At 40.5% G+C, this 57671-nt stretch carries 54 protein-coding genes and 1 other RNA gene (2 of these 55 running past the window's edge); 14 read left to right on the top strand and 41 right to left on the bottom strand.

What is annotated here, in order from left to right; genetic code table 11:
- Positions 1–304, top strand: the 3' portion of a protein-coding gene (locus EFB00_RS10055; RefSeq protein ID WP_122646678.1) for a ribonuclease G. Its footprint begins 44 nt before the window's first position; the window shows 304 of its 348 coding nt (coding positions 45–348); its start codon lies off the left edge, out of view; the stop codon is at positions 302–304.
- Between the two features lie 112 nt (positions 305–416).
- On the opposite strand, the gene EFB00_RS10050 is transcribed toward EFB00_RS10055, so the two are convergent.
- Complete coding sequence (locus EFB00_RS10050; protein WP_122646677.1) at positions 417–1763, bottom strand: glucose-6-phosphate isomerase; 1347 nt, start codon at positions 1761–1763, stop codon at positions 417–419.
- 103 nt (positions 1764–1866) lie between these two features.
- Positions 1867–3216 (bottom strand): NADP-specific glutamate dehydrogenase, encoded by a 1350-nt coding sequence (gdhA, locus tag EFB00_RS10045; protein ID WP_122646676.1) that lies wholly within the window; start codon positions 3214–3216, stop codon positions 1867–1869.
- A gap of 149 nt (positions 3217–3365) precedes the next feature.
- On the opposite strand from gdhA, the gene EFB00_RS10040 reads away from it, so the two are divergent.
- The gene (locus EFB00_RS10040) at positions 3366–4631 is read left to right on the top strand and encodes a BaiN/RdsA family NAD(P)/FAD-dependent oxidoreductase (protein ID WP_122646675.1); all 1266 of its coding nucleotides are present in this window, start codon (positions 3366–3368) and stop codon (positions 4629–4631) included.
- Between the two features lie 66 nt (positions 4632–4697).
- On the opposite strand, the gene ybaK is transcribed toward EFB00_RS10040, so the two are convergent.
- From ybaK to EFB00_RS10025, 3 genes are read right to left on the bottom strand one after another with little or no spacing between them, the layout of a single operon-like run.
- Positions 4698–5195 (bottom strand): Cys-tRNA(Pro) deacylase, encoded by a 498-nt coding sequence (ybaK, locus tag EFB00_RS10035; RefSeq protein WP_122647085.1) that lies wholly within the window; start codon positions 5193–5195, stop codon positions 4698–4700.
- Positions 5188–5964: a type I 3-dehydroquinate dehydratase gene (gene aroD / locus EFB00_RS10030; protein ID WP_122646674.1), complete on the bottom strand. Its 777-nt coding sequence runs from the start codon at positions 5962–5964 to the stop codon at positions 5188–5190. Before aroD ends, ybaK begins: the two co-directional genes overlap by 8 nt.
- Positions 5965–5985: 21 nt before the next feature.
- Complete coding sequence (locus tag EFB00_RS10025) at positions 5986–7164, bottom strand: class I SAM-dependent rRNA methyltransferase (RefSeq protein ID WP_122646673.1); 1179 nt, start codon at positions 7162–7164, stop codon at positions 5986–5988.
- 282 nt (positions 7165–7446) lie between these two features.
- Between EFB00_RS10025 and EFB00_RS10020 the strand changes: the two genes are divergently transcribed.
- The 3 genes from EFB00_RS10020 (at position 7447) to EFB00_RS10010 (ending at position 10863) form a co-directional block, all read left to right on the top strand.
- On the top strand, positions 7447–9555 hold the full coding sequence (locus EFB00_RS10020) for an LTA synthase family protein (RefSeq protein ID WP_122646672.1): 2109 nt from the start codon (positions 7447–7449) through the stop codon (positions 9553–9555).
- 125 nt (positions 9556–9680) lie between these two features.
- Positions 9681–10427, top strand: coding sequence for a hypothetical protein (locus EFB00_RS10015; protein WP_122646671.1), 747 nt, complete (start codon positions 9681–9683; stop codon positions 10425–10427).
- Entirely contained in the window at positions 10405–10863 is a 459-nt protein-coding gene (locus tag EFB00_RS10010; protein WP_122646670.1) for a hypothetical protein, read from the top strand. Before EFB00_RS10015 ends, EFB00_RS10010 begins: the two co-directional genes overlap by 23 nt.
- A 51-nt stretch (positions 10864–10914) precedes the next feature.
- On the opposite strand, the gene EFB00_RS10005 is transcribed toward EFB00_RS10010, so the two are convergent.
- From EFB00_RS10005 to EFB00_RS09995, 3 genes are read right to left on the bottom strand one after another with little or no spacing between them, the layout of a single operon-like run.
- A complete protein-coding gene (locus EFB00_RS10005; RefSeq protein ID WP_122646669.1) occupies positions 10915–12375 on the bottom strand; it encodes a sensor histidine kinase in 1461 nt (486 codons plus the stop codon).
- Positions 12375–13091 carry a response regulator transcription factor gene (locus EFB00_RS10000; RefSeq protein WP_122646668.1) on the bottom strand — a complete coding sequence of 239 codons (717 nt, stop codon included), beginning with the start codon at positions 13089–13091 and terminating at the stop codon, positions 12375–12377. The genes EFB00_RS10005 and EFB00_RS10000 overlap by 1 nt, the downstream gene beginning before the upstream one ends.
- Positions 13072–13422, bottom strand: a complete 351-nt coding sequence (locus tag EFB00_RS09995) for an SdpI family protein (RefSeq protein ID WP_122646667.1) — start codon at positions 13420–13422, stop codon at positions 13072–13074. The genes EFB00_RS10000 and EFB00_RS09995 overlap by 20 nt, the downstream gene beginning before the upstream one ends.
- Positions 13423–13551: 129 nt before the next feature.
- Between EFB00_RS09995 and EFB00_RS09990 the strand changes: the two genes are divergently transcribed.
- The 4 genes from EFB00_RS09990 to EFB00_RS09975 all read left to right on the top strand — a co-directional run bounded on the left by EFB00_RS09990 (position 13552) and on the right by EFB00_RS09975 (position 16885).
- Positions 13552–14322: a Cof-type HAD-IIB family hydrolase gene (locus EFB00_RS09990; RefSeq protein WP_122646666.1), complete on the top strand. Its 771-nt coding sequence runs from the start codon at positions 13552–13554 to the stop codon at positions 14320–14322.
- Positions 14323–14390: 68 nt separating this feature from the next.
- Positions 14391–14755, top strand: a transfer-messenger RNA (tmRNA) gene (ssrA, locus tag EFB00_RS09985).
- 220 nt (positions 14756–14975) lie between these two features.
- Entirely contained in the window at positions 14976–15281 is a 306-nt protein-coding gene (locus EFB00_RS09980) for a hypothetical protein (protein ID WP_122646665.1), read from the top strand.
- A gap of 155 nt (positions 15282–15436) precedes the next feature.
- A complete protein-coding gene (locus EFB00_RS09975; RefSeq protein WP_122646664.1) occupies positions 15437–16885 on the top strand; it encodes a global transcriptional activator MafR in 1449 nt (482 codons plus the stop codon).
- Between the two features lie 9 nt (positions 16886–16894).
- On the opposite strand, the gene EFB00_RS09970 is transcribed toward EFB00_RS09975, so the two are convergent.
- From EFB00_RS09970 to EFB00_RS09940, 7 genes are all read right to left on the bottom strand, one after another.
- Positions 16895–19447, bottom strand: coding sequence for an HAD-IC family P-type ATPase (locus EFB00_RS09970; RefSeq protein WP_122646663.1), 2553 nt, complete (start codon positions 19445–19447; stop codon positions 16895–16897).
- Between the two features lie 265 nt (positions 19448–19712).
- Positions 19713–21410 (bottom strand): DUF4091 domain-containing protein, encoded by a 1698-nt coding sequence (locus EFB00_RS09965; RefSeq protein ID WP_122646662.1) that lies wholly within the window; start codon positions 21408–21410, stop codon positions 19713–19715.
- A gap of 2 nt (positions 21411–21412) precedes the next feature.
- Positions 21413–22378 (bottom strand): alpha/beta hydrolase, encoded by a 966-nt coding sequence (locus tag EFB00_RS09960; RefSeq protein ID WP_122646661.1) that lies wholly within the window; start codon positions 22376–22378, stop codon positions 21413–21415.
- Between the two features lie 11 nt (positions 22379–22389).
- Complete coding sequence (locus EFB00_RS09955; RefSeq protein ID WP_206423477.1) at positions 22390–23748, bottom strand: glycoside hydrolase family 1 protein; 1359 nt, start codon at positions 23746–23748, stop codon at positions 22390–22392.
- Complete coding sequence (locus EFB00_RS09950) at positions 23748–24638, bottom strand: ROK family protein (protein WP_122646659.1); 891 nt, start codon at positions 24636–24638, stop codon at positions 23748–23750. Before EFB00_RS09950 ends, EFB00_RS09955 begins: the two co-directional genes overlap by 1 nt.
- A gap of 11 nt (positions 24639–24649) precedes the next feature.
- Positions 24650–25996, bottom strand: coding sequence for a PTS sugar transporter subunit IIC (locus EFB00_RS09945; RefSeq protein ID WP_122646658.1), 1347 nt, complete (start codon positions 25994–25996; stop codon positions 24650–24652).
- Between the two features lie 21 nt (positions 25997–26017).
- Positions 26018–28216, bottom strand: a complete 2199-nt coding sequence (locus EFB00_RS09940) for a glycoside hydrolase family 3 N-terminal domain-containing protein (protein WP_122646657.1) — start codon at positions 28214–28216, stop codon at positions 26018–26020.
- Positions 28217–28390: 174 nt separating this feature from the next.
- Between EFB00_RS09940 and EFB00_RS09935 the strand changes: the two genes are divergently transcribed.
- On the top strand, positions 28391–29563 hold the full coding sequence (locus EFB00_RS09935) for an AraC family transcriptional regulator (protein WP_241153427.1): 1173 nt from the start codon (positions 28391–28393) through the stop codon (positions 29561–29563).
- 155 nt (positions 29564–29718) lie between these two features.
- Here the strand turns inward: EFB00_RS09935 and EFB00_RS09930 are convergent, their stop codons facing one another.
- The gene (locus tag EFB00_RS09930; RefSeq protein WP_122646656.1) at positions 29719–30750 is read right to left on the bottom strand and encodes a Gfo/Idh/MocA family oxidoreductase; all 1032 of its coding nucleotides are present in this window, start codon (positions 30748–30750) and stop codon (positions 29719–29721) included.
- Positions 30751–30946: 196 nt separating this feature from the next.
- On the opposite strand from EFB00_RS09930, the gene EFB00_RS09925 reads away from it, so the two are divergent.
- Positions 30947–31822: a MurR/RpiR family transcriptional regulator gene (locus tag EFB00_RS09925; protein WP_122646655.1), complete on the top strand. Its 876-nt coding sequence runs from the start codon at positions 30947–30949 to the stop codon at positions 31820–31822.
- Between the two features lie 132 nt (positions 31823–31954).
- Here the strand turns inward: EFB00_RS09925 and EFB00_RS09920 are convergent, their stop codons facing one another.
- Genes EFB00_RS09920 through EFB00_RS09910 form a run of 3 tightly spaced genes read right to left on the bottom strand, consistent with a single transcriptional unit; the run spans position 31955 to position 34394 of the window.
- Entirely contained in the window at positions 31955–32602 is a 648-nt protein-coding gene (locus tag EFB00_RS09920) for a TetR family transcriptional regulator (protein ID WP_122646654.1), read from the bottom strand.
- Between the two features lie 16 nt (positions 32603–32618).
- Complete coding sequence (locus EFB00_RS09915) at positions 32619–33314, bottom strand: ABC transporter ATP-binding protein (RefSeq protein WP_122646653.1); 696 nt, start codon at positions 33312–33314, stop codon at positions 32619–32621.
- Between the two features lie 6 nt (positions 33315–33320).
- Positions 33321–34394: an ABC transporter permease gene (locus EFB00_RS09910; RefSeq protein WP_122646652.1), complete on the bottom strand. Its 1074-nt coding sequence runs from the start codon at positions 34392–34394 to the stop codon at positions 33321–33323.
- 227 nt (positions 34395–34621) lie between these two features.
- On the opposite strand from EFB00_RS09910, the gene EFB00_RS09905 reads away from it, so the two are divergent.
- Together EFB00_RS09905 and EFB00_RS09900 are read left to right on the top strand one after the other, a co-directional pair.
- Complete coding sequence (locus EFB00_RS09905; RefSeq protein ID WP_122646651.1) at positions 34622–34963, top strand: MazG nucleotide pyrophosphohydrolase domain-containing protein; 342 nt, start codon at positions 34622–34624, stop codon at positions 34961–34963.
- Positions 34964–35200: 237 nt separating this feature from the next.
- On the top strand, positions 35201–35419 hold the full coding sequence (locus EFB00_RS09900; RefSeq protein WP_122646650.1) for a DUF378 domain-containing protein: 219 nt from the start codon (positions 35201–35203) through the stop codon (positions 35417–35419).
- Between the two features lie 274 nt (positions 35420–35693).
- Here EFB00_RS09900 and EFB00_RS09895 read toward each other — a convergent pair whose 3' ends face one another.
- The 21 genes from EFB00_RS09895 to EFB00_RS09795 all read right to left on the bottom strand — a co-directional run bounded on the left by EFB00_RS09895 (position 35694) and on the right by EFB00_RS09795 (position 56224).
- The gene (locus EFB00_RS09895; protein ID WP_122646649.1) at positions 35694–35921 is read right to left on the bottom strand and encodes an Hcp family type VI secretion system effector; all 228 of its coding nucleotides are present in this window, start codon (positions 35919–35921) and stop codon (positions 35694–35696) included.
- Positions 35922–36283: 362 nt separating this feature from the next.
- Positions 36284–36751 (bottom strand): GAF domain-containing protein, encoded by a 468-nt coding sequence (locus tag EFB00_RS09890; RefSeq protein WP_122646648.1) that lies wholly within the window; start codon positions 36749–36751, stop codon positions 36284–36286.
- Between the two features lie 127 nt (positions 36752–36878).
- Positions 36879–37619 carry an alpha/beta fold hydrolase gene (locus tag EFB00_RS09885; RefSeq protein WP_122646647.1) on the bottom strand — a complete coding sequence of 247 codons (741 nt, stop codon included), beginning with the start codon at positions 37617–37619 and terminating at the stop codon, positions 36879–36881.
- Between the two features lie 317 nt (positions 37620–37936).
- Positions 37937–39115 (bottom strand): site-specific integrase, encoded by a 1179-nt coding sequence (locus tag EFB00_RS09880; protein WP_122646646.1) that lies wholly within the window; start codon positions 39113–39115, stop codon positions 37937–37939.
- A gap of 103 nt (positions 39116–39218) precedes the next feature.
- On the bottom strand, positions 39219–39533 hold the full coding sequence (locus EFB00_RS09875; protein ID WP_122646645.1) for a helix-turn-helix domain-containing protein: 315 nt from the start codon (positions 39531–39533) through the stop codon (positions 39219–39221).
- The gene (locus EFB00_RS09870; protein WP_122646644.1) at positions 39517–39714 is read right to left on the bottom strand and encodes a hypothetical protein; all 198 of its coding nucleotides are present in this window, start codon (positions 39712–39714) and stop codon (positions 39517–39519) included. Before EFB00_RS09870 ends, EFB00_RS09875 begins: the two co-directional genes overlap by 17 nt.
- Positions 39715–39974: 260 nt before the next feature.
- Entirely contained in the window at positions 39975–40217 is a 243-nt protein-coding gene (locus EFB00_RS09865; RefSeq protein ID WP_002335627.1) for a helix-turn-helix domain-containing protein, read from the bottom strand.
- Positions 40204–40632 (bottom strand): RNA polymerase sigma factor, encoded by a 429-nt coding sequence (locus tag EFB00_RS09860; RefSeq protein ID WP_122646643.1) that lies wholly within the window; start codon positions 40630–40632, stop codon positions 40204–40206. The genes EFB00_RS09865 and EFB00_RS09860 overlap by 14 nt, the downstream gene beginning before the upstream one ends.
- A 210-nt stretch (positions 40633–40842) precedes the next feature.
- The gene (locus EFB00_RS09855; RefSeq protein WP_122646642.1) at positions 40843–41421 is read right to left on the bottom strand and encodes a hypothetical protein; all 579 of its coding nucleotides are present in this window, start codon (positions 41419–41421) and stop codon (positions 40843–40845) included.
- A gap of 14 nt (positions 41422–41435) precedes the next feature.
- A complete protein-coding gene (locus tag EFB00_RS09850; protein WP_122646641.1) occupies positions 41436–42161 on the bottom strand; it encodes a hypothetical protein in 726 nt (241 codons plus the stop codon).
- 59 nt (positions 42162–42220) lie between these two features.
- A complete protein-coding gene (gene istB, locus EFB00_RS09845) occupies positions 42221–42961 on the bottom strand; it encodes an IS21-like element helper ATPase IstB (RefSeq protein ID WP_122646640.1) in 741 nt (246 codons plus the stop codon).
- On the bottom strand, positions 42951–44189 hold the full coding sequence (gene istA / locus EFB00_RS09840) for an IS21 family transposase (protein WP_122646639.1): 1239 nt from the start codon (positions 44187–44189) through the stop codon (positions 42951–42953). Before istA ends, istB begins: the two co-directional genes overlap by 11 nt.
- 478 nt (positions 44190–44667) lie before the next feature.
- The gene (locus tag EFB00_RS09835; protein ID WP_096742315.1) at positions 44668–46206 is read right to left on the bottom strand and encodes a glycoside hydrolase family 43 protein; all 1539 of its coding nucleotides are present in this window, start codon (positions 46204–46206) and stop codon (positions 44668–44670) included.
- A gap of 17 nt (positions 46207–46223) precedes the next feature.
- Positions 46224–47123 carry an alpha/beta hydrolase gene (locus EFB00_RS09830; RefSeq protein ID WP_122646638.1) on the bottom strand — a complete coding sequence of 300 codons (900 nt, stop codon included), beginning with the start codon at positions 47121–47123 and terminating at the stop codon, positions 46224–46226.
- 21 nt (positions 47124–47144) lie between these two features.
- On the bottom strand, positions 47145–48038 hold the full coding sequence (locus EFB00_RS09825; RefSeq protein ID WP_164709459.1) for a GDSL-type esterase/lipase family protein: 894 nt from the start codon (positions 48036–48038) through the stop codon (positions 47145–47147).
- A 364-nt stretch (positions 48039–48402) separates the two neighbouring features.
- Positions 48403–49503 (bottom strand): family 8 glycosyl hydrolase, encoded by a 1101-nt coding sequence (locus tag EFB00_RS09820; RefSeq protein ID WP_010747593.1) that lies wholly within the window; start codon positions 49501–49503, stop codon positions 48403–48405.
- A 12-nt stretch (positions 49504–49515) separates the two neighbouring features.
- Complete coding sequence (locus EFB00_RS09815) at positions 49516–51642, bottom strand: glycoside hydrolase family 3 C-terminal domain-containing protein (protein WP_122646636.1); 2127 nt, start codon at positions 51640–51642, stop codon at positions 49516–49518.
- A gap of 267 nt (positions 51643–51909) precedes the next feature.
- Positions 51910–52518, bottom strand: coding sequence for a DUF624 domain-containing protein (locus EFB00_RS09810; RefSeq protein ID WP_122646635.1), 609 nt, complete (start codon positions 52516–52518; stop codon positions 51910–51912).
- Positions 52519–52556: 38 nt separating this feature from the next.
- Positions 52557–53453: a carbohydrate ABC transporter permease gene (locus tag EFB00_RS09805; RefSeq protein ID WP_010747590.1), complete on the bottom strand. Its 897-nt coding sequence runs from the start codon at positions 53451–53453 to the stop codon at positions 52557–52559.
- A gap of 18 nt (positions 53454–53471) precedes the next feature.
- Complete coding sequence (locus EFB00_RS09800) at positions 53472–54437, bottom strand: ABC transporter permease (protein WP_241153426.1); 966 nt, start codon at positions 54435–54437, stop codon at positions 53472–53474.
- An 89-nt stretch (positions 54438–54526) separates the two neighbouring features.
- Entirely contained in the window at positions 54527–56224 is a 1698-nt protein-coding gene (locus tag EFB00_RS09795) for a type 2 periplasmic-binding domain-containing protein (RefSeq protein WP_122646634.1), read from the bottom strand.
- A gap of 219 nt (positions 56225–56443) precedes the next feature.
- Between EFB00_RS09795 and EFB00_RS09790 the strand changes: the two genes are divergently transcribed.
- On the top strand, positions 56444–57274 hold the full coding sequence (locus EFB00_RS09790) for a helix-turn-helix domain-containing protein (protein WP_164709458.1): 831 nt from the start codon (positions 56444–56446) through the stop codon (positions 57272–57274).
- Between the two features lie 65 nt (positions 57275–57339).
- On the opposite strand, the gene EFB00_RS09785 is transcribed toward EFB00_RS09790, so the two are convergent.
- A protein-coding gene (locus tag EFB00_RS09785; protein WP_122646632.1) for a Gfo/Idh/MocA family protein crosses the window boundary here: on the bottom strand, positions 57340–57671 show its 3' end. Its footprint extends 685 nt past the window's final position; 332 of the gene's 1017 nt are visible here — the last part of the coding sequence; the start codon falls outside the window, past its right edge; the stop codon is at positions 57340–57342.

The raw sequence follows: 57671 nt of genomic DNA, 5'->3' as shown, positions 1-57671 counted from the left end.
CTGGGACGCGTTTATGTTCAATATCACTTGGGGTTTTGGAAACAAGACCTATTTGCCCTTATTGTGTTTGATCCCCTTGTTCAATCTTGTTTGGGTCTTCGTGTGCGGCTTCAAGGGAAATGAATGGGCGTGGAAAAAAGGCGACTATCAAGATGTAGATACCTTTCTTGCCGTTCAAAAGACTTGGGATCGCGCTGGTTTGATCGGATTTATTATCGGTATAGCGGTTCTGATCCTCTATATTTTCGTATTAATAGCTATTTTCAGAAATATCACCAGTGAATTAGGACCATTATATTTTTAATTACAAAAAGACGACCTGAATCAGGTCGTCTTTTTGTCTATTTAGGCTCATGTAGTGCCACCAATTAAGCAGGTTTGGTACCACAAGAATTTTTGATCTTAGAAATGTTGAATTATAGACGTTCGTTCAATTCTTTCGCAAGATCTTCAAAGCCTGGTTTGCCTAGAAGTGCGAACATGTTTTTCTTGTAAGCTTCTACACCAGGTTGGTCAAATGGATTTACGCCATTCAAGTAACCTGAGATACCTACTGCGATTTCAAAGAAGTATACCAAATGTCCTAATGTGTAAGCATCCATTGTTGGGATTTTTACTAATAGGTTTGGTACGTTTCCGTCGGTATGAGCTAATAATGTTCCTTCGAAAGCTTTTGTATTGACGAAATCAATATCTTTGCCTTCCAAGTAGCCTAAACCGTCCAGATCTTCATCTTGAACTGGGATCGCAACTGCTTTACGAGCGTTTTCGACTTTCACAACTGTTTCAAAGACATTGCGGGAACCGTCTTGGATAGTTTGTCCGACAGAGTGCAAGTCAGTTGAGAAGTTCGCGCTTGAAGGATAGATTCCTTTTTGGTCTTTTCCTTCTGATTCGCCGTATAATTGTTTCCACCATTCAGAGAAGTATTGCATTCCTGGTTCATAGTTGACTAAGATTTCGATAGCTTTGCCTTTACGGTGCAAAATGTTGCGCAAAGCAGCGTATTGGTATGCTTCATTTTCTTTCAAATCAGGATTTGAATAAGCTTCACGGGCATCAGCAGCACCTTGCATCAATGCGTCGATATCCGCGCCGCTGACAGCGATTGGTAATAAACCAACTGGTGTCAATACAGTGAAACGTCCGCCAACATCATCAGGAATCACGAATGTTTCCCAGCCTTCAGCGTCAGCTTCGACTTTTACGGCACCTTTTTCTTTATCTGTTGTTGCGTAGATCCGTTTGTTTGCTTCTTCTTTTCCGTATTTCTTGATCAATAATTCTTTGAAGACACGGAATGCGATCGCTGGTTCAGTAGTTGTACCAGATTTAGAGATCACGTTGACTGAGAAGTCACGGTCACCGATCACTTCGATCAGATCAGCTAAATAAGTAGAAGAGATTGAGTTTCCGGCAAAGAACACTTGAGGTGCTTTGCGTTGGCCTTTATCCAACAAGTTGAAGAATGTGTGATTCAAAAATTCGATAGCTGCGCGGGCACCTAGGTAAGAACCGCCGATCCCGATAACAACTAATACTTCTGAATCTGATTGGATTTTTTCAGCCGCTTTTTTAATGCGGGCAAATTCTTCTTTGTCATAGTCTTTTGGCAGGTCGATCCATCCAGTAAAGTCATTTCCTGGGCCTGTTCCTTCCCGCAATGCTTTGTCTGCTGCAGTCACTTGTGTTTGCATGTAGTCCAATTCATGATCGCGAACAAATGGTGCTACTTTAGAGTAGTCAAATTTGATATGTGACATCTATATTGTCCTCCTTGAAAAGTTTTTCAATACATTACTCTACTACTTTACGTTTTTTATGAAAATTTTTCAAGTAAAGTCGTGCAAATTCACACGTTTTTCATTAGACCAATCCTTGAGCCAACATCGCTTTCGCAACTTTTTCAAAGCCGGCAATATTCGCACCTAAAACGAAGTTGTTTTCTTCTCCGTATTCTTTGGCTGTATCTCGGCAAGCTTCGTAAATATTTTTCATGATGTCGTCTAATTTTTGATCGACTTCTTCGCTTTCCCATTGCAGGCGTTGAGAATTTTGGCTCATTTCCAAAGCAGAAACAGTAACACCGCCAGCATTTGCGGCTTTCCCTGGACAGTATAGGACGCCATTTTCAATGAAATATTCTGCAGCTTCTAATGTGCTTGGCATATTTGCGCCTTCTGAAACGACCTTGACACCATTTTTCACTAACAATTTCGCTTGTTCCAGATCGATCTCATTTTGAGTCGCACATGGGAATGCCAAATCAGCTGATGTGTCGAAATCCCAGACAGATTGTCCTGCAAAATATTGTGCAGATTCTTTTTGTTCTGCGTAAGCAGTCAAGCGTTGGCGTTTCACTTCTTTGATTTCTTTTAATAAGGAAACATCGATGCCTGTTTCATCATAAATAAAACCGTTGGAATCAGAAACAGTTACTACGTTAGCGCCTAATTCTTGCAATTTTTCTACTGCATAGATAGCTACATTTCCGCTTCCGGAGACGATTACTTTCTTTCCATTGAAATCATCTTTCAGATCGTTCAGCAAATGTTTAACGAAATAAACAGCACCGTAACCGGTAGCTTCTGTACGAACTTTGCTTCCCCAGAATCCTAATGGTTTTCCGGTTAGAACTCCTGCATCATATTGTTTCAAACGTTTGTATGTGCCGTATAGATAACCGATTTCGCGACCGCCGACACCGATATCTCCGGCTGGCACATCAAGATCTGGACCGATGTGACGAGCTAATTCTGTCATGAAACTTTGGCAAAAACGCATAATCTCGCTATCTGATTTTCCTTTTGGATCAAAGTCGCTGCCGCCTTTACCGCCGCCGATCGGCAGACCAGTCAAACTGTTTTTGAAAATTTGTTCAAACGCCAAGAATTTCAAAATACTCAAGTTTACACTTGGATGGAACCGTAAGCCGCCTTTGTAAGGTCCTAACGCGGAATTGAATTGGATCCGATAGCCGCGATTGACTTGCCAGTTTCCTTTGTCATCTTGCCAAGGAACACGGAATTGGATCAAACGTTCAGGTTCTGAAACAAGAGCCAAAAGATTCGCTTCTTCAAATTCTGGGTGCTTTTCTAAAAACGGCACCATCGTTGGTAAAAATTCATCGATTGCTTGTAAAAATTCTTTTTGATTAGGATCTTTTTCGTGTAGTTGTTCTTGAATTTTTTTTACATAACTTTTTGCATCAGACATTGTATCATCCTCCTTGATTATTACCCATTGTACCAAAAAATTTTCTAACTTCTACTTATTAAGTTAAAATTTTCTGAATTTTTTTTCAAATCTATGAAACTCTTTCAAGCACTGCCCATACATGATACACTTTTCAAGAGGTGAGCATGATGAAAAAAAACTTCGACGTGATCGTCGTTGGTGCCGGTCCCAGCGGTATGATGGCGGCGATTGCCGCAGCCGAAGCTGGTGCCGAGATATTATTGATCGAAAAAAATAAAAAATTAGGACGCAAGCTTTTGTTGACTGGTGGCGGTCGTTGCAATGTCACAAATAATCGTGATGTGGATGATCTGATCTCCCATATCCCGGGCAATGGAAAATTTTTATACAGTACCTTTTCTCAATGGAACAATCTGGATATCATGGAGTTTTTTGAAAGCAACGGTGTCCACTTAAAAGAAGAAGACCACGGACGGATGTTTCCTGTGACGGATAAATCAAAAACGATCGTTGACGCGTTGGCAAATAAACTTCAAGAGTTGAATGTGACCCTGCTCACGAATACGGTGGTAAAAAAACTGCTCCATGATGAGGAATCAATCACTGGTGTGCGGACAGAGATAGAAGACTTTCAGAGTCATTGTGTCGTGTTGACTACCGGCGGACGAACATACCCTTCCACAGGGGCGACAGGCGATGGGTATCGTTTAGTGAAAAGAGTCGGACATACCATCACACCGCTTTTTGCGACTGAATCCCCGCTTGTTTCTGAAGATTCTTTTATTAAAGAAAAAACATTGCAAGGGATCTCTTTACAAGATGTCGAGCTGTCGATCGTAGATGAAAAGAACAAGGCCGTCGTTTCCCATACGATGGATCTGCTGTTTACTCACTTTGGTCTTTCAGGACCTGCGGCATTGCGCTGTTCTTATTTTGTTAATCGTTTGTTGGAAAAACAAGAAACCGTCACTGCGGTGTTGGATTGTTTTCCTGACAAGACCCTACCTCAATTGGTAGCGGAGATGCAGGATCAAACGGCAGGTTCCAAGAAAAATCTGAAGAACGCTTTGCAATCTTTTTTACCGGATCGTCTTTTGCAATTTTATCTGGAACAAGCGGAGTTGGAACAAATAGTTGCTGAAAAAGCGACAGATGAACAGCTGGAACGTTTGGCAAAACTTTTCAAGCACTTTCCTATTACCATCACGAAAACTTTTCCTTTAGAGAAATCGTTTGTTACCGGCGGTGGGATCCAGTTGACGGAAGTCTCTCCTAAAACGATGGAAAGCAAAATAATCAATGGACTGTTTTTTGGCGGCGAATTGCTGGATATCAACGGTTATACCGGCGGCTTCAATATTACAGCCGGCTTTTGTACAGGACATGTCGCTGGGACCCATGCGGCAGAAGTCGCTTCTTATTTTCATTACTGATAAAAAAGATCTGAACGCTGGACCCCTCCGCACATGTTGCGAAGGAGATCCGTTGTTCAGATCTTTTTATTTCGATAATTGTTCAGTGATGTCGGCAAATTTTCCTCTGATTAGTTCTGCCATAGCATCTGCTGCAAGTTCCAGCTGCAACCCTCTCTGTCCTGCTGAAACAATGATAGTTGGGAAACTTTGCGCGGATTCATGAATATAGGTAGGAAATAATTTTTTCATCCCAATCGGTGAACAGCCGCCGCGAATATAACCGGTAGTGGTTTCCAACTCTTTTAGCGGCAACATCTCAACTTTTTTATTCCCGCTGATTTTTGCTAATTTTTTCAGATCCAGCGATTGATTGCCAGGGATCACCGCTACGATCACACCGGTTTTGTTTCCCACTGCCACCAATGTTTTAAAGACTTGGTTCTCATCTTCTCCCAGTTGTTGGGCAACTGTTTGTGCACCTAGATGATCTTCAGACCACTCATAAGTATACTCATTATAAGGGATCCGTTTTTGTTCGACTAAACGGATCGCATTGGTTTTCGGTAGTTTTTTCTTAGCCAATTGTTTCACTTCCACTTTTTTCGATATTCAGCCATTTTAAGATCTCCGCTAATTGTTCCACCGGTAATTGTCCCGGTGCAGATCCTTTGTCTAACGCGCCAAAGGTCAAAACTGATTTGATCAGACTGCCGCTGACTCGGGTGATTTTTCCCAGCTCTCCCATCGAGATCAATGCCAGCGGTAACGTATCAAATGCTTGAACTCTTACGGATAAACCCATCAGCCGCAATACATCTTGAATCGTTTGCGGCATCACAGCGATTTTACCGATGTCTGCGCCAAATTGTGCCATCATGCGAATCTTCATGACTAACGCGCCATCTGAAGGTGTCTTGTCAAAATCGTGGCTGCTCATGATAACTGCGAGGTTTTGATCTTTGATCTGCTGAACAAAGTGTCTTCCTAAAAACTCCGCTCGAGCAAGCTCGATGTCGATCAGATCTGCCTGACCGCTGGCTGCGGCAGTTTCATAGAGTGTTTGGTACTTCTTTAAAGAAAACTCACGATCGCCGCCTTCTTCTTTCGAACGAAACGTAAAAAGCAGCAATTTCTCCTTCAATACACTGCGCAGTTTGGCAAGTACATCAAGAACTGCCTCCGTGTCTTCAACGTCTTGGAACAAATCCACCCGCCATTCTACGATCTCAGCGACTGATTGTTCCGCCTGTTCTGCTTGTAAGAGCAGCGCTTCTTCTGTTGCTTCTGTCAGCGGTACACAGATTTTTGGACGTTCTTCGTCAAAAACCACATTTTTAATCGTTAAATCCATCATTGCTCCCCCAGTCACTGCCTATTTCTTTATCTTATAAAAGAATACTTTCAAATAATTTCCTTCCGGGAATCCTTTGTTCACCGCAAAATCAGCAGGCAAACGATAACTGTCGATCAGTTGATAACCCGCGGCTTTTTCATTTAATACCTTTTCGATCATTTGCTTGAATTTTTTAGCAGACAGATTGGCCGCATTCGTGGAAGCGATCAAGATACCGTCATCTTCTAAGATCGTCAAGCTGTCTTCAACTAGTTCCCCGTAATTTTTTGAAACGTTGAAGACTTTCTTTTTATTGCGGGCAAAACTCGGCGGATCTAAAACGATCAGATCAAAAGTCAATTCTTTTTTGCGGGCGTATTTGAAATAGCTGAACACATCCATCACATGGATCGCTTGTGTCGCCGGATCGATGCCGTTTGCTGCAAATTGTTCTTGGGTTTTCGCAAGACTGCGTTTCGCCAAGTCCACACTGGTAGTATGGATCGCGCCCCCCAAGGCTGCCGCTACAGAAAACGCGCCGGTATAACTGAACATGTTCAATACTTTTTTCCCAGTCGCTAGACCATCCACTAGTTTTCCTCGCACTTCTTTTTGATCCAAAAAGATCCCTGTCATCAGTCCTTCGTCAAGATAGGTTGCATAGCGAACAAAATTTTCTTGGATCATCAACGGTTCCGGTGCTTTTTCGCCAGTGACAAAGCGGCTTTCCGGTAATTCGGGATCATCGAAGCGGATTTTCTCATAGATTCCTTTGATTTCAGGGAAAACACGTGAAAATGCCGCGATCAGCTGTTCTTGTTTTCGGTAAAGAGTCTGATTGTACCAAGAAAACACCGCATAAGCATCGTAGCGATCGATCGTGATCCCGCCTAAGCCGTCACCTTCGCCATTAAAAAGCCGATAAGCTGTCGTACCTTCTTCATGCTCAAAAAAAGAGCGCTTGTCTTTCGCATCTTGAAAAAGCTGAACAAAAAAATCACTATCGATGGGACGATCTTCCCAACGAACGATCCAGCCGATACCTTTGTTTTGTTTGCCTAAATATCCCTTTGCTAAAAAGGTACCTTGGGGATCGACAAAATCTACCCATTGATCGTAGGAATCAGAATATTTTTCTTGAAGCAGGTCTTCTTGTTGAACGAGAGGATATCCTCCGCGTATTTTTTTCTTGGCTTGATCTGTTACTTTTATTTTCATCGAGTCATCTTCTCCTGCTTTGTCTTATCAAGGCTAAGTATAGCAAAAATCCGATTGTTTGTCTTTGACTGGTTGAGAGTAAAAAACGTACATAGCTGCTTAATTTATGTTTTTTCAGCTCCTCAATGAAAGTAAAGAATTATTTAATTAATGGGCTTCTTAGCTTTTTCAATTGACACTCTTTTGTTGTATTATGTAAAATGTAAAAGAAATGTAATAGTAGAAAAATTGAAAATGACTTACATCTATACTAGTTATTTTCAGAAAAGGAAGGAAAATCCATTGAAAAAGATTAAAACACCCGAATTCTTAAATTCGAGATTGGGCTTCTTTTCATTATTAGCCGTTTTACTTTGGCTAAAAAATATCTTCGCATACATGATAGACTTTAATTTAGGGATCGAGAGCCCTATCCAGTACTTTATCTTGTTTATCAATCCAATTGCGACAACCATCTTCTTACTATCGATCGCACTATACGTGAGACGTACGAAGGCATCCTACATCACGATGATGATCATCTACTTTTTGATGACCTTACTGTTGTTCTCAAACGTGGTTTATTATCGAGAATTTACAGACTTTATCACCATCAATACGATGCTGGGCGCAGGAAAAGTAGCATCCGGTCTTGGAGAAAGCGCATTGCGTTTGTTCCGTCCCTATGACTTTTTGTACTTCGTTGATTTTATCGTTCTGATCGGTTTGTTAGGTTTTAAGAAAATAAAAATGGAACAACGACCAGTCCGCGCACGCATGGCTTTTGCGATCTCTACGCTAGCTGTCATGATCTTCTCAGGAAATCTGTTTCTTGCGGAAGCTGATCGTCCAGAATTATTGACACGGACTTTCTCCCGCGACTATTTAGTAAAATATCTAGGGATCAACGCGTTTACCGTTTATGACGGTGTACAGACTTACGAAGCTTCTCAAGTCCGAGCCCAAGCAAGTCCTAACGATATGAAAAATGTAGAAAACTACGTCAAAGAACACTACGCGGAACCAAACAGCAATTACTTTGGCATCGCTAAAGGCAAGAATGTTATCTATATCCATTTAGAAAGTACTCAACAATTTTTGATCGATTACAAATTAAAAGATGAAAATGGCGTGGAACATGAAGTAATGCCTTTCATCAACAGTATTTACCATAGCAAGAGCACATTCAGCTTTGACAACTTTTTCCACCAAGTAAAAGCTGGTAAGACCAGTGATGCGGAAACGTTGTTGGAAAACTCACTCTTCGGATTGAACCAAGGTGCTCTGTTTACTCAACTAGGCGGTAAAAATACTTTTGAAGCAGCTCCTGCGATCCTTGATCAAAAAGCCGGTTATACAAGTGCTGTCTTCCATGGAAATGCCGGCAACTTCTGGAACCGTAATGAAACGTACAAACGATTAGGTTATCAAAACTTTTTCGATGCAAGCTACTATGACGTCAACGCTGACAACTCTTTCCAATATGGCTTGCATGATAAACCGTTCTTCCAACAATCTGTTCAATACTTGGAACGTTTGCAACAACCGTTTTATACTAAATTCATCGCCGTTTCTAACCACTATCCTTATTCGAAGTTCACAAACGACGAAGCTGGGTTCCCAATGGCGAATACTTCCGATGAAACCATCAATGGTTACTTCGCAACTGCTAACTATTTGGATCGCGCTGTCGAAGAATTTTTCAATTACTTGAAAGCAAGCGGTCTTTATGAAAACTCTGTGATCGTGCTTTACGGCGACCACTATGGTGTTTCTAACTCTCGCAACAGAAACTTAGCAGAGTTAGTTGGAAAAACCAAAGACACTTGGACAGATTACGACAATGCCCAAATGCAACGTGTCCCTTACATGATCCATATCCCTGGCCAAGAAAACGGCGGTATCAATCATACCTACGGCGGTCAAGTGGACGCATTACCAACATTGCTTCACTTGCTGGGTGTCGATACGAAAAATTATATCCAGTTGGGACAAGATATGTTCTCTAAACAACATCAACAACTGGTCGCTTTCCGAGACGGTGATTTCGTGACTCCGCAATATACATTCTACAACAGTACATTATATGATAATGCGACTGGCGAGCCTGTCACAGAACCATCTGAAGCATTGAAAAAACAAGTCGATAAATGGAAAGATGAAGTTGCGCAACAATTAGGAACATCTGATCAAATCAATAACGGCGATTTGCTGCGATTCTATTCAAACAGCGGGTTACAGCCGGTAGATCCTAGCGACTATGATTATAAGGATTCGCTAAGTCGATTGACTGAGATCGAAAAATCTCTAGGCGACAAATCCACAAGTGCTTATTCACTGAATGGCAACAAATCAACTGTCGATATGTATAAGACACATTCCTATCAAGAATACGAAAAAAAAGGTGAATAAATTTCTCCTTAACTTTAAGACCGAGATCATTCAATTGATCTCGGTCTTTCTTTTTTTCTGACAAACTTATTCATATTTTTTTCAAAGTCTTCTTCTATACTTAACTTAAAATCGAGGTGAGTAGAATGAACGCGTTGAGATTCGCTTTTGCCAGTTTGCGGTACCATAAACAAACTATCAGACCCTATTGGTTGGTATCACTTGTCTTTTCCTTAGTGATCAGCTTTTTATGGTGTCTGAAACATTCATTTGCTCTCTTTTATCAGCAGGTCATTCAATTATTTTCATCAGAACAAAGTAATGGTCAGACCAGTTTGTTTTCAAATGAACTGCAAGCCTACATAAATAAAGTCGATTGCTTTTATCTTGTACTGATCATGATCGCTAGCGGATTACTGTTGCTCTTCACAGCTTTTTTTCTTTGGCATTTTCTAAAGAAAAGACAAGACTTTCTGATTTTCAGAAATTCGGGGATCACGAAACAATGGTTTCTGCAAATCTGGTTGGAATTTTTATTACCGGCTTTGCTGCTGCTGGCTTTTACTATTTTGCTTTTCTTGATACTACAGCCTTTTCTTCAAACCGTTATCCTTTCGATCCATCAAAAAGTCATCAGCTTTTTTGGGATGGACCATCTGCAACTTGCGGTAAATACAGCTGACCGCTCTAGATGGCTGATCAAACTGCCGGCAAACGGTGCGGCGTTATTCAACTCCATCCAACTGCCAACAAGAAGCTGGTCTTTGATTTTGATCCAAGGAGCCTTTCTTTCATTTTTGAATCTTCTAGTTATCAATAGTTTGTTACTGCCGTTGTTCAGTCTTTACTTTTATAAAAGGAGGAAAAATAATGATCGACACTCATTTGAATAAATCCCGCGAATGTTCACTGTTGTTTATCCCAGCTATTATGAAGACTCGTGCGGACGCTAAAATGGAGCTGATCTCCACTCAATGGCAAGCGATCCCTTATCTTTCTCCTAAAGAAAATCTTTTCTTAGGTGTACAGAAAAAGCATTTTGATCCAGCATACCTTGACTCGTTATATCAACAATTTGATGTAAAAACAGCCTTCATGAAAAAAAACGAAGAGCTTACTCCCTTTGAAACAGTCAAGCTGCAGTTTCTCCATGAACTGCTTCTGCACAAAAAGAAGATCGCTTTTGATGATGTGTGCGCCTCTTTTTCCGTTACTGAGACGCAAGCATTCTTAGCTCTTTGCAAACAGATCACACAACAAGAACAACTAAGTATTTCTATATATACCAGTGATCCAGCACTTACTAAATTAGATGGAAAAGCAATCTAAAAAATCGATGCCTGCAGCTGTTTTGATAAATAGTCGCCAGGCATCGATTTTTTATTTTTGTTCATTTGTTGATTCATCAGTGATCTCTACATCAGGAAACGCGATGCTGAAAGTTGTTCCTTTCCCCAGCTCACTTTTTACATCGATCTTTCCTTTATGAAGACGGACCAGTTGTTGAACGATAGGCAATCCTAGTCCAGATTCACCGAATTTTTTATTTTTACGGGAAGGATCGACTTTATAATAGCGATCCCAGATATTCTTCAATTGTTCTTCCGTCATACCGATCCCGGTATCACTGATCTCAATGATGGTCTCAAGATACCCTTTGCGTATGTTCACATGGATCTCGCCATCTTCCGTGAACTGGATCGCGTTTTGAATGATGTTGACCATGATTTGAACAAACCGATCATAATCCGCATAAACAAACACCGGCTCTTTTGTATCCAAGAACAAGCGGTCATGGGCTGCTTCTGCTTTGCTTTGCAATTGGGTCAGTAATGTCTGCAGTGTCTCGGTTGCATCAAATTTTTTCACAATAATAGAGATTTGATTGGTACGGATTTTTTCGTAATCCAAATTTTCATTGATCAAACGGATCAAACGCTCTGTTTCATTTTTCATCAATCGAACAGCATTTTCCTTCTGGTTCTCAGGAATCGCGTGATATTGTAAACCTTCCAAAAGTCCATTGATAGTAGTCAAAGGCGTTCTCATCTCATGAGAAGCATCCGCCATAAATTGCTTGCGCCGCTCTTCTTGACGTTGGATCTCTTCATTCGATTCCTTCAACGAAACAGTCATTTTATTGAAGTCATCTGCCAATTCATCAAATTCATCTTTGTTATGGACAGGCAGTTGAATATCGAAATTCCCATTTGCGACTTCCTTCGTTGCCTTTTTCATACGGTTGATCCGCCGTACTTGGAAACTGGCGTAGAAGTAACTGATAATCAAAGCAAAGATACTGGAAATGATAAATCCTTTGAATAGATTTACTGTCATAGATTGAACGCTATCTTGAATGTTTTTGGCTGGCTGCGTGACCACCAGCGCCCCGTAGAACTGATTTCCCAGATTAAAAGGTACCATCGCATACGATGTCGCTTCATTTTCACCAAACACATTGGTAGGCGATGTTACTTGCTGACGTTCGCCGTTTTTTAGTGCCTGCCACTGGTCCGCTGAAATCGTAAAATTCAATCCTGCTTTTGTCGTCTGCGGGTACAATACCTGCTCTTGTCGATTGATAAAGACAAAATTGACTTCTTGCTGATTCAAGATCTGCTCAGTGGCCATCAACGAACGCTGGATTTTTTCCGTAGCATCCGTGAATTCATTAAAGATCTGTGTCGTCTTTTCAACAGATTCCGCATAGCCGAACAACTGCTTATAGTTGTTTTCTTCGATCGTTTGTTTTGTCATTTGGGTAAATGAGATCCCCACGGTCAGCAAAATCACCGCGATCACTGCCCAAAAAGCCATTAACTGTTGGTAAAGGTATCGCATTAAGCAACACCTGAATCATCAAATTTATACCCTACGCCCCACACGGTTTGAATGACTTGCGGACCGACTTTCTCAATTTTCTGACGCAGTTTTTTGATGTGAGCATCGACTGTCCGTTCATCGCCGAAATATTGATAATCCCACACTAATTCCAATAGTTGTTCTCTTGAAAATACTTGGCGGGGTTTTTTCGCCAATGTGTACAATAGATCGAATTCTTTCGGGGTCAATCCCTCAATGGTTTTCCCGTCCAAATAAGCTTCTCGTGTCTTAGTGTTCATTTTGAAGTGGTCTGTTTGGATATCGAAGGTATTTTCATCACTGTCAGAGACGACCGTTTTTTCTGCTAATTCGCTGCGGCGATGCAGTGCCTTCATACGCGCGATCAATGTCAGCGGACTAAACGGCTTCGTGACATAGTCATCTGCTCCCATTTCTAAACCGATCACTTGATCGCTTTCAGAATCACGAGCCGTCAACATAATGATCGGCACCGTATCAGAAACCTTGCGGATCTCCCGAGCAACAGCCATTCCATCCATTCCCGGCAGGTTCAAATCAAGCGTGATCATATCCCAAGAATTAGGATCGCTCAAAAACGCGTCCAATCCTTCTTTACCGTCATATTTGAAGGTAGCGTCCCAACCTTCATTCAAGAAAAACATCTGCATCATTTCAGACACAGACTCATTATCTTCAATCATCAAGATATTCATTTTCTTCACCTCTGTTTTTTCTATCAAAAGCCTTTAATCTTTCTTCTATCAACCCGAACGATACAACGATCGGAAATGGGATCAGTATCATTTCAATAATGAAAAAGTTCGTGTTGCCGGTCAGTTTCAATACTAAGCCGATCACAGCCATCAATAAACCAAAAAGCAAAAAATACATTCCGCTGATTCGTTGCGCATAACGCCAATTTAATTCGTTCATTTTTGACAAATAAGAACGATAGCCATAGACTAAATTATCATATTTTGCTGGAAAAATACTAAAAAGCAGACCGATCAGCGTAAAGCCGATGCCAATAACTAAAAAGATCATATCGACACTCCTTTTCTTTTTCTAGTATACTCGAAAAAAGCTGTCGTGCCCATCAACTTCACGTTTTCTTTAAAATACTTCCTTGTTTTTTCAATATTTGTTATGATAAAAAAAACGAGGAGGATCACTATGAATTATCGTGCATTGACATTTTTTGATCTAGACGGCACCTTATTAGATGCTAAATCACAAGTAACACCTGAAGTCGCTGAAGCGATGCGGCAATTGAAAAACAACGGTGTCTTGCCGATCATCGCAACAGGACGTACAGAAACCGAAATAAAACATATCATGGAAGCCGCAAATATCGAATCGAACATCGTAATGAACGGGTCATTTATTCGTGTAAACGGCGAACCGATCCATTCCGAACTATTCACAACAGAAACCTGCCGTGCAGTATACGAAGCTGTCTTGGAAAAAGGGGATCAACTTTCCTACTATAATGAAAGCAATATCTGGTGTACCGGCTACAATGATGAGCTGATCAACGCCTATAATTTTATCCACAGCACGATCCCGCCAATCGAACCCCTAGCATTTGAAAATAATTCCATAAATATGCTGCTGGTCTTAGGCAAAAATAATGACGGGTATTATGAAGAACGATTTCCTGACTTGAATTTTTATCGCAACACCCCTTACTCCATAGATACAGTCAAAAAGACGGTTTCTAAAGGGAATGCAGTAAAAATCTTAAAAGAAAAAATGGGCTTGCCTGATATCCCGACATACGGCTTCGGCGACGGACCAAACGATCTGGCGTTATTAGAAGCTTGTGACATCAAAATCGCGATGGAAAATGGTGTGCCTGCTTTAAAAGAGATCGCTGATTTTGTTACCAAGAAAAATACCGATGGCGGCATCGTCCATGCCTTGCAGCATTTTGACTTGTTATAAGCAAAACTTGCCGCTTTAAAAAATGTCCAAATTATGTTATACTCTTTTCTGTAAGACTCCCTAATTAGGGGGCTGTTACGGATTCGACAGGCATAGTTCGAGCCTGAATTGCGCTTCGTAGGTTACGGCTACGTTAAAACGTTACAGTTAAATATAACTGCTAAAAACGAAAACTCTTACGCTTTAGCTGCCTAAAAACAGTTAGCGTAGATCCTCCCGGCATCGCCCATGTGCTCGGGTCAGGGTCCTATTCTAAGTGGGATACGCTAAAACTTTCCGTCTGTAAGTTTTAGAAGAGATCATCAGACTAGCAATGTAAATCGCCTGTCGTTCGGCAGTTTACAAAGCGAAACTTCAATAGAACCGACTATGAGCGTAGATTTTTAGGTAGCGATGTGTTTGGACGCGGGTTCGACTCCCGCCAGCTCCATAGAATGTAAACTTGCCAACCGTTGATAAATCAATGGGTTGGCAAGTTTTTTATTATATCATTTTTCAATATATCAGTTTAGCTGTCTCTGAAGGATAGACTCAATGATATTACGCTATGAAACGATCAAAAGCGATAAATGACTGTTTTATGTAAGAAAATGAAAAATCAATTTTTGTATTAAAAAACTTCTTTTCAAGTAAAAAACGAGAGGAACTATCAGATGAAAATAATCACGGTATGCGGCAGTTTGAAGTTTACAGAAGAAATAATGCAGATTACCGAAAAAATGACATTGCAAGGAAATTGTATGTTAGGCATTACTTATCCAACAAAATCTGATCTTCATGCTTATTCAGAAGCGGAAAAGGATATGCTTGGTAAGATGCATAAAGAAAAAATCAAAATTTCTGATGCTATTTTGGTAGTAAATGTTGGAAATTATATTGGAACTACCACTGAAAGTGAGATTGCTTATGCAAAAGCATTAAGCAAAGAAATCATATATTACACAGACATAGTAGAATAACTATTATTAGATAAGTACGTATTCTAAAAATAGACACTTTTGTTCTGCTCCATAGAACTATCTCAGTACTTCGTAATTCTTTAATTCAATACTCCACCTTCCCCTTGACCCTCCCTCTTTTTCTTCGTATGCTTAATTGGAAGGAGGGTTTCTGTATGTACTCGATGCTGAAAAAAATCATTACTGAAAAAGACATCCATCGTCAGATTTTGCTTTTGGAACAGCTTCTCAATCACTCACAACTAACCGCTAAAGAGCTGGCAAAAAATATCGGCACCACAGAACGCACCGTTTTTTCCGATCTGCAGCTGATTCGGGGTTATCTGCCGGAGTATTGGACTTTAGATTCTGATAAAAACGGTATCCGTTTAAATTTACAGGAAAATTCATTGACGAATGATATTTGGAAATCCTTCTTGCCTCATTCTGCCAGTTTGCAGTTGGTCAAAAAATTATTTTTTGCCAAGGAGATAAATGTGCCGCGTTTTCTTGAAGAAACGGGTATCTCTTATGAAACTCTCAAACGTCACCGAACAAAAATCAATCGTCAGTTGCAGCCTTTTCATATCAAGATCCGCTTGACTACTACACAAGCTTCACTTGTTGGCGCTGAGAGTGCTATTCGGATCTTCTTTCATCGGCTATTACTGCCTTTCACTCATAACAATTATTTTTTTGAGGATTACTCGATACACGAGGAACACTATTTATACTTTTTGACCAAAAAAATCACCACAGACTTATCAGTGGATACGGAACAGATTTTTGGGATCTGCTGGTTTTTTATCAACACCATTCGGATCAAAGCCGGCTGTTCTATCGATGATTTCAATTTTGACGCAGAGGATCCGCTTTTTTCTCTCTATGCCCCGCTTTTGCAGGAACTATATGAAAAAGAAGGCGTATATCTGAAAGATAAAGAGATCTTTTTTGCTTTTTTCTGCTTTTTAGAAAGCTGGAACTACAATCATCCTCTCGGAAAAAAAGTCAGCACTGTACTGAATGAAGACTATCCGCTGCTGCAAGAAAAAGCACAACAAACTGTGGAAGACATCGCCAAAGAAATGGGATTGCAACTATTGTTACAGACAAATCTCGCGACGAATCTTCTGCTGTTGTTGCTGAAATACGCAGAGTCTCCTGCATTGTCGAAACAGTTTCAACTGGAATACCAAGAACTACTGCTGAAAAAAAATGAAGAATACACTATTTTAACTGAAAAAGGCAGAGAACTTTTTTCAAGTCTGCCGCAATTTTCCACAGTTGGTGATATGGATTATTTTGTCAATCTATTTTCCTTATTGAGTCAACAGGCGATTTTTACGATTCGTCCTTATAAGAAAACCGTCTTTTTTATTTTTCAAAGTGAACCTGCTTGGAAAACATTTCTGCAGCAGGAATTAGCGGACCTTCTAGGGAAACGGATCAAGCTCATTCCTCTTGAGGTTTCTCAACTGCAATCAGAAACGCTTCAAGCTGGTGATTTGATCATTTCTAATATTCCTTTGAATTCGCCGCCGCTTCCAGTAGCGTATATTTCCAGCATCCCTACAAAAAATGAACTCGATCAATTGACCGAGTTCACTTCTCATTCTTATCTATAAGCAAAACGGTTAGTCATTTTGGTAATGGCTGACCTTTTTTTCTTTACGTTGGAAAATTTCTTTGCTGATCTTCTTTTCGATTTCAACTACCAAAAACAATAGCAAAGCATTTCCTAATGTTAATATTTGTTGCTCCAGAGTAAGTGCTGTTGTTCTAATCAGCTGTTGTCCTACTGGCAAGTAGATCGCCCCCATCTGCAAGACGAAAAGGATGCCTAGTGAAAGGAACAAGAATTTGTTTTCAAAGAAGCGTCGATTGATGGCCCGATCGAACATCTCGCGGCAGTTGATCATGTAGACTGCTTGCCCTAAAACGATCCCCTGTAAAAGGATCGTCTGTTGAAGAGCGGCACCTTCAAACTGCATCGACAAGAAGTATGACGGGATCATGATCAACAAGGAAACGTACACGATCCTAAAGAAACTGTAACCTGATAAGATCCCCATTTTCGTGTCTCTTGGTGGACGCTTCATGGTATCACGGCTTGCTTTTTCAAATCCTAACGCATAAGACAACGTGATGGTAGTCACCATGTTGACCCACAAAATCTGGATCGGTGTCAATGGCAACGGACGATTGACCAGCAATGCTAAGATCACGATCAACCCCTGCGCCAATGCGGTAGGTAAAAAGAAGTTGATGGTTTTTTGCAGATTATCAAAGATCCTGCGTCCTTCTTTCACGGCTTTGACGATCGTGTAAAAATTATCGTCCGCTAACACCATATCCGCGGCTTGTTTGCTGACTTCGCTGCCTTTGATCCCCATCGCGATGCCGATATCCGCCTGTTTCAAGGCTGGCGCATCATTCACGCCGTCACCGGTCATTCCCACGATTTCTTCTTTTTTCTGCAATGCGGTAACGATTCTTAGTTTATGATCCGGTGTCGTTCGAGCAAAGACATCCACTTGCCCGACTGCCTCAGCCAATGCGTCGTCAGACATCTCATCGATATCGGTACCTTCTAATATTTTTGATGTGTGTTTCAAACCGATCTGTTCACTGATCGCTTTGGCGGTCACTTTATGATCACCGGTGATCATCTTCACGGAGATCCCTGCTTGCTGAGCCTGTTCAACGGCGCGAATGGCACTTTCTTTCGGCGGATCGATGATACCTGCCAGACCAGCAAATGTCAGTCCTTCCAATGACCCATGTGTCAATTCCGTTGCGGAGACTTTTTTATAGCCGAATCCCAGCATACGTTGGCCTTTACTTGCTAAATCTAATCCGTACTTTTCCCATTTTTTCTTTTCTTCATTTGTTACGTTGGATTTTTTCAATAAAACTTCAGGTGCACCTTTGATGAAGATCACTTGATTTTCGCCATCTGGGTGCATTGTCGCCATATATTTATAGCTGGAATTGAAAGGAATTTTTGCTAATACTGGTTTTAATTGCTGTTCTTCTTCTGCGATATACTTCAACAGTGCAAGTTCTGTGGGATTGCCGTGGATCTCTTCGATCTTTTGATCATCGCTTGTCTTTAACTCCTGACAATTATTCATGATCTCTTTTACTATCGCCGGTTCTTCTGAAATGACTTCCTGTACAGTCATTTCATTTTTTGTAAGAGTCCCGGTTTTATCAGAACAGATCACCGTCATGGAGCCTAATGTTTCAACTGCTGGCATGCCCTTGATGATCGCGTTCTCGTCAGCCATTTCCTTTACACCCATTGAAAGAATCATCGTCAAGACTGCCGGCAAGCCTTCCGGGATCATGGAAACGATCAATGCGATACTGGCAGAAAGCAACAGATTCCAATCCATTCCATATCTGAAACTTGTGAAAAATAATAGGAAAACGATCAGTGCCAGAATCCCTCGAAGAATCTGCTTGTTCAATTGATGCATTTTTTTAACCAGCGGAGTAGTTTGTCCTTGGATCGACTGCAAGGCATGATTGATTTTTCCGATTTCTGTGGCATCTCCTGTTTCGACAACTATCCCGCGAGCCGTACCTGTTTGGACAAGGGTTCCTGAAAACGCCATGTTCAACTGATCTCCAGCCAATGCTTCTTGCGCGATCACATCCGCTGTCTTTTCTACCGCTTCGGATTCACCGGTCAAGATCGATTCTTCGATGGTCAAATCATAAACTTCGATCAATCGCAAATCCGCTGGAATCACATCCCCGGCTTTCAAAATCACGATATCTCCTTGAACGAGTTCTTCGGAAGCTAATTTGATTATCTGTCCTTCATTTAAAACCGTTGCTTCTTGACCCATCATCTGCTTCAAACCATCCAATGATTCTTCTGCCTTCCGCTCTTGCCAATATCCGACAAAACCGTTGATGATCACTACTAAGAAAATGATCCCACCTTCCGCTATTTCCCCGGTCGCAAATTTCAAGACAGAAGCCAAGATCAGCACGATCATCAGTAGATCCGTAAAGTGCTTGGCGATCTTACGCCATAGTTTAACCTGCTCTTTTTCCTCCATTTTGTTTGGTCCATTCTCTTTTAAACGGGTTTGACGTTCTTCTTGTGTCAAACCTGTCATTTGTGAACCAGTTCTATTTAAAACATCTTCGATCGATTGTTTATACCATTTCATAGTCATTCCCCCATATCATTCTTTCGTTACTTTAAGTATACGGAGAAATAACGATTTCTAAGGTCGATAATTGCATAGAAGACTGAAATTATTGTGTGTTGAGAGGTATAAACTAGCCATATGACCTTTAACATATGAAATAGCTGACTATATGTATCTGCTGAACTGCTGTAAAAAAGCCGTTGATCTTCTCTGGTCACTTGTCAAAATGTATGTACACATTTTTGACAGGTTCACCAGTAAAGATCAACGACAAACTATTCTCTCAATGGATCAATCCAATAAGTTGTTCTCTAAGCTGCTGATAATCTTCTTCCGTTTGCAGAAAATAGTCAGGATTTGCTTGGTGACTGTCGATCATCCAATCCTTCGTATCTGGATTTCCTAAAAATTCCGCAAGTACAGCTTTTGTTTTTTCTTCATTTTCCAAACTTGCTTTGTGTAATAGCCAAAAATCTTCGATCCCTCTCAAAAGCTGTTTATAGCGCAGTGACAAGAGGATGTGTCCTGAATAAGACGGATAAACTAAGCAAAGATCTCCGATCGGCAAAGCCGCGACATTGTAGCGAACATCCTGCCGAATATTTTCCGGCCAACAATTAAATGCCCAGCGCAATAATCCATTGGTTCCAAAATGATATGCCAAGATCCCCTGCACCCGTGATTCCAAAAGCGGGCTGTGTAAAAAGGTATTTGGTTTTGTTGGATAATTGCAAATGTAATATTGTGTTTTACCAGGATGTGTCTGGTTCAGCTTTTCTATATTATTGCATGTACAAAAATAAGAAGTGACCGGGTAGTCGATTTCCGGTAGAAGTTGTTGCAAAACAGGCTCCTTATCAAAAGCCACCTTCACTTTGATGGTTGGTTCCACTTCTTTTAAGATTTTCAAAGCTTGTTTGAATTGTTCGACTTCATGGATCTTGGGTTCATCAGAAAGAATGTAGACCTGTTCCCAGATTCCTAATTCTTTAAAATGCTGAAAGACAATAGCAAGGTAATCTTTCAGTTCTTTTTTGTCTGTGATGAAGTTATAAACACCTTCTGTCTCGTCATAATAACGAATCACTAATTTTTCAGGATGTTCCAATTCTTTGACTTGCGGGAAAAAGGGCGGTTGCCACACACCCAATAAACCAAAGACATCGATCTCTTGATGAATGCCCGCTGACTTCATGATTGCCAAATAACGGTCCAAATAGCGAAAATCACAGGTGAGTGTCCCGGCACTTTTTTTTACTTGGATCATAGAATACTCGTACAGATTAGCCGGATAGTCTTTTACGATATAATTGAACCAACCCTTCCAAGGGATTTCTCCTGCAATCACGGTCACCGCTTTTTGTCCCAGTGCTGCAAGTTTCTCTGCCATTTCGGCGATCAAGTCAAAATGTCTGTCACTCCACATTGGCACATGATAAGTACGAGCCAGATTGGACGGCTGTTGCCAGATATCTAAATGAAACTCTTTCGTGATCTCATTTGCAAAAGTAAAATCCTTCACCTCAAAAAGAATGTCTTTTGAGCAGATCAGCTGTTCCTTTTGATTTATAAATGATCGAAAAATATTGATTTTCACAGGATAACTGTCGGAAGCAACAGTCTGGCTGATAGGAATATTTACATATACTGGGGCAAAACGATCGCCAGTATAGGTCTTTGCCTTTTCTTCCAACAATTTATCTCCGTACCCGATGTCTTGACCTCCTAGGTAATAATCAATAAATTGTGCTTCCACCGGCAGTTTGCTTTCAATAGCAATACGATACATAGGTATTTCGATCGCGTCAGGAATGGAGAAAGCATCATCTAAACTATAATGATTTTTCTTGCCGTCATGAAGCAGCAGCTGAAAAGCGCCCCAACTATTTTTGTAAAAAGCAAAAGTGGAAACCTCATTTGGTTCGGCTTGGAACATTTTCGTAGAGGGACGATAGCTTTCAGGTACAACATATACCTTCATAGTCATTCTCCTTTCGGTTTGATAAACCTTGTAGTCAATTTTGTAATGATCTCCGGAGTTAGTCGTTCTGGTGCCAATCCGGCAAGCTGCTGCAGATTAAAATTCTTGATGATCTTATAAAAGCCGGCTTCTTGCCAATCAGGGAAAATCGAAAATAAAACAGCTTTATTCTCCTCTTCCTGAATCAATACTTTGATCGGCCAAGTGCTCAAGTCTTCTCCCAAAATCATCGGCTCTTTTTCCTGCCAATTGAGCTCCATCCATTCGACAACTTCTTTCAACCAATTACCAAACCGCGGATCCACTATTTCACTGCTATTTCCAAAATATTTCGTAGCTAAAGAAAGCCCATGACGTCCTTTTTGGAAAATATGAGTTTCAAACGGGACTTCATTTTCTTCCAATGCGCGTAGATACAGCAACGAATTTTCAATAGGAACAACATTGTCTTCAAACGTTGAGAATAAAAACGTCGGCGGCGTATCTTTGGTGACACAGCTTTCTAAAGAGGGGGCTTTGATCTGCATGACTTTGCTGAAAGAAGCAAGAATCGCAGGATAACCAAGAATACAAAGACTGGGTTTGATCTTGCCTAAGTTGGAGAGGGCTGCCGCTAAATGTCCTCCGGCTGAAAAACCGATAACTGCGATCTTGTCTTTGTCGATCAGCCATTCATTTTGGTGCTGATGTATTTCAAAAAGGGCGCGATCAGCATCTGCCAGTGATTTTTCAAAACTGCGATTTTCGCCTACATGATAGCGGAGAACGCCGGCTTGATAGCCCTGTGCCAAGAAATTCAAAGCGATCGGTTCAGCTTCTCGTTCGCTGCAAAAAGAATAGCCGCCGCCAGGAATCACTAAAACAAACGGGCGGGAAGACACGCGGGAATATTCCGGTGACGCTTCATGCAGATAAACAGTCAATCCTGCATTTTCTTCCTTATCAAATATCAAAGAGTGCGTGATCATTTGTCTTTCTCCTACTCTAAACCATTTTGTTGAATAACCTTTTGATACCAATAGAAACTATCTTTTTTGTAACGTTTTAAATCTAAAAGATCTTCTTCGTTGCGGTTGACATAAATGAAGCCGTAGCGTTTTGTGATCCCTTCATGTGTACTGATCAAATCGATCGCACTCCACGGACAGTAGCCTAAAACTTCCACACCATCTTCGATCGCTAAAGCCATCTGTTCAATGTGCTGTTTCAAATAATCGATCCGATATTCATCATGTATTTTACCGTCCTCTAGATTATCTTTCCCGCCGATCCCATTTTCCGTGATCAAAACCGGCAAGCGATATCGGGAATAAATCTCGTTTAATGTAAAGCGGAAGCCTTCTGGATCGATCGGCCAGCCGAATTCGGTCATGGGCAGATGTTTGTTTTCCACGACTTGGAAGAATCCTGGAATGCCGAAGCCGGATTGTTGATCGATCTTGACTTCTTTTTCATAGTAATTAGAAACAGTCATCGTGTTGTAATAATTGAATGCGATATAATCACAGGTTCCTGAGGATAAAATGTCTTGATCTTCATCAGTGATCTCTGGTACTGCACCGATTTTTTCTAATAAATGCCATGCATTGTGGTTGTATTTGCCATAGACAGCTGCATCGAGGAACAGCCAATTACGCAGAGCACTCATATAAAGGGCCGCCATCTGATCTTCTGGTTTGTCACTAGCTGGATAGACGCTGGCGATATTCGGCGCCGGACCGATCTTTCCAGGATAATTGCCTTCATGGTAACGTTTCGTGACCAATGCTTGTGCGACCAACATGTGGTGATTTTCTTGGAATTTTTCTTTCATACTTTTTTGACTCGTTCCAATAACTGAACCGGCCAGTGCCATCACATTTTGTTCATTGATGGTCTGCCATAACGGAACATCTTGACCAAAATGATCGAAAAGCACTTGGCAATAATCAGCAAATGCTTGGATCGTTTCCCGATTTTCCCAGCCGCCTTTTTCAGCGATAGATACCGGCAGATCAAAATGAAATACGGTAACTATCGGTTGGATCTCATTTTCTAACAGCAATGCGATCAATTTCTGATAAAAGGCGATCCCTTCCGGATTCACTTGTCCATTTGGCACCACGCGGCTCCATGAGATCGAAAAACGGTAAGCCTTCATCCCTAATTCCTTGAACAATTTTACATCTTCTTCATAGCGGTGGTAATGATCAACGGCATCTTTGAAATCAGTCGTTCCTTCAGGTATCTCTTTTACATCTTGTACGGAAGGTTCTTTCCCGTCAGCGTTCCAACCGCCCTCTACCTGATAGGCACTCGTTGATGCGCCCCATAAAAAATCTTTTGGAAATTTACTCATCAAAAAAACTCCTTTGCTGCACCGATCAAATTCGCGTCGGCTTGAAAAGCCGCCAGATCGATTTCCATCGGCTGGATTGTCTGCGCAATGATCGGTGCTGTTTCAATTATTTTTTTATAACCTGTACGGATCATCTCCAACAGCAGCGGCTGTTGACTGATGCCGCCGCCGATCACGATTTTTTCCGTATCTAAAAGACATTGGATATCAAAACACAATACTGCTGCTTCATAACAATATTGTTGGAAAATCTGATACGCTGGATGATCCTTGTCAACTTTTTGTAATGCTTGGAAAACCAGCCGGCCATTATCCTCAACTTCTAAAATATCCGCCATTTTCTTGATAAAGCCAACAGAAGATAAACCGATTCCTACAAAAGAGTCTTTGTCTTGCAACACGCGGTCTCGGATCATAAAGCTGACCTCACCGGATTGATAACGACTTCCTTTAAAAAGCTGTCCATTGATACAAAGACCTACACCAACACCGGTTCCTAAAATCACGGCGGCTCCGTTTGTGATTCCTTTCAAATGACCGTAAGTCAACTCACCGATCGTTGCCGCTTTGGCATCATTTTCTACTATGACTTCTAAAGACTTTTCTAAACCAAGACCAGCTACAAATGACGGCAGGTTTACTTCATTCAAGTAAGGTACTGCTCCGCCATAGAAAACAGTACCTGATTCATTGACTGAACCAGGTACTGAAAAAGCAACATGTTGAAATGCTTCCTTCTTTTCGTAGGAAACCAGCGTGTCTTTTAGCCAGTCGGAAAAATCTTCAAGGGTCTTAGGAGTTGAGAATACCGCTTTTTCAGAAACGATCGCATTTGAAACAAATCCTGTTTTTACTTTCGTCCCGCCAATATCGATTCCTAAAACGTTCATGACAGTTCTCCTTATGCTTGGATCTCAGCTTGGACAACTTGGCTGTCTGTCGCTTGTTTTTTTGCTTTTTCTGCTTCAAGCTCTAATTCGTATTCTTTTTTATCAGCGATTTTAATGAAAGGATACCACATAACGATACCGATCAACATTGAGATCACCATAATGATCGTATAGTTCAGACCGCCGGAAAACGGCATCTTCACAAATGTCGGTGTCGTCCATGGCAACAGACTCATCGTTGGATTGAGGTGCACCGGTAAAATCGTTGTTGTAAGCCCCCAAGTAACAAAACCAGCAATCAATTGTGTAAATACTTGCGGGATAAAGAAAATCGGATTCAAGATGATCGGCATACCAAACATGATCGGTTCGGTAATATTAAAGATCGATGGAATAAATGATAGTTTTCCTAGTTGTTTCATTTTCGCTGATTTGCTGCGAATCATAAAGAAGGTAACAAATCCCATGAAACCAGAGGCATACATCCCCATATAGATAACAGAAGGAACTAGATATGGTAATGCTTGTCCTTGTTGGAACGCTGCGATATTAGAAACTACCATCGTCATACTGATCGCTCCTAAAGGTCCTTGCAAAACAGCGTTATGGATTCCGAAGAACCAAAGAACCGCCAACAATTCCATAATAATAATGATAGATAATGGACTAGCGACCAATGAATTTAACGGCGCATTGATGACATCGATAAAGAATTGGAACACTGAACCAGATGCGGTCAAACCAAATAATACACGCAGAATGAATACTAGAACAAAAATGATCGTCACTACAAATGCAGGTGCCAATGACTGAGTGACCATTGGTGGTACGCTGTCAGGTAATTTGACCATGATATTTTTCTTGGTTAAAAATGCATAGAAACGAGTCACCAACAGTGCTGTGATCATTCCGATAAACAATCCTTGACCGCCAAGATAATCAAGGCGCAGTCCGCTGATTACTTGATCGACGTTTTTACCGTTTTCCACAACGATAGTCGAAATCGTTTGAGGCATCAACATGATAAAGCTGGCAAGGGAGATCAGTGCTGCATTTCGTTCATTTGTCCCAAGCTGTTTCGCATAAGAATACGCTAAGCTGTACACCACATAGATGGAAAATACACCAGTTGCTCCATTGGTGATCGCCTCAACATGAGGATAAATACCGATTTTTGTTAAGTAATCTGTCCAGCCTGGTACTGGGAAGTTCCCAACGATCGTAATCAACGCGATTCCCAATGTAATCGGAGATGTTCGAATGAACCCTTCCATCAATGCAGCCAACACTTTATTTTGTTGCAATTTTTGTGAGATAGGTAATAATTTACTACTCAAAAAGTTTTCCAATTTCTCCATTTTTTTCTCACTCCTTATGATTTATAGCGTAATAGAAATAATTTCCTTTTTACCTAAAACATCTAATTCAAATTGATACTCACCTGATGAATCAATGGTGTTGCCATAGTTATCGTAAACTTGCAATTCTTTTATCATCAGTTGTACGCGACACTCTTTTTCTTCATGTTCTCCTAGTGATACGATCTGGCTGGCTACTAATGAACGGACTGGTCGCACGATGGATGCAGGTCTTTGTTTTAAATAGATATGGACGACCGTCTCGCCAGCAATCTCCGTGAGATTTTTTACTTTAAAATCAAAGGTGATCGCTTCTTTTTCAGCTTTAGCTGTTTGCCAAGTCCCTTCAAAATCTGCATAGCTTAATCCAGAACCAAATGTAAACAGCGGCTCATTGCTTTCATCCCGGTATTTTGAAATGAATCGATCTGAATGATCCGAGGTCAATGGACGGCCAGTCGAAAGCTGTGCATGGTAGATTGGGATCTGTCCTTCACTGCGAGGAAAAGTCATGGCTAAGCGGGCTGAAGGGTTGGCTTTTCCTGTTAGAAGATTGGCAATTCCTTTCCCTCCCATAGTCCCTGGGTACCACGCCAACAACAAACTGTCGAAATGATCTTCAATATCAGTCAAAATAAGTGGTCGTCCTGTATATAAGACACCAACGATCGGTTTGCCACAGGTTTTCAACTCGTCAAGCAATCGAATTTGTTTCTCAGGCAAGCCAAGATGCGCTTTGGAAGCTCCTTCTCCGCTTTCTAAAAACTGTTCGCCAAATGTAAAGACGATGACGTCTGCTTCTTCTGCCGCTTCTTTGGCTTCAGTCAACAGCTTTTCTTCTGCTTCGATCGGTCCATTCAACAACTCGATCCCAGCTTTTAAAGGACCAAATGCATCATAGCTGTCGAACATGTTATAGCCTCTGGCAAAGCAAAGTTTTTCTTCTGGCAATTCAGCCAGCAATCCCTCTTTCAACGGAACAGCATCTTTAGGGTTTCCACTGACAGAAGCCCAAAAACCAATAGTTAAATGGCTGTTTCCGTATGGTCCAACCACAGCGATCTTCTGGTCTTTTTTCAAAGGTAATGCTCCTTGATTTTTTAACAAGACGCAACTTTTCTCAACCAAAGCAGTCGCGATTTCCTTGGATTTTTCTGTTAAGATCTCGCCGGTATTTGCTTGATCCAACCCTCTAAAGGGATTTTCAAACAGTCCTAATTGATTTTTTAGTTCCAAGATACGCCAGACTGCTTCATCTAATAGTTCCATAAAGTGCTGCTCTTTCACCAACTCAGGCAGCTCTTTGGCGTAGATTGCAGTCATCATGTCAAAGTCGACACCTGCTTCAAGTCCTTTCACGGCAGCATCGCGAGTATCCTTGGCATAACCATGAGGGATCAGTTCTTTGATTGCCGCATGATCAGACACCAAAACGCCGTCAAAACCATAACGTTTTCGCAAAATATCACGATTCAGCCATTTGCTTCCGCTTGCCGGTTCGCCATTTAAAACATTGAATGCAGTCATCACTAAACGCGTATTTGCTTCGATCGCCGCTTGATAAGGTTGCAGGTATTCGTTGAACAATCTCTGATTAGACATGTCTACGGTATTGTATTCACGTCCTCCCTCTGGTGCCCCATATGCCGCAAAGTGTTTGATACAGGCTGCCACATGATCCTCATCGATCGTTTCGCTGATTTCTCCTTGATAGCCGTCAATAACACTTTTAGCAAATCGTTTCGCCGTATAGACATCTTCTCCTGGAGACTCCATTACCCGCCCCCATCGAGGATCCCGAACCAAATCTATCATTGGTGAGAAAAGGACATGCAGCCCATTCAAATAACTTTCTTTTGCTGTTACTTCTGCCGCTTCCTTAATCAAGTCAAAATCAAAAGAGCCGGCTTGAGCTAACGGCATTGGGAATATGGTGCGAAAACCATAGATGACATCCGACATAAAGAGCATAGGGATCTTCAAACGACTGGATTCTAACGCTTTTTCTTGTAATTCTTTTAATTTTTGAAAGTCGTTCACATTATAGATGGAACCCACTTCGTAAATATTTAAATCTTCCGGTAATCCTAAGTTTTCCATCGGCCCAGTATTCATAACATCATACTCAGCTACCAGACTGCCGTTAAGCTGAACTGTCTGGGCAATCTTTTCGTCAACTGTCAATTGCTGAAACAAGTTTTTTAATCTCTTCTTATCCATCTGCTTTCCTTTCTGTAACCGTTTTACACTTTGGATTATAAGTGGTAATGACAGTTATTTATATCAGGAAAAAAGGGTTTATATCAGAATATGATTGTATTTTAAACAGATTTTATTATAATTATAATGAAATCTGACTATTTTTTAGAGAATGAAAAGAAGAAGGGTCCGCTTATGTTAACGACTATCACCACCACGATGGATCTGCTCTATCGTAAATACTTGATTCCCATGATTCTTTTAAATAGTGAAGGAGAGATCCAAAACCCTAACACCAGCTGGCAAACGAAGGAATCTCTTCGAAAACAACTTCATAAAATAGACAGCAGCAAGATCAACTTATACCACATGGGGACCTATATGTTTGGATTGCTGCCTTTTGTCCATCACGAAGAACAATATTTTATGATCGTCGGGCCTTGCGGAGTGATCGGCACTGCCGAGGAATCCTGTTTCTTTCTTGGGCATGAATACCATTATCAGGTACATTATTCTAAAGAGGATAAATATTCTTTTGAGGAATTTATTACGTTGCTGCATGTTATCTTGACACATGAAGTTTTAGACAAAGACAAGATCCATTGGTCCTATCAAAATCAAGATACTTCTCAAAAAGTGAAAACTGAATTCAATTTGGAACAGAATCTGTATGATCGTCGGGCAAATGAAGCGAGCTTCGATTCCTATCAATTTGAATTACGCTATATCGAATACATCAAACGCAATGAACCTGAAAAAGTGGCATGGGTTTTCAAAAAAATGACTGAGACCTACCAAGTCGACCTCTCGCCATTCCAATTAGAAGGCTTGAAATTGAAATTTTCCGCTTTTGTCGCAGTGGTGACCAGAATGACCATTGATGAAGGGGTGCCGATCAACCAGGCATTCGGATTGTCTGATTCTTTGATCCAAGGATTGGTAAACATCCATTCAGTGGATGAATGCTTACGTTATATCAAGGAAGCTACTTATCGTTTTATGGATCTTTTGAAAAGTTATCCTTTAGCGGAAAAATCATTATTGGTGAAAACCATCGTCAATTATATTGATGATCATCTATATGAAAAAGTCACGATGGAGCAGTTAACCAGTATCACAAACAAACATCGCACCCACATCGCCAATCAGTTTAAAAAGGAAATGAACCAAACGATCCATACGTATATTCAAGAACGAAAAATCGAAGAAGCCAAGCATCTGCTGTTGTTCACTGACAACAGTTTTGAAGAGATCGCAAGCCTGCTCGCTTTTTCAAGCCAAAGTCACTTTATTCAAGTTTTTAAAAAAGTCACCGGTATTACCCCAAAAACCTATAAAACAACTCATTATGCGTATGCTTTAGCATAAAACACTATGAAGTACACACTGATCGACTCTATTGATCCTAAAGAAAGGGTGGAAGCAACTGACTCCACCCTGTTTTTTTATCTAATATTCCAGTAATAAAAAAACACCAAAGTCAGACGACAAATCTGACTTTGATGTTTGTAATACTGTTTGTTTTATTGTTTTTCTGCTTCTTGGATGTCTCTGATTCCTTCTTCCAGGATCTTCATTTGCAGGATCGTTTCTTCATCTTTGACGATTTTTTCCTTGCCGTTGATCAATGTTTCATAGATTCCTTCATAAACACGGCTGTAATCACCAACTTCAGAAACGACTTTTTCTTCATGGTAGCCGCCTTGTTCATCTACATACGTCAAGACGCCATAGTGTTCCGGCAAATCAATGCCAAAATCATCATGATTCGGCATATAAAACAGCTTCAAGTGTTCTTCTTGGCGATCTTTCGTCTGTTTCACGAACATCCCTTTTTTTCCATAGACAACAAAACTTGGCCGTTCCTTGATCCGAAAATAGCTGGACTTGACGGAGATTTTCATATTGCCGTAGAAAAAGTCCAAATCAAAGTAATCGTTCATTCTACCTTTTCCTAATAACTGCCGCACGTCATAACGGATATCATCCGGTTCGCCAAAATAAGAAATCACCTGATCCACCGTATGACAAGCATGGCCATATAAATAACTGTTTACAGTAGAAAATTCATGAGTATTTTCTGGAACTTCCGGTCGGAAATAGTCATAATGCATCTCCACTTCCAAGATATCCCCCAGCTTCCCGCTTTCGATGATTTTTTGGACCGTTAGGAAATCTGAATCATATCGGCGATTCTGATAGCATTGGATAAATAGTCCTTTTTCTTTTGCCAAGGCAAACAGTTCTTTGGCTTGTTTTGAACTTTCTGCAAAAGGTTTTTCCACCAATACATTCTTGCCGTGTTCCAAAGCCATTTTTCCATATTCATAATGAAATTGACTAGGTGTCGTGATAACGACCAATTGGATCTCAGGATCTTCCCACAGGTCATTCAATTGATTCGTATACTCGATATCATCAAATGTTTCCCATTCCGATGGTTTCGAGCGAGAAAAGATTTTTTTGATTTTGATTTTATCCGGTAATTTTCTAGCAAAAGGCAAATGATAACGGTTCGTACTCTTTCCGTTCCCCAGATAAGCGATTGTCAGCATGCATGCTCCTCCTTTTCGTTTCTAGTTCCAGTATATAGGATAAAAAACTGATGGAAACAATAACCAATGATTCTGGTAGGAAAGTTCAAAAAAACAGTCTCTACGCGCAAAGATAATGAAAATAATGTTCAAACATCAAAAAGGAATCTAGCCTATTTTCTTTTTTATCAGTATGATAGTAACTGGAGGTCAAATCATGCTTATTGAAGAAAAACTAGCGCAACAAGACGCATTCACCACAACTGAAAAACGGATCGCCGATTATATCCGTGTACATATCGAAACCGCGGTATATATGACTATCGAAGAATTAGCCAAAGAAACCTACACGTCTCATTCTGCGATCATCCGTTTGTGTAAAAAGCTGGGGTTCAGCGGCTTTAAAGAATTCCGCTTTGAATTAGGGCGCGAGGTCCATCAATTGATCGCTCAATTCAACCAAACCATCGATCCGAATTTCCCGTTTTCAAGTGAGGACAGTGTCCAGCAGATCGCCAAACAAATGGCTGATCTGTCGATCCAATCGATCAAAAAAGCGCAACTGCAGATCGAGCAGCAAAACTTAGCAGAAATTGCCGAAGTATTGAATAGTGCCCAACGGATCTTTCTTTTTGCCAAAGGCGATTCGCAGATCACTGCCCGAAAATTTCAAAACAAATTAGTAAAGTTGAACAAGTTTTTGGTATTAGCGGAAGAATACAGCGATTCTTCGTGGAATGCCGCCAACTTGACTGCAGATGACTGCGCCATCTTTATCAGTTACAGCGGAAGAATCCATCATTATGAGCGGATCATGATGTATCTGGCACATGTGGGAACACCGACTTTACTGCTCACAGGCAATCCAAATTCTGAAATGGCCAAACATGCCAGCATGTCTCTTGTCGTTACCCAACAAGAATATGATTTTGCGAAAGTCGCGACTTTCTCTTCCCAGATTGCTTTCGATTATGTACTGAATACATTGTTTTCCGTCATGTATGCACAGCACTTTGACGAAAACATCCGCAACTTGAAGAACAAACAAGAACTGATCCAAAAAGGCATTTTAAAAGAATATCACGGTTCTTAGATAATAGACGGCAATCTATTTTATTATCGTTTGGAATCTATCCCGATCGTTCTGATCCTGCTGAATAATAGTCTAAAAAACGATACCCTGTTTCTCCCAAAAACTTTCTTGGAGAATACAGCGTATCGTTTTTCATTTTTTCACACCGTCTGAGAGCCAATTCGCTTTATAACGAAAATCTGTTAATAGTTCCTCTTTGCTCCATTCATTGGTAATAAAATCAGCCAGTGAATTCATTACCAGACTCATGGAAAAATACAAGAAACTCACAGCCTCTTCCGGTGATTGTATTTTAAAGTGATTGGTTTTCAATAAATCAAGCCATTGACGCACCATTTTCGAATCAGCTGATAAGGGTCTGCGTTTTGTTGTTTGTTGATCATTACGCTTCGTCAGCAAATACAGCCTCTGCCAATAAGGATCGCTATGATCCAAATCACAACACCAAGCCAAATATTTTTCGATACCTAAAAAGAAATCATGCTTGTTCTGATCAACGAATGTCAAAATATCTTGGTGGATGAGTTGAGAACTGCTGTGGATCGTATACAAGTACGCGTCCTCAAGATCCTGAAAATACTTATAAAAAGCGCCCCGCGACATACCCATTTTTTCAACGATCTCGGCGACTTTTACTTGGCTGATATGTTGTTTGCAAAATGTCTCCAATAATAGTTCGTTGATTCGCTGTTTCTTTTCATTCGGTAAATTCAAAAAGGTTTCCTTTGGCATCTGCATCCCTCCTCTACCGATTATACGTGCAATGAACTTTCTTGTCATGAAATATTTTGGCACTTTACGAAGGAATCAGCTCTTTCTTGTCGGCTTCCACTAAATAACCGTCTTCCATACGATAAACGCGATCGCTCCATTGGATCATTCGAGCATCATGGGTGACCATGACAGTCGCTTTTTGCTTTTCATGGGCTTCTTTTACTAAAAGTTTTACGACTTCATAGGCGTGATCCGTATCCAAACTGGCCGTCGGTTCGTCCGCTAAAATCAAACTTGGGTCATTGTATAATGCACGGGCGATCGCCACACGCTGTCTTTCACCGCCGGATAGATCTTTAGGATAGCTGTTTTTTAAGGATTCGATATCCAAAGAACGCAATAATCTATCGATTTTTTCAGATTTTTCTTTTTTCTGTGTGACACGATCGACTAATTCAAATTGTTCACTTACTTTTAAAAATGGGATCAGATTGGAACTTTGAAGAATAAAGCCGATTTCTTCAAACCGCAAATCTGCCCGTTTCTTTTCTGAAAGTCCATTAAAGGAACGGCCATTGATCATGATCTCACCGGAAGTCGGCGTCTGCAGTCCACCTGAAATTGTCAGAAAAGTGCTTTTTCCAGAACCAGAAGGACCAATGATGCTGATAAACTCACCCTCTTTGACGCTAAAATCGATGCCTTTCAATGCAGTCACCTCTGTCCGACCGGAGCCAAACGTTTTAACGATTTTATTCATTGTCAATATTTTTTTCATTTTCCATTAACCTCCTATTGCCGTGATTGGATCGACTTTAGCGATCGTTCGAATAGAAAAGACTCCGCCGATCATTGCTACAAGTATCAAGATCCCGCTATACAATAACCATTGCGACCAAAATACGGCAAACGGCATTGCGGCTGGTAAAACCAAGCTGATCAAATAAGCAAACACAACAGCGAGCACCACTCCTGCAAGTCCTATGATAAATGACTGTGCTACCAATGATTTTGTAATAAAACTGTTGCGGACACCTTGTGCTTTCATCACACCAAAGATCGCTGTCTTTTGTAATGTGATCACGTACATAAATATCCCGACGACTGCCGCCACCACTAAGAACAAGAAATAAATCATAGCGTTAAGTGTCATGTTCTGAGCAGAATAGCCTGGGATACTTTCGATAAACTCATCGATCGTCAATTTTTGCAGTTCTTTAGACGGAGTATCTTTAGTAAATTTGGCTTCATGTTTCGTAACGATAGCATTGATCGGCTGTTCGTCTTTGGATGAAAACGGCTGTTTGCCATACTTCAAAGCGGTCCACGTATCCAGATCAGTATAAATGACCGGTGAAACGGTGTAATATGTTTCAGGGAAGATCCCGACGATCTTCAAAGAATCGTTATAGCTTCCCACCTTGATTTTATCGCCTATTTTATACCCGGAATCGGCTAAATTTTGTGAAATAATGATTTCATTTTTTTCTTTGAAGAGATGTCCTTTTGTCAGCTTAGGCAGTAAAAAGGCATCGTCATACGTGCCGAACACAGTGACATTTTCTTTATTTTTCCCTTTCACAGCACCGCTGTATAAACCGATCGGCGCTTTTTCGCTTCCTTCAATATGATCTATATCTCCTCTGATTAATTGTGAAGCGGCAAATACCTGATTGGCATCTTCCGACAAAACGATCTCTTCGCCGTCCCAATCATCGATCGCTTTTTTGAATTCTTCTGCAAGTCCGTTGGCTAGACCCGATAACATGAACACGACATACGCAACTAAAAACATAATGCCGATAATCAAGCCGTAACGCAATTTTGAATAACGGATTTCCTTCATTGCTAAAAACATCTATTTTTTCCTCCTTGATTTTGATTGCTAACGAGTGACAATTTGTCACCGAAAAACAGTATAGCGCACGAGTGACATTTTGTCACTTTTGAAGTTTTAGCGATACATGATTTTTAATAGGATAAAATGATGATCACAGGTTCCCTATTCAAAAATGTAAGTCTCTCTAAGAAACTTAGGCGACAATAAAATTCTTTTGTTATACTAAAGAAAAAAGGACGTGCGCCATGCAAAATAGATCTAATAAACCAGAACTGACCTTTGATATTCTGCAAAAATATTTATCATTAAAGTACGAAGGAAAAGTTGAAACAACCAGCCTTTTCATGAAATTAGTAGAAGAGATCGGTGAAGTCGCCGAAGCCCTCAATCAATTAGACGGCCGGAAAATGAATACCGGAGATACCTCGTTGGAAAAAGAATTGGCGGATGTGGTCCATTACACGCTGGCTATCGCAAGCATCAATCAAATCGATTTAGCAAAAGTGATCATAGATAAAGACAAAATTGCATCCATCAAATATAGACAAGACCCTAATTTAGAAAGTTTTTTGAACACTCAAAGATAACAGTATTCCACAAAAACACACCTTCCATTAAAAGTCAGTGGAAGGTGTGTTTGCGTACTATCCTTTTCAGTCAGATGGAAATCTTATTGATTACTTTTTTATAGAACATCTATTTGAAAGTTCACTTTTTCTCACGCTGAGGCGCATATCCATATAAAGAATCTTTGAACAAGCAGATGATTATGACGCTTTTATCCACTATGGTACCCTGAAATCAGTCAAAAAGGAGGAAAAATAATGAAATATTTGGATATTACGATGCTGATTTTATTAATTATCGGTGGAATCAATTGGTTGTTGGTGGGACTTTTTGAGTATGATTTAGTTGCTTCTATCGCTGGCGGATCAACAGAGATCCTAGCGAAAATCATTTACGTAGTAGTAGGTATTGCTGCTATTTACTGCTTGAAGTTCATTCCAATGCTATCAAGACAGCCTGAAAACGATCGAGTTTAATAGATGAAAAAGAGCGAAGTTCTGGTTCTCATTTAAATAGAATCAGTCTTCGCCTTTTTTCTGATCCAATATATCTCTGTAGGATAACCAGATATAGCAATTTTTAGCCGCATTTACTAATGCCATCTAAAAATAAAAAATACAGTCGCTATTACTCACGACTTGTCCGTGAGCTTTTAGCGGCTGTATTTCATTTGATGATCTATTGTAACAAAAAGTCTAGTGATTTCTCTGCTTTTAGAGTTCCTGTTTTTCTCTTCAGCAGATAAATCTATCAGCTGAAGAAGCAATCTACTAACGCTTTTCCATATACTTCGGAATATTTAACGACTACTTTCCCAAAACGTTCCTGTATTTCATCGTGATCGATCATATCATACCGATCAACACTTAGTACTAAACAGTTTTCCATTTTTTTTATGACTTCTCCTACAACACGACGTTGTAATCCAACTGGTTGGCATTCATAAGCATGTCCTAGCATAATACTTTCTTTATTCATAATTAACCCCTTTATAATCATTTTTTAATTTTTAATCTGAAATTAATATATCATTAATCTTTAACAAAGAAAAGAAAAAAGCATCAAAAAAATATATTTTTTTATTTAAAACAGAATAAAAAATAGGCTATCCTATGCGTTTCAATGAATACTTAGCGTTTTTCCGAATTTTCTACGGAAGTTTCATTACTACCTAAAAATTAGACTATATTGTTTAAATATAAGTATAGAAAACTATTTTTATCTCATACAAAAACTAATAAAGCGTTTTCTTATAGATTTTTATTGCAAAATACTCATTTTTAAATTCTAATTTTAATAAAAAAGCTTTCAGACCATTTTTCAATAGTCCGAAAGCTTTTTTACATCGTTGTCTTTTCCAGCAATAGGTCGACATATTTCTCTAAGAATTCGCGGTCAACCTCATCATAAGTATCTACTGTCCCACTATCGATATCCAGCACACCGATCAGCTGTCCATCTTTTATCATAGGAACTACGATTTCTGACATAGCCGCAGAATCGCAGGAAATATAATTTTTATGTGTTTTAACATTGCCGACGATCATTGTCTCGCGCTTTTCTGCACTTTCGCCGCAAACTCCTTTACCCATTTTGATACGCGTACAGGATACTTTTCCTTGAAATGGTCCTAAGACCAGCTCCTCGCCGTTAAAAAGATAATATCCGGCAAATACTGTATCTTTCAATGATCCATTCAATAATGCTGATGAATTGGATAATGTCGCGATCCAATCCTGCTCTGCTTCTAGTAATCCTTCTTGCTGCATCAATAACAGTTCATAATCTGCTTGTTTGTCTTGACTCATGTTCTTCACCTCTTGCTAGGAATTATAGCTTAAAATAGTGAAAGAAACTAGCGGTTTTTACTGTATCTCAGCTTCAAAACGGTAACCATGGGGATTTTTTTGTGTGCATTCTTACTGGCGGTAGATTCTACTCTTCTCTAGCCGCCACAAAGAAGTCTCTTACTCTGTCCATCGTAGCGCCTTTTACTAGATGTCCCTCGTCTTCTTGGATCAGTGTGATCCGTTCATTGGGATTTTTCTCGACGTAAGACGTCACTTGCTTGATAGGAATTTTTATATCAGAAATTCCGTGCCAAAATAAAAGCGGACGCTGAGCCAATGATTCTGGATGCAAAGATAGATCGTAAACTTCGATCCAAGAAAGTAATTTTTCATAATCCGGCGGCAGATAAAAACCCGCCGCTTCCGCATGAGTGGTGATACGCTGCCGATAAGCCACCGGCGCAGGCGAACCCATCACACAAGCTGCGGCTTTGATCTGCGGATGCTGTGTCAATAATGCGCAAGTCGTCATCCCGCCCATCGAAACTCCGCCTACATAGATCTCACCTGTAGAAAGACCAAGATTTTCGAAATAATCCACCAAATAGCCGAATTCAAACAGATTTGTCTGGATACTGTTCCAAAAAGTCAGCGAAGGAATCTCCGAAACCCGAGTCTTTCTTTCTCCGTGATTCGCCGCATCCGGCAAAATCACACGAAAACCGGCTCTTGCTAATTTTCTTCCTTGCGTCAGCACAAGCTCTTTAGTAGTCTGCCACCCATGATAATAAATCAATAACGGCAACGGGTCGTATATCGCGTTCTCATCGACTACCTCCAGTACAGGAATATTTCCTACGTGCCGTTTGCGGATCGCTAATTTCACAAAAATCCCTCCCTATTTATCGTATATTATCTAATAGATTTGGGTTTTGATAAAGGAAAGAGCTCTGTTGATAGTTTCGAATGTTGGACAATTAGACGGAATAATAGTTTTAAAACAAAAAGAAAAAAGCCCTTGGAAACAAGGGCTTTTCCGTACATTCGATAACGAATGATTAACGACGGATTTCTTTGATACTTGTGAAAAGTCGTTAAAGTATTGATATAAAAAGATTTTTGTTGCCTCTGACTACATATTGACTACTTTGTTAAAAAATCGTTTTTCAAAAATCCTGTAATACCAGTGCTTTCTCCGCTTTTTTAACTCTCTAAAGAACTAAAAGCAATCAGAGGTTTTACCTTTTCATTTGACGTTAAGTGTCGATAAATTTTCGAAGTTGTTTGGTCAGTATGGCCTAAGCGACCTTTCAAGACTTCCCAGCTACAGTGTTCCGCTACTAAGCTTGCCATTGTATGACGAGCTAAATGAGTATGAAATGGCTTATTAATTCCTGAGCGATTCACACAGCGTTTGACGTGATCATTTACATACTCTCGACGATAAGGAACACCACGTTTACTAGAATCAAGATACACAAACAAATATGTTTCTTCTATAGTAAACCTGTAATGTTTCCTCATCTCATCCAAAGCCTTAATCAACTGTTGTAGTTTTTCCATGACTAGAGGAGTTACTAGAACTCGTCTAGCAGAGCTAACTGTCTTAGTAGTTTCAATCCGAAACTCCTTACTCTTACCTTTAACTGCCGTTTGCTTATAGAATAGAATTTCATTTCTTTTGAAATCTATATCTCCAGGCTGTAAAGCAAGCGCCTCGCTGACACGGCAACCAGTATAAAATAGAACATGGAACAGGACAGACATCGGTAATTCCTCATGAACAATGCCATAATTCAAAAAAGTTCTCAATTCATCGACAGTAAGAAACTTGTCCTCAATATTATTCACGGCTTCTTTTAAATCACTTACCGTTAACTGATATTTTGGCATTCTCACAGACTTCATTGGGTTTTCACTTATTAAATTCTTTCTTTGACAATATTTGAAAACCATATTCAGAACTTGAATAAGTGATTGTAAACTGTTTTTGGCATAGCCCACATTTGTTCCATTAACGCCACATTCCTTTAGAGTAAAAAGCAGTTCTTGAAGGCACTCTGGTGACAAATCAGACAATTTTTTATCACCAATCCATCGATCAATAATTTTTAATTGTTCTTCTCGCTTATCATAGGTTGTTTCCTTTTGCTCATTTAACGAACAGTAATATTGAAACCATTGCTCACCTACAACACTAAATTTGTCATTGCTTGCAACAATTTTTTTCTTAAGCCTTTGTTGTTTCTCCATTTCAAGATAAGCGAGTTGTGCCTCACGTTTTGAATTAAAGCCACGTCTTGTTGTTCGATACGCTTGAAAGTACCATGTGATCCTACCAGTAGAACTGATTCGCTTCTTGAATCGATCTGTTTTTTCCATTTATTGATTCCTCCCTTGAGAGAAGAACCCCTTAAGCAGAAAAATATAAAATCTCTTATTCTCTATATACGAATTGTACCGCAAGTATAGAAGAAATGAAATATTATAAGGAACGCAATATACGAAGCTGTTCACGATAATCATTTGAATCACTCTTTCTCATCCATTCTAAAACATCATCACGAAAATAGTGTCCTCGAATCCCGTACCAACATGGAGGAAACTCACCAAGTTTTACTAAACGGTTCAGTGTACTATCACTTATCTGAAATAGTCGCTTTAAATCAGTATTTGTTAATACTAGAGGTAAATGACTAACTGCAAGCAATTTTTCCGTGTAATCTTCCAATTTTTTTTGTAAAATTGAATAGAACTCTATTTCCAGAGAATTAACATTTGTTTTAACTTCCAACTCCATCACCCTTCTCTATCAAATTAGAAACGACCACCTCAGTACCCCTTGAAATTGTAAAAAACCACTCCAGTACCCCATCAAAACGGACTAGAAAAACAGAATTTGCATGAAAAATATGCCAACAAAAATCGAAATATGAAAATAGTAATTTTTCTGATCTATCAGCTGCTTTGCCAAAGCACATAGGAATTTCACCTCCCCCCAGTTATGGCGGGCCAATTTGGTTACGGAAGTATCATTATCGTAGTTATGATTTTCATATTTAAATTTGTCGCTCAAAGAATAACTTTGTCATGGCGTAACTAGAAAATCGCAATCTACACGTACTGATAGATTTACTATTCACTTGTCAAAGAGCGTTAGGCTATTTTCAGCTTATGGAAATCCTTTATTTTAAACTGATAGAAAACTTCCATAGAATGAAAAGGAAAGGGAACAAATACTTTAACGAGTTGTGTCAAATTCAAGTATCTTCTCAATCAATTTCGTTTCCAGTTGTCTACGCATATATTCATCTACGTACATAACCATTCCTTTTTCTTCTTCATAGACTGGTTTCATGGCTAATCGTGATATATAATTTTGATATTTTGACAGAACGATGGACATGGCAATTGAATCACCAGAGACGGCGGCTTCAATAGTAGCTACTGGTATAAACGGTATATATCGTTTATTTTGCTTCATAGTTGCCACCCAAATACTTTCCTAACTCTTCCAAGGCCACTTGTCGTTGGTACCAAACACTGCCGAGACTTTTCCCAATAATATCGCCAATTTCCCTATCATTGAGACCGATGAAGAAGGACATCAAAATGATTTCTTGTCTTAGACTAGATAATGCTGCGATTGCATTTGCCAACTCCTCATTAGAAATAAAGATCTTTATACCTAGGACAATAAAACTACCACTACTATTCAAATTTGGTTCCGAATAATTGAACTTTGTCCCTAACCCTTTTTGTTCTAATATTTCCATTGAGATCTGGCGTTGGCGAAATCTAGCGTATTTTTTTTGAATATTTATTGCTTCGTTGCGGACTACTTTCTTACAAAAACTGTCAAACACATGTCGAATGTGGGTTTCTTCTGAGTCGCCCATAAAATTCTCCTCCTAAAAATTCATTCAACTCGTTTTACTTCTATCCCTTTCCATTATTACTACAATCTGGGAGCGAGTATTTTTCGAAAAAACTAAAATTTTTTCCAAAAAAAAGCGCACAGACAAATTTGTCTATACGCCTCACAAAAACGCTCATGATAAATCATTAATTTAAATGGCAACAATAAGTAGATTGAGAAGATTATCTAGCTAATTTTCCTGTAATATGTGTTCAAGAATTGCCGCTGCTTTTCCTTCAAATACACATTTTTGGTAACTGCCCGTTAGGTGATTTTGATTTAATAGAATGGTAACAATTGAATCACCCTCGCGGATTCCCTCGTCTTCTTTCTTGAAAGCTGTGATCTGTCTTTCCGAAAGCCCCAAGTCTTCAAGCTTCGTCCCGGACCACTTACCATCATCACTTTTCCCATAGTTATCTTCTAACATTGCCAAAGTCTTCACGGCTTCCTCCTCCGTCGGGAGATAATGTAGCGTCACTCCAACCAAGCCAAAGCCCGGTTCAAAGATAAAATCCGGAGATGCCATGCCGACTTCTGTATCCACAGCAGTAGCAAAAGACAACACCGTCTGTTTGTCATTATTTTGCTTACGCTGGGCATCCACCTCATACAAATCCAATTTTTCCAGGACCTCATCTTCCCCCATACTCCAATGAACCTCTTCAAAAGGTGGCGTCCAGTCATAGGTCACCTCCTTTGGCTCCGCCTTGGTGGAACAGCCACCTAAAAAACATAATGCCAACAGACCTAATAAAACCTTTTTCATGTTCACCCCTCCATTTAAAATAGTGTCAAAATAAATTGAAAAATTACACAATAAACGATTATCAATAAGCAATTAATCAGAATAATTTTTTTATTATGAAAGAGGTATCCCTTTTTATGTGTGATTTTCCACCTAGAATCTCCCCACGAAAGTTTCGCGGGGAAATCAATACCGTAAAAATAAATTTTCCCCAGTTTCATTGAAAAAACATTGGCAGCTCGTTCATTCACAAGTTTGATTTTTGACAGAGTAAATTTCCCGGCTTTGCCTTTTAACTGATTAACAGCGAAACCATTTTGAATTTGGAATGTAGGAAATGGTTCACTCAAAGCCGGTGACCCGAGTAATGCATCACGTCTCCTCTTATTCGACAGTGAAAGGAACCAACTGTATCCACCATTAATTATCAATAGTAATAAGATAAATACTTTTTGACCAGCTGGTAATAAGACCGGCAAAAATAAAGCAACTAAAGCAATCCAATAGATGGTTAAACAAAAGCAAATGCACCAAAACTTAATCAGCAAAACCGATACATCAGAAGTAGTGACTTCTGTGAGGTAGCGAAAGTTATAAGATAGATCTTTATCGTTTCTTTGTATTTTTAAGGTGTTTACACGATTTTGCTTTTCTTTTAGACTATCCATCAAATCATGCCATTGTGCTTCTTTCATTAATTTTTCTTTTTTGACAGGAAAATGCAATTGAAGTTCACTAAAATATATAAAGACATAATCCATGTCAAGGGCAACTTAGAAATGTAGGTTTTCGGCAATAGGAATTGTCGGCAATCGCCAGTTTAGATTTTATTTCTCATACGATAAGACTTGCCGGTAATCTTGAACACTTTGACATGATGAACCAGTCGGTCAAGGATCGCTGCCGCGATTTCTGGGCTTTGAAACAATTCACCCCATCGAGATAAGACGATATTTGTCGTAATAATCGTAGAGCGGTGTTCATAACGCATGGCCAGAAGCTGGAAGAACAAATCGGCGTCTTGTTTTTGTATCGGTAGATAGCCAATCTCATCAATAATCAACACATCATATCGTGCATATCGGTTTAGTACTCGCTCAAGCGTGCCTTTCTCATAGGCAGCTCGTAAGCGTAAAAGAAGCTCATGACAAGGGATGAATAAAGTCCGGTACCCTTGATGGCAGGCTTCAATTCCTAAGGCAATCGTTAGATGCGTTTTCCCAACTCCTGGGCTCCCAATAAAGACCAGGTTCTCATGCTTTTCTACGAAACCCATGTGCTTTAAATCCAGCAGTTCACGTTTATTAATACTTGGCTGGAAGGTAAAATCAAATTCCTCTAGACTGGTCCGTTTAGGAAAGCGCGCTCGCTCTATCACGCGATTCATTTTCTGGTTATGTTGATGATTGACTTCCTTTCGCGTTAATTCCAGAAGAGCTTCCGTCAAGGAAAGCTCCTCTCGATTGGCAACCTCGATATAATTGGGAACATACTCCCGCATGTGATTCAAACCGAGCGTTTCTAGGTTGGTCATCAGTTCTTGATAATGGCTATTCTTCATCAGCAATCTCCACCAAATCATATTGTTTTAGACTTTCGCGAGTATAAGCTCTGATGTCATCGTCCTCTTTATGGCTCATGACATCTGACTTTAGGATTTGGAAATAGTCCTCCTCATGATAGTTCAATTGTTTTTTCGTTAAGGGATGCGACCGGATCAGTTCTCCGTTATAATGAATTTGTACTTGGTCTTCCTTGTCGGAGAGCTCGATTTCAACCTCTTTACCGATATAGCGAGGATCTACAGAGTACCTGCATTTACGGAAAACAACCATGGCTTCCTTCGTGACTTTACGGCTAATAAAGTCCTCAAAATAAGGATTCAAAAGGTTTTTCGGTAATTCATGTAGGTGCTCTTTTTCGTTTGTCCACCAACGCTCATCTGGCGTCTGGTCCGTTGCCTGGGAGACTTCACTATTTAACTCAGAACATAGGTCATTCACTAGATGACATAGCTCTACGGTATCATAAAATTCATGGTTATAGACCTTCAGTCGATCAACAGTTCTGGCTAACGCTTCTACACATCCTTTTGTTTGTGGTCGAAAGGGACGACAGGCAATTGGCGTGAAGCTGGCGTCTTTACTGAAGGCATAAAAGCGTTCGTTGAAATGCGCTTTTGAAAACTGACTGCGAGAATGATCAACCACCGTCTTCATATTGTCGAACCAGATTTCTTTTGGCACACCACCGGTGTGATAGAAGGCATCATCCAGACATTCAAACAGGGTATCTTGCTTACGGTCAAAGGTTAAAGTAATGAATTTTTTCTTCGAGTAAGGAAGGACGTATAAGAAGATATTAAATTCAAAAACTTCTCCTTGATTACTGATTAAGCGCATATCTTCCTTCCAATCAACCTGGGCGGAAAGTCCCGGGTTATGCTCGACACGAATGGTGGCCTTTTGCACTTTTTCTTGTTTGAACTCGCGACAGTAAGCTTTTACTAGGCTGTAGCTCCCGTCAAATCCTTTGCGTTCGATAAATTTGAAGATACTGTAGGCACTACAATGCCCCTTGACTTTGTCTTGGATAATTTCTTTATATGGATCCAACTTGCTTGGACGTTTCTTGCGCGGGGTAGGTGTGGACGTTTCACCCTTAGCTTCTTCGTATGCATTTTTGACTGTTCGATAATCACAGTCATATTGTTTGGCTAATGCGGCATAGTTCGGTTTGATTTCGTTGATCACGTAGATCATCACTCCTTCGCGTATATCTTTTCTCATCCCTGAACCTCCGTTTCATTTGGGATAAGAAGAGCATACAAAAATGTAGGAAAACCAACAATTTTAAATTGCCATTTTCCTACATTTTATCGTTGCCGTTAACACCTAGACGGACTTTATTTTTCCCCCTTGCTCTCTAACACAGATCAGCTTCTTTTACTCGGCATTTATGATGATGCCATCCCCAAAATGGACGATGGCCCTCTCCCAAACGGAAGAAGGCCATCTAACTACTCAATATCTTTACTCTAAAGTTGGATCAGACTATTACTTAAAATCAAGTATTTCTCATTTAAACAGTGTGTTCCCATAACCTACTAACACACCCTTGCAGCCCTGAAGCTGCGCCAGTTGGATCAAATTTCTTAAAAATATCCTTGTATTTCTCGCGTAACAATATCTTTCGTGTAAGACACAGTATAACATATTTCCACCAAAACAGCAATTGGCCTAGAGCTTTTCTAACAAATCCCGCTTCTTAAACTTGGTAATCAAAAGACTGAAACGACGCGGTGCCTCCAATGGTTTTCCTATTATAGATAAATAGCCCGAAACGACAGCCGCTAAAATGATCCATTTTAAATGCCACCGGATGTGCCTCTCCTAATTGCAAAAAAGTCCCTTCGTTTTGGTAATAAAACCGGGTCAAATCCGTCATTTCATGAAAATCAGCGGCTACCTTTAGCGTGACTTTTCCACTTTCCCACAAAATACGAGTGGATTTACCGTTAGTTGCCTCTTTAGGCATTGCTTGCAAACTGGAATCATCTAGTTCACGGGTCTCCATGACAAGATAATACTGGCCTTCCTCTTTGGATAAACCAATAAAACCATAAGCGGATTGAAAGGCAGCTAATCCGGCACAATCCCCATCTTTCATTTTTGTCCCATCGATTGTCACGGTGGCTGCACATTTTGGATAGCGCATCCGCTGTGTTAAGACGTTAGGCGTCGTTGTCACAGATTGTGCAAGCCGTGTCGTCGTTAATTCCACACAGCCACGTTTTGGATCCAATAAGAAGCCAGACAAATCCGGTTCGTGATTAAATTGCCATTGCGGTTTTAGTCGGTAAGGCGTTTTGGCTAACGTTTTAAAATCATCACTCCCTACAAGAGGCGAATACACATATTCCGGTCGATTGTCGGTAATAAAAAATTGCTGTGGCGTCTTTTCTTCTTCACCAAAAACTGGAAAATCGTCTTGCCAAGTTACTGGTAAAAGTATGGGTAACCGTCCTACTGCACCATAATCTTGAAACAAGATCGCGTACCAGTCTCCCTTTGGCGTATCCACGATACCACCTTGGGCAATGCCTTGATTGCAATACCCGTTATCATCATTAAAGACATCACCGCCGACAAATTCACCTTCCAAATCCTCCGCCACAAAGCAAGCCTCAATCCGTCGCCAAACCTTTGGATCTGAGTGAATCAAGAAAATGTAATACTTGCCATTGATTTGATAAAAATGAGCTCCTTCATAGCCTAACCGAGGATTTTTTTCTGAGACAATCACACGATGGATGCCCCCAGCTTTCGGGCCACTGAGATCGGGTTTCAATTCCGTCAACCAGACATTACTGTTTCCATAGACGATAAAAACACGTTCCTTTTCAAACAACACGGAACAATCATGATAGAAACCTTCAATGATTTTCTTATCCCAAGGTCCCTCAATTTTTTCAGCAGTATAACAATAGGTCAAGCCGGTATCATTGGCGACAAAAAAGACATAAAAACGTCCTTCATGATATCGTAAACAGGCCGCCCACATTCCTTTGCCATAACTGTCTTTCCCCTCTGCTAAGCGCTGGCCTGCCGTACTATCCAAGCGCTCATAGACAAATGCCGCATGTTCCCAGTGCAATAAATCGTAAGAACGTAAAATTTCACAGCCAGGCATAAAGTGCATCGTAGTGGTGACCATATAATACGTATCTTCCACCCGAATGACGTCTGGATCTGGATAATCCAAGGGAATAATCGGATTCTGAATTGTTTCAAGGCTTTTCTTCATCTGTTTTCCTCATTCTTTTAAAATTCACCGAAACGCCGGTGTAAAAAACGTAAAGCTAAATTTTGCCACTGAGCGACATCAGCATTTTGCAACGCGGGATCACCAGATGCTTGGTAGGTTCCCAACGAGAGGCCATGCTGCCCTTCTTCAAATAAATGCAACTCTACTGGCACACCTAGTTCCATCATTTTATTAGCATAACGCAAACATTGTTGCGGGTAGACAAGATCATCTTGGGCTGTTGTCCAAAGGAATGTAGGCGGTGTTTTTCCTGATAAGAAATAATAAGGGCTCGCCTCTTTCATCCGATTTTCTGTATACTCTTTGCCTAAAAAGACTTTATTGGCATGATGCATAAAATCTCGCTTCGTGGTATCGGTATAGCTGAGACTTAGGTCAATCCGAGGATCTAGATTGGCATATTTTTCTTGGACAATGAAGTCCAATAACGGATAAGCGAGAATAACAGCATTGGGTTTCAGAAGCTGATTATCGCCGGTTCCAACCCCTTCTGCTAGCCAACGATTGTGCCAATGGGTTGCTAATTGAGCACAAAGATTGGCTCCTGCTGAAAAGCCGATAATGGCAATTTTATCGTTATCAATCTGCCACGTTTCCCCTTGCAGGCGAATTTGTTTCATCAACATCGCCAAATCTAAAAGTGGATTCGGATATTGCGCATTACCAGTGGCTTCTGTTTGATAATCCAATACAAAGACTTGAAAACCGGCTTGCAGATAATGCAAGGCCACCGGTTCTTTTTCGCGATCAGAAATCCCTAGATATGCTCCCCCACCACAAATAATCATGGCCGGAAATTGCCGGTCTTTATCAATTTCCTCTGAGCCTTCATGAAGATAACTTGTATAGGATACATTGGGTTTGTTGTCATATAGTAACGTAGTAAAGACTTTCATTTGAACCCCTCCATTTTTCGCTTAATCAATACCAAGTAACGTAGCCAACTGCTGGAAATCAACCGCAGCCGCCAAATGATTCCCACCTACACTGGAAATATGCAACCCGTCGCCACTATAAAATAATTGGTAGAGTTTTTGAGAATCTTGAGGATCTCCGGCGACTTGATCAAAGTCCCATAGTGCCTCAATTGGCGCTTTATTACGCAGCCAATGATTCAATCCTTGACGCAAACTTTCGGCCTTTTCACTGTAAAAGGCTGATTGATTAAAAGGAAGAAGTGTCACTCCAATCACTGGTACTTGCCGCAAATGGGCTTCCTCAATCATAAACCGAAAAGCCGCGGTTAATTCGGCTAATCCCTCAGCGACAGGTCTCTCGCCAATCGTCAAACAATCATTAATACCATGAAAAAGGATCAAGCCACTAACTGGCCCATCCGCAAAAACGTCTGACAAAAACCGCTTCACCCCAGCTCGCCCATGACGGCTAAAGTCATCGGCTGTAGCATCTGTATCTAGCAATACCCGGTTTCCCCCAATGCCACGATTTACGAGTGCCACTTGTGAAAAGCCCTCTGTCACCAGGCGCTGTTTGAAATGATCCGTCCAAAATCCCTGTTGTGTCAACGAATCCCCAAAAGCTATCAGGGTCTGACTGTTTCCTTGCAATTGTAGGCCCGAAATACCATAGATAACGTACATTCGTGGATTCCACAACGCATTTTGAAAGAGCTGATAATTATCCAAGGGATGGGTCCAGAAATTCTCAACCCAACGATAATTCAGCACTTCCTGTTGCAAACGAGCATAACTCACTAGAAAACTAGTCAGTTGCACCGGTTTGGCTAGATAAGTAGTGATTTCTAACACTTCTCCTGGTGCAGCTGATAATAAAATAGGATCACTTGCCAACTGCTCACAACCAGGGGCTAGCTGTATTTCCGACTTTCCATGAAGAGTCAGGGGAACTACCGGTGTGCGTGCAATGAGCTCTGCCGATTTCACCTGTGCAGTCACCTTATCAAACACTAACGGCCCTCTACCATAAAGGTTAGAAAACAATACACGCCATTGATCCCCATAATGATTTAACCGAATTCGCACTACTTGTACTTGTTGTTCAATCTCGCAAGGAGCACTGCGGTAATCCTGTTCCTGATATTCCCAAATTCGTTGCCACACACCATTTATTCCTCCTAAATGAAATTCCCTATGTAAAAAACTGGTCAGCCTAGTCTGAGATTTTCCTCAATACCTCTGCTGACCAGTCAAAAAATTAGTAAATACGATAGTTACCACTCAAAGCCATAAAGGCAAAAGCATACAAAAAATTATCATAATATCGGCGCACGCCTTTACGAAGGGGCGTTTGCCAGAAACGTGTCACAAATTCTCGGGCGATTTCTGTTTCAGGATTTGCAAGGGAGGCCGCGGCTAAGGTTGCTAGCAAGCCTACTGGATGTAAGATTTCTTCTCCAGTATTTTCCCCTTCCACAGTATAAATGTAATTTTCTGCCCCAGCTGGTAGTGCATGAAAAAATTGTTGCAAATGAGCCAACCGATCTTTGAGTACAACATCTTCACCATACCACTGCATATCAAGCGCCACATTCATGGCTGTCCGATAGGCATCACTAAAGAAATGCGGATGTTCACTTTCCAATTGTGGACTGCCATCGTACCAACTGTATTCTGGATTCAACCCAGTTTCTGGATGAATGGCCTTTTTCAAATACCTTCGACTAGCCCTCGCCGCCTCTTTCCAAAACGGCCGGTCGCTAGGTTCTGTATAAAGAGCAAATTGTTCATAAAAATGCGGTACATGATAAGAAGGATCGGTAAATTCTACTTCTGGGATGAACTTGATTAATTTATTTTCATTGTTCCACATAGGCATGCCAGGAAATTCAGTCCCTTTATGAATACAATAGTTCAACAATTCTCGGGCATGATGAGAGTAATTGAATATCCCTTCTCCATCCCCCCAGCGATTGGCTGCAAAAAACAGCGCCAAGGCAAAGAATTCTTCCCCATCCGGAGCGGGTCCATAAGCATTTTTCTGACCAGAAGGAGCGACCGACCAAGCGAAATAATGGGCATGTTCCCCGCTATCCATATACATATAAGTCATCACCCAGCGCCAAAGCCGGTCAAAGACTTCCTTTTTGTCGTACTGAACCGCCATCAACATGCCGTAACTCATGCCCTCTGTCCGTACATCATCGTTTCCGGTATCCACTAGATAACCTGCATCTGCTGTTTCAAAATAAACCTTATCCGGTCCGACAAAAATTTCTTCCCAGATTTGCGTTAAACGGTCTTGGATTTCATTTTCATCATAACCATATGTTTTAAAAAGATTCGTATATGTTTTCATCCGTTTCTCCTACTAAATTACTACGGTTTCCACAAGTGGGACTGTTGCCACAAGTGGTGCCGGTTGGCCTAATTCTTGAGCCCGTGAACATGGCGCGGTTGTCCCTAACGTAAAGGTAATTTGTTCGCCATCAAATAATCGTTCCCCCGCTTCATTAACCACAGTAAGATTGATTTTGGCAACAGGTACCGTCACCGTTTTTGTTTCTCCGGGTGCCAATGCTACCCGTTTATAGGCCACGAGTTTACCATTTAACGTTTCATGTTTCGAATCGGTTTTACCGTAAACTTGTAGTACTTCTTCCATAGCGCAATCGCTGGTATTGGTAATGGTTCCCTTGATCAAGTAGTCTTTTTCTTGCGTCTCTACTTGCAGATCAGCCAAAGCAATTTGGCCATACGTCAAACCGTAACCAAATGGATACAAGGGACTTTCCTCCAAGTAACGATAAGTCCGATTTTTCATGCCGTAATCTTTGAAATCCGGTAGATTGTCAGTGGTCCGATAGAATGTCACTGGTAATTTACCACTTGGGCTAATTTCGCCAAACAAGACTTTCGCTAACGCTTTTCCACCCTGGCTACCAGGATACCAAGCATGAAGGATGGCATGAAGATTTGGATGCTCTTCTCGACCATACAGAGAAATTGCTGAACCAGCTGCCACTACCAAAATCACTGGTTTATCCAATGCTAAAATTTGATCTAACAAGCGAATCTGTTCTGCCGGCAAGCCCAACGTCTCTTTGTCACCAGAACCGTAGACATTACCGGAATCTCCCTGTTCTCCTTCGATTGTCGGATCCAAACCAAGGCACATCACCACGGTATCAGCATGTTTGGCAGCGATGATTGCTTCTGATGCTCGCTCATGAGGACGAGACAAGGTCGATTCTGCATATTCTTGGAACAAGTGACAACCTGGCGCATAATACACCCGTGCATCATTTTCCAGATAGTCTTGAATGCCATCTAAGAAAGTCACATTTCGCGAAGCAACACCAAAATAATTGCCTTGCAATGCTTCGATACTACGAGCATTTGGGCCAATGACTGCCACATTTTTTACGCTTTCTTTTTTAATCGGTAAGATGCCGTCATTTTTCAACAAAACTAAAGCTTTTTCGGCAGCCTTCAAAGATAGTGCCATATGCTCCTTACTATCATTGGCTTCATAAGGAATAGCATTATAAGGATTGGTCTCATCAAACATGCCCAAACGAACGCGAGTTGTGTAAAGTTCTACTACTGCTTGCGTAATTTCTGCTTCTGTCACCAAGCCTTCTGCTAACGCTTGATGCAAGCTATCAGAAACATTCCCTGCACATAGATTGCAACCAATCTTCATCGCCAAGGCCATGGTTTGCGCCGCATTTTCAGTATAGTGATGGTGCTCATGAACATCTTCCAAAGCGCCAAAGTCTGAGACAACATGCCCTTCAAACGCCCATTTACCACGTAAAATATCTTGTAACAATTCGGGGTGCACACATGCTGGAATCCCGTTTACTGCATTGTAGGCTCCCATGAAACTTTCCACATCGGCTTCTTTTACAGCAGCTTCAAAAGCAGGTAGATAAGTTTCATACAAATCTTTATCATTCACTACCGCGTCGAAAGAATGGCGATCCGCTTCTGGTCCACTATGAACCGCAAAATGCTTGGCGCAGGCCGCTAATTTCAGATAAGGGCCGTCCCCTTGCAAGCCTTTGATAAAAGCCACACCAAGTCGAGACGTCAAATAAGGATCTTCGCCATAAGTCTCTTGCCCGCGACCCCAACGTGGATCCCGAAAAATGTTGATATTAGGCGACCAATATGTCAACCCTTTGTAGATATCATTGTCTCCTTCTGCGTGGTACTGGTTGTATTTTGCACGGCCTTCTTCAGCAATCACCCCAGCAATTTCTTCCATCAACTGATCATCAAAGATTGCTGCTAAGCCAATCGCTTGCGGAAAGACGGTGGCAACCCCCGCCCGCGCCACGCCATGAAGGGCTTCATTCCAATAGTTATAATCCGTAATGCCCAAGCGTTGGATGGCTGGGGCGCGGAAATTGATTTGACCAATTTTTTCGTCTATGGTCATTTGTGCCACAATTTTTTGTGCTTCAACTTTTGCCTCTGAATGGGTAATCATGTTTTTTCCTCCAACATTCTTTCAACTTTACAATAAGAAACAATCCGACAATACTCTGCTACGATCAACTGGGATATACTACAAAATCATGCAGCTGATCAAACAAGAAGAGTAGTCGTTTCTGCAAGAAAAATATCCGAACTAAATTGGCATTGCTGCTACAGCCTGTAGGATTTACCGGACAGCTTCTGGAAACAGTGGCATTACAATGTATTTAGCTCGAATATTCCCGTGTTTCTGAATGTGATATATCTTGATAATTAATCCTTATGATGCATTTTCAATGGTACAAAATCCAAATAAGCTTTCACAAATGGGTACTGTTTTTTTCACTACAACAGGTAATAACACCAGAGCAAAAACTGGTAATAGCCAAATCCCTACGATCACTACGGTATACAAGACGAGCATTTGGATCATTTTTCCAAGATGGGTTAGCGCTAAAAGACCGCAATTGCGTAAAATTATTTTTAAAGGATCTTCAAAACGAGCAATATAAGCCAATACCAACGCCACCAAGGGCAAGAGAACCAACAAACAAATCCCTAAAACAATTTGGATAGCATCTGAAAGCAAGGAATAACTCCCAGCAAGTTGTTGACGATTTAGCAGAAAAGAACTTGCCAACACCAGATACCCCGTCCAAATCAATGAACTTTGGAAAAAGGACTGTTTAAATGCCTTGAAAAAAGTCCCTAAGACATAGCCTTCTTTTTGGAACATGCATTGATAAACCGTGCGATACATGGCACTAGTTGCTGCCCCCGTCGTAACAAGCGGTACTGAGCAAAGTAGCCAGAGCACGCCTACCAATAAGTAATCGGCTACCAAACTCAACTTGTCCATAATCGCTTGACTATTTCCAGATTTTCTCATAATAAACACCTTTTAAAACCTTTCTTTTAAGCCTTAAATTAACCCTTAACCCCACCAATAGTCAGACCACTGATAAAGTATTTTTGCAAGAATGGATACAGGCAGACGATTGGCAAGGCTGTGACGATTGTCGTAGCTGCCCGTACCGAAGTTGGGGTCACCATGCCGCCACCACCTGCTTGAGCGGCATTTTGCATATCATTGGCGTTGGCCCCTTGACTTGTTACAGAAGACAAGAGTTTCATCAATTCGTATTGCAACGTACTAAGTTTTTCATTAAAGCCGTTGTACAACATCGCATCAAACCAAGAGTTCCATTGACCAACAGCGATAAATAAAGCAACGGTTGCCAACACTGGTTTACACAATGGCAAGATAATGCTCCAGAAAATCCGGATATGACTGGCCCCATCGATTTTGGCACTTTCGACTAAACTTTCAGGGATTCCATGGATATAAGTCCGGATAACCAATAAGTTAAAAGCACTGATCATCCCCGGCAAGATATAAACCCAAAATGTATTCGTCAAACCGATTTTATTCAACCACATGTAATTAGGAATTATCCCAGCATTCAAATACATGGTGAAGATGAACAATAAAGTAACCGGTGTCCGAAAGATAAATTCTTTTCGGCTAAGGATATAAGCCAACAATGATGTTAAAAACAATTGTGATAAAGTAGCAATCACCGTTCGAGCCACCGAGATAAAAGCTGCGTTTAGTAACGATTGTTTGGCTAAAACAGCTTTGAAATTATCCAAGGTAAAAGTTCGTGGCCACAGATAAATCCCTCCACGCAAAGCATCTAGTCCGTCGTTAAAGGCGACTGCTAAGGTGTTTAAGATTGGATACAGGGTTGCCAACGTGAATAAAATTAGAAAAATCCACTTAAATATATCGAATAGTCGATCTGAAATCGCAACTCGTTTCATCTTTTTTTCCTCCTCTGATTAGAACAAACTTTCTTCGCCAGCAACTTTGGCAAGTTTATTACCTAATGTAATCAAGATGATACTGATCACACCATTGAAAATCCCGGCTGCTGTGGCAAAGGAGTAGTTGTTCAAGCTAATCCCATATTTCAACACGAAAATATCAATAGTTTGGGAAACTTGTTGAACTAAGCCATTCCCTAACAAGTATTGCACTTCAAACCCAGCATTTAGGATATTTCCGATATTGATTAATAAGAGGATAAAGATTGTTGGTTTAATTCCTGGTAAAGTGATATGCCAGATTTTCCGCAAGCGGCTGGCACCATCCATTTCGGCGGATTCATACAGTTCTTCGTTGATAGCTGACATCGCAGAAAGGTAGATGATACTTCCCCAACCAGTACTTTTCCAAACATTAGAGAAACCAACAATCCACCAGAAATATTTCGGTTCGGAAAGGAAACTAATCGGCTTGTCTACAAAGTTAAATTGCATCAGTAGTTGGTTAATAATCCCCGTTTCAGGACTCAGCACATCCAACACGATCCCTGTTACAATAATCCATGATAAAAAGTAAGGCAGATAAGAGACAGTTTGCATGATTTTCTTTAAATGTTTATTTTTGACTTCATTCAATAAGACCGCAAAGCCAATCGAGAAAACAAAACCCAAAGTCAAATTGATTAAACTCATTGCCAAAGTATTGCGGACAACCCGTAAAAAGTTTGGATCAGCAAACAACATTCGGAAATTTTCAAGTCCAATCCATTCTTGATCAAAAAGACCAGTACCAGGACGGTATTTTTGGAAAGCCATCAACCAGCCAGATAACGGTGCATAATTAAAGAAAAGAATGTAAATGACAAATGGCAGACAAAGTAAACACAGATCTTTTTGAGCCCAGACACGTTCCCAAAATGTTTCTCGTTTTGCTTTTGGAATACCCTCGTTTGAATCTAACATCGTTGAATTTCCGCTCATTTCTTATTCCCCCAAATCTTCGAGTATGTAGCAAAGCAAGATTGTGGGAGTTGTTAATTTCACAACTCCCATCACCTCGCTACAGCAGACTATTTGTCAACTTTTGCTTCTAGTTCTTTTTCGATTTCTACCCGACGTTTCACTTCTTTAGTCAATGTATCTTCATAGGCTTTGTAATCGATTTGACTATCATAAGCAGTCATATAATCTTCCCAGTTTTGTTCGAAAGCTGCTGGTCCGCCCATGATGACTTTTGGTAACCATTGCATTTTCACTTCTTGCATGTTTTGACTAGCAATCCCAGCTGGATCAGAAGAAGTCCATTTGTTCCGTTCTGTATAGATTGGGAACCATGGATAAACAGGATCTTGCAAGCGTACCATTTGAGTCCAGTTGTCTACTTTATAAGCATCCAACACTTCTTTATCGATATCAGACAATGTTTTGCGGAATTCAGAGATTTGTTCAGAAGGCAAAACTGTATTTTTTCCATCTGGCAAGTAACCACGGTAACCAGGCATATAACCAAACGCTACACTATTCTTTTGAACATAATCGGTATCTTTCCAATTTGCCCATTGTTCGTCAGTGCGGTAGAACATGCCGTCGTCGTCAACTTCATAGTCAACGCCTTTTTCGCCCCAGTTGCGTAGGATCATCCCTTTTTCAGAAACCATGTCATCCCACATTTGCAATATGCCATCAACATCTTTACTGCTAGTGGTAATCCCAACCCCACCTTGAGTAGACAAGACGCCACCTTCTCGGTATTGTGGTTGAACATTTTCATCCAAAGTCAAATCAAGAGGTACCCAAGTTAATTCATCTTTCCCTTGAGAAACCAATGAATCTCTTGCAGATTGGAAGTTCCAGCCTTGGTCGATCATCCCCAACACTCGACCAGAAGATAATTTTGCAATATACTGGTCATATTTAGCAGTAAAGGTTTCAGGGTCAATCGTTCCTTTTTCAAATTGTTCAGACAAAATCTTGTAGTATTCTTTGGCTTCTGGAATTTTGTCATATACTTTTGCTTTCATTGTGTCTGGATCGACAATAGCTGCGCCATCATTTGGATATCCCGCTAAGAATTGCGGTGGGTTTTCCAAACAGAAGTAACGCCAGTCATCAGATAAGATTTCAAAACCGATATTTTTTTGACCATCAGTATCAGGATTTTCAGCTAAATACTTATTGATCAAATCAAAATACTGTTCGACAGTATTAATTTCTGGATAGTTCGCCCATTTAAGGACACGTTTTTGAATCCAGAAAGCTTCGCCACCATAACTAGTTGCCGTATCCACGGTACCATCTTTTTGAGCAAATTGTGGAATCGTATAAATATGGCCATTATTATCAGCTTTAATTTTTTCCCATTGAATATCACTTAATGTGGCTTTCAAATTCGGATAGTCATCTAGCTTATCCTCTAACGGAACATAAGCTCCAGCATCAATCATCGCTGAACGACCATCGGAAGCATCCACGATATCTGGATACTCGCCACCAGATATCATAACCCCAATCCGTTCTTTTGCAGTTTGACCCGTCAGCCAGCTAACTTTCACTCGCCAACCAAATTCTTCTGCAAAAACATTGTTTAAACGAGAATCATCGGGAACTTCAGAACCAGGTACCGCCATAAAGGCTGTATATTTTTTATTGCCATCACTATCTGTGGCTTGCGTGCCACCATCTTTGTCTCCTTTACCATTTCCACTACCGCACCCAGCCAATAAAGCTAGTGCCATTGCTGTCACTGCAACTTTTCCAAACTTTTTCATGTGTTTCCCCTCCGTTGGTATGTTTAAAGAACAAACGTTGATGCATAAAAAAACCTTGTGACACAACCTACTTCTAAACCCTGACTCAAATAAATTAATAGCGCTTACTTCTCTTCCTTGATTCAAATTTACTATAAAACGCTTGCAAAAACAAGACAATTTCAGTACACTAATAGACGTAATCAGTTGACTATGATTTCTTAAATGGGAGGGTTAAAAATGACTGAATTGGAATCCTATCACTTTGGGGAAAAAATTTCCCACGTGGAATATCATCCGGAGAATCTCAGCTATCCTGAGCATCTTCATCGGAGTTTCGAATTATGGTTTGGTGAAACTGGCGAATTTCTATTGACAATCGATTCTGAAATTCACACCTTAAAAGCTGGCGATATCGCCCTAATTCTCCCCTATCAAACCCATCAAGTAGAAGCTGAAATGGAAAACTCTGGTCATATTTGGATTTTTTCTCCCGAGTATCTAGAAGACTATCTTCCATTAATTAAAGGGAAATCCTTCTTAAATCCTGTTATTCCGGTGGAACGCACTAAATCTAATCAGCTCTACGATTCTTTATTTGAGAGCAACTCATTTTTTAGACACAAAGCCGCTTTATATGAAATCTTATATCTATATGAGCAACATACCAAGCTAGTCAAAACACGAGGCAAAGAGAATATTTTAGAATTAATTCTATTGTGGGTCTCTTCTCATTTTCAAAATGAAGTTACTTTGGGTCAGCTTAGTGAAGATATCGGCTATAGTAAAGATTACGTATCCAAGGTCATTACCCAAAAACTTGAGTCCACCTTTCCAAAACTAATCAACCAGTACCGCATCAATCAAGCTTGCTATTTACTAGCAAACTCCGATTATTCTATAACAGAAGTCGCTAGCTTATCTGGTTTTCAAAACACGCGAACCTTCAATCGTAATTTTTTGCAGAAAATTGGTCACACCCCTAAAGATTATCGGAAAAATGCCCACAGCGGACGAAAAGAGCCGACATTGATTCGCTTTGACAATCTCTACTATCAACAATTGTTGTAGTAAATTGAATGCACCTCAGCAAAAAACCATGAAGCACTAGTCCAACTAGTCGCCATGGTTTTTTACTATTTATTCAGTTGAACCCACTGCCCACTACGATCCGACTCATAAATCCCACAAACCATCTTCAAAGAATCCAACGCATCCGCGGCGGCGAGGTACTCTGCATAAGGATCTGGCAAGCCGAATAACTGATTGACAAAGGCCCGCACAAAACGCAGATGCCCTGCCCCCCAGTAGGCTTTAGCTACCTCGCTTACCACGCCTTCTTCAAGAGGTGCCGCTACGTCATTGACTACCAGTTTGTCAGCGGTCAACACCACTCTGGCTTCTTCAAAATCAAAGGTGACGGATGGGGCGGGATCTGAAGAGTAGTTGTTGGAGGCATGAATGACCA

The sequence above is a fragment of the Enterococcus mediterraneensis genome, assembly GCF_900604485.1.
GTDB classification, from domain to species: domain Bacteria; phylum Bacillota; class Bacilli; order Lactobacillales; family Enterococcaceae; genus Enterococcus_C; species Enterococcus_C mediterraneensis.
The sequence above is the reverse complement of the archived record's forward strand: the minus strand, read 5'-3'. Positions and strand labels throughout refer to the sequence as shown.

Bases quoted from the DNA above. Each gene is read 5' to 3' on its own strand.
- EFB00_RS09995 (WP_122646667.1), bottom strand. From the start codon at position 13,422: ATGATCTTTTTAGTTATTGGCATCGGCTTTACGCTGATCGGTCTGCTT.
- EFB00_RS09875 (WP_122646645.1), bottom strand. From the start codon at position 39,533: ATGGAGTTGGAAGTTAAAACAAATGTTAATTCTCTGGAAATAGAGTTC.
- EFB00_RS09975 (WP_122646664.1), top strand. From the start codon at position 15,437: ATGTACTCGATGCTGAAAAAAATCATTACTGAAAAAGACATCCATCGT.
- istB (WP_122646640.1), bottom strand. From the start codon at position 42,961: ATGAAGAATAGCCATTATCAAGAACTGATGACCAACCTAGAAACGCTC.
- EFB00_RS09850 (WP_122646641.1), bottom strand. From the start codon at position 42,161: ATGGATTATGTCTTTATATATTTTAGTGAACTTCAATTGCATTTTCCT.
- EFB00_RS09955 (WP_206423477.1), bottom strand. From the start codon at position 23,748: ATGAGTAAATTTCCAAAAGATTTTTTATGGGGCGCATCAACGAGTGCC.
- EFB00_RS09835 (WP_096742315.1), bottom strand. From the start codon at position 46,206: ATGAAGAAAAGCCTTGAAACAATTCAGAATCCGATTATTCCCTTGGAT.
- EFB00_RS09820 (WP_010747593.1), bottom strand. From the start codon at position 49,503: ATGAAAACATATACGAATCTTTTTAAAACATATGGTTATGATGAAAAT.
- EFB00_RS10015 (WP_122646671.1), top strand. From the start codon at position 9,681: ATGAACGCGTTGAGATTCGCTTTTGCCAGTTTGCGGTACCATAAACAA.
- EFB00_RS09880 (WP_122646646.1), bottom strand. From the start codon at position 39,115: ATGGAAAAAACAGATCGATTCAAGAAGCGAATCAGTTCTACTGGTAGG.
- EFB00_RS09905 (WP_122646651.1), top strand. From the start codon at position 34,622: ATGCAAAATAGATCTAATAAACCAGAACTGACCTTTGATATTCTGCAA.
- EFB00_RS09830 (WP_122646638.1), bottom strand. From the start codon at position 47,123: ATGAAAGTCTTTACTACGTTACTATATGACAACAAACCCAATGTATCC.
- EFB00_RS09865 (WP_002335627.1), bottom strand. From the start codon at position 40,217: ATGAAGCAAAATAAACGATATATACCGTTTATACCAGTAGCTACTATT.
- EFB00_RS09960 (WP_122646661.1), bottom strand. From the start codon at position 22,378: ATGATCACGCACTCTTTGATATTTGATAAGGAAGAAAATGCAGGATTG.
- EFB00_RS09795 (WP_122646634.1), bottom strand. From the start codon at position 56,224: ATGAAAAAGTTTGGAAAAGTTGCAGTGACAGCAATGGCACTAGCTTTA.
- EFB00_RS10025 (WP_122646673.1), bottom strand. From the start codon at position 7,164: ATGAAAATAAAAGTAACAGATCAAGCCAAGAAAAAAATACGCGGAGGA.
- EFB00_RS10005 (WP_122646669.1), bottom strand. From the start codon at position 12,375: ATGCGATACCTTTACCAACAGTTAATGGCTTTTTGGGCAGTGATCGCG.
- EFB00_RS09800 (WP_241153426.1), bottom strand. From the start codon at position 54,437: ATGAGCGGAAATTCAACGATGTTAGATTCAAACGAGGGTATTCCAAAA.
- EFB00_RS09970 (WP_122646663.1), bottom strand. From the start codon at position 19,447: ATGAAATGGTATAAACAATCGATCGAAGATGTTTTAAATAGAACTGGT.
- istA (WP_122646639.1), bottom strand. From the start codon at position 44,189: ATGAGAAAAGATATACGCGAAGGAGTGATGATCTACGTGATCAACGAA.
- EFB00_RS09805 (WP_010747590.1), bottom strand. From the start codon at position 53,453: ATGAAACGAGTTGCGATTTCAGATCGACTATTCGATATATTTAAGTGG.
- EFB00_RS09930 (WP_122646656.1), bottom strand. From the start codon at position 30,750: ATGCTGACAATCGCTTATCTGGGGAACGGAAAGAGTACGAACCGTTAT.
- EFB00_RS09895 (WP_122646649.1), bottom strand. From the start codon at position 35,921: ATGAATAAAGAAAGTATTATGCTAGGACATGCTTATGAATGCCAACCA.
- EFB00_RS09815 (WP_122646636.1), bottom strand. From the start codon at position 51,642: ATGATTACCCATTCAGAGGCAAAAGTTGAAGCACAAAAAATTGTGGCA.
- EFB00_RS10010 (WP_122646670.1), top strand. From the start codon at position 10,405: ATGATCGACACTCATTTGAATAAATCCCGCGAATGTTCACTGTTGTTT.
- EFB00_RS09870 (WP_122646644.1), bottom strand. From the start codon at position 39,714: ATGTGCTTTGGCAAAGCAGCTGATAGATCAGAAAAATTACTATTTTCA.
- EFB00_RS09890 (WP_122646648.1), bottom strand. From the start codon at position 36,751: ATGAGTCAAGACAAACAAGCAGATTATGAACTGTTATTGATGCAGCAA.
- EFB00_RS09900 (WP_122646650.1), top strand. From the start codon at position 35,201: ATGAAATATTTGGATATTACGATGCTGATTTTATTAATTATCGGTGGA.
- EFB00_RS09855 (WP_122646642.1), bottom strand. From the start codon at position 41,421: ATGAAAAAGGTTTTATTAGGTCTGTTGGCATTATGTTTTTTAGGTGGC.
- EFB00_RS09860 (WP_122646643.1), bottom strand. From the start codon at position 40,632: ATGGGCGACTCAGAAGAAACCCACATTCGACATGTGTTTGACAGTTTT.
- EFB00_RS10050 (WP_122646677.1), bottom strand. From the start codon at position 1,763: ATGTCACATATCAAATTTGACTACTCTAAAGTAGCACCATTTGTTCGC.
- EFB00_RS09945 (WP_122646658.1), bottom strand. From the start codon at position 25,996: ATGGAGAAATTGGAAAACTTTTTGAGTAGTAAATTATTACCTATCTCA.
- EFB00_RS09990 (WP_122646666.1), top strand. From the start codon at position 13,552: ATGAATTATCGTGCATTGACATTTTTTGATCTAGACGGCACCTTATTA.
- EFB00_RS09925 (WP_122646655.1), top strand. From the start codon at position 30,947: ATGCTTATTGAAGAAAAACTAGCGCAACAAGACGCATTCACCACAACT.
- EFB00_RS09915 (WP_122646653.1), bottom strand. From the start codon at position 33,314: ATGAAAAAAATATTGACAATGAATAAAATCGTTAAAACGTTTGGCTCC.
- EFB00_RS09935 (WP_241153427.1), top strand. From the start codon at position 28,391: ATGTTAACGACTATCACCACCACGATGGATCTGCTCTATCGTAAATAC.
- EFB00_RS09940 (WP_122646657.1), bottom strand. From the start codon at position 28,216: ATGGATAAGAAGAGATTAAAAAACTTGTTTCAGCAATTGACAGTTGAC.
- EFB00_RS10000 (WP_122646668.1), bottom strand. From the start codon at position 13,091: ATGAATATCTTGATGATTGAAGATAATGAGTCTGTGTCTGAAATGATG.
- gdhA (WP_122646676.1), bottom strand. From the start codon at position 3,216: ATGTCTGATGCAAAAAGTTATGTAAAAAAAATTCAAGAACAACTACAC.
- EFB00_RS09790 (WP_164709458.1), top strand. From the start codon at position 56,444: ATGACTGAATTGGAATCCTATCACTTTGGGGAAAAAATTTCCCACGTG.
- EFB00_RS10040 (WP_122646675.1), top strand. From the start codon at position 3,366: ATGAAAAAAAACTTCGACGTGATCGTCGTTGGTGCCGGTCCCAGCGGT.
- EFB00_RS09965 (WP_122646662.1), bottom strand. From the start codon at position 21,410: ATGAAGGTATATGTTGTACCTGAAAGCTATCGTCCCTCTACGAAAATG.
- EFB00_RS09980 (WP_122646665.1), top strand. From the start codon at position 14,976: ATGAAAATAATCACGGTATGCGGCAGTTTGAAGTTTACAGAAGAAATA.
- EFB00_RS09910 (WP_122646652.1), bottom strand. From the start codon at position 34,394: ATGTTTTTAGCAATGAAGGAAATCCGTTATTCAAAATTGCGTTACGGC.
- aroD (WP_122646674.1), bottom strand. From the start codon at position 5,964: ATGGATTTAACGATTAAAAATGTGGTTTTTGACGAAGAACGTCCAAAA.
- EFB00_RS09950 (WP_122646659.1), bottom strand. From the start codon at position 24,638: ATGAACGTTTTAGGAATCGATATTGGCGGGACGAAAGTAAAAACAGGA.
- EFB00_RS09810 (WP_122646635.1), bottom strand. From the start codon at position 52,518: ATGAGAAAATCTGGAAATAGTCAAGCGATTATGGACAAGTTGAGTTTG.
- EFB00_RS09920 (WP_122646654.1), bottom strand. From the start codon at position 32,602: ATGACAAGAAAGTTCATTGCACGTATAATCGGTAGAGGAGGGATGCAG.